At 71.8% G+C, this 56,673-nt stretch carries 48 protein-coding genes and 4 pseudogenes (1 of these 52 only partly in view); 32 read left to right on the top strand and 20 right to left on the bottom strand.

The window, feature by feature from the left end; genetic code table 11:
* The first annotated feature begins 10 nt into the window (after positions 1-10).
* Entirely contained in the window at positions 11-676 is a 666-nt protein-coding gene (locus ACIRC0_RS23480) for a chaplin (protein ID WP_403618658.1), read from the top strand.
* A gap of 342 nt (positions 677-1,018) precedes the next feature.
* Entirely contained in the window at positions 1,019-1,219 is a 201-nt protein-coding gene (locus ACIRC0_RS23475; protein WP_200417496.1) for an AlpA family transcriptional regulator, read from the top strand.
* Positions 1,220-1,326: 107 nt separating this feature from the next.
* Here the strand turns inward: ACIRC0_RS23475 and ACIRC0_RS23470 are convergent, their stop codons facing one another.
* Entirely contained in the window at positions 1,327-2,370 is a 1,044-nt protein-coding gene (locus ACIRC0_RS23470; RefSeq protein ID WP_403618654.1) for a zinc-dependent alcohol dehydrogenase family protein, read from the bottom strand.
* Between the two features lie 245 nt (positions 2,371-2,615).
* Here ACIRC0_RS23470 and ACIRC0_RS23465 point away from each other — a divergent pair, with 245 nt between their 5' ends.
* Positions 2,616-2,855 carry a heavy-metal-associated domain-containing protein gene (locus tag ACIRC0_RS23465; protein ID WP_263230015.1) on the top strand — a complete coding sequence of 80 codons (240 nt, stop codon included), beginning with the start codon at positions 2,616-2,618 and terminating at the stop codon, positions 2,853-2,855.
* An 86-nt stretch (positions 2,856-2,941) separates the two neighbouring features.
* Positions 2,942-5,206, top strand: a complete 2,265-nt coding sequence (locus ACIRC0_RS23460) for a heavy metal translocating P-type ATPase (protein WP_403618651.1) — start codon at positions 2,942-2,944, stop codon at positions 5,204-5,206.
* 883 nt (positions 5,207-6,089) lie between these two features.
* Here the strand turns inward: ACIRC0_RS23460 and ACIRC0_RS23455 are convergent.
* The 4 genes and pseudogenes from ACIRC0_RS23455 to ACIRC0_RS23440 all read right to left on the bottom strand — a co-directional run bounded on the left by ACIRC0_RS23455 (position 6,090) and on the right by ACIRC0_RS23440 (position 11,038).
* Positions 6,090-7,379: a citrate synthase gene (locus ACIRC0_RS23455; protein ID WP_403618646.1), complete on the bottom strand. Its 1,290-nt coding sequence runs from the start codon at positions 7,377-7,379 to the stop codon at positions 6,090-6,092.
* A 259-nt stretch (positions 7,380-7,638) separates the two neighbouring features.
* Positions 7,639-9,915, bottom strand: coding sequence for an ATP-dependent RecD-like DNA helicase (locus ACIRC0_RS23450; RefSeq protein ID WP_403618643.1), 2,277 nt, complete (start codon positions 9,913-9,915; stop codon positions 7,639-7,641).
* Positions 9,916-10,303: 388 nt separating this feature from the next.
* The gene (locus tag ACIRC0_RS23445; protein WP_403618640.1) at positions 10,304-10,618 is read right to left on the bottom strand and encodes a pore-forming ESAT-6 family protein; all 315 of its coding nucleotides are present in this window, start codon (positions 10,616-10,618) and stop codon (positions 10,304-10,306) included.
* Positions 10,619-10,724: 106 nt separating this feature from the next.
* Positions 10,725-11,038: pseudogene (locus ACIRC0_RS23440) on the bottom strand (hypothetical protein).
* A 193-nt stretch (positions 11,039-11,231) separates the two neighbouring features.
* Between ACIRC0_RS23440 and ACIRC0_RS23435 the strand changes: the two are divergent.
* The 15 genes from ACIRC0_RS23435 to ACIRC0_RS23365 all read left to right on the top strand — a co-directional run bounded on the left by ACIRC0_RS23435 (position 11,232) and on the right by ACIRC0_RS23365 (position 23,210).
* Complete coding sequence (locus tag ACIRC0_RS23435; RefSeq protein WP_403618637.1) at positions 11,232-12,272, top strand: LacI family DNA-binding transcriptional regulator; 1,041 nt, start codon at positions 11,232-11,234, stop codon at positions 12,270-12,272.
* Complete coding sequence (locus ACIRC0_RS23430; protein ID WP_403618634.1) at positions 12,269-13,798, top strand: sugar ABC transporter ATP-binding protein; 1,530 nt, start codon at positions 12,269-12,271, stop codon at positions 13,796-13,798. The genes ACIRC0_RS23435 and ACIRC0_RS23430 overlap by 4 nt, the downstream gene beginning before the upstream one ends.
* A complete protein-coding gene (locus ACIRC0_RS23425; protein ID WP_403618631.1) occupies positions 13,788-15,734 on the top strand; it encodes a substrate-binding domain-containing protein in 1,947 nt (648 codons plus the stop codon). Before ACIRC0_RS23430 ends, ACIRC0_RS23425 begins: the two co-directional genes overlap by 11 nt.
* Positions 15,735-15,856: 122 nt before the next feature.
* On the top strand, positions 15,857-16,837 hold the full coding sequence (locus tag ACIRC0_RS23420; protein ID WP_403618629.1) for a ribokinase: 981 nt from the start codon (positions 15,857-15,859) through the stop codon (positions 16,835-16,837).
* Complete coding sequence (gene rbsD, locus ACIRC0_RS23415; protein WP_403618627.1) at positions 16,834-17,223, top strand: D-ribose pyranase; 390 nt, start codon at positions 16,834-16,836, stop codon at positions 17,221-17,223. Before ACIRC0_RS23420 ends, rbsD begins: the two co-directional genes overlap by 4 nt.
* A 271-nt stretch (positions 17,224-17,494) precedes the next feature.
* Positions 17,495-17,821: a gas vesicle protein gene (locus ACIRC0_RS23410; RefSeq protein ID WP_403619085.1), complete on the top strand. Its 327-nt coding sequence runs from the start codon at positions 17,495-17,497 to the stop codon at positions 17,819-17,821.
* Positions 17,822-17,868: 47 nt separating this feature from the next.
* On the top strand, positions 17,869-18,297 hold the full coding sequence (locus tag ACIRC0_RS23405; protein WP_103838718.1) for a gas vesicle structural protein GvpA: 429 nt from the start codon (positions 17,869-17,871) through the stop codon (positions 18,295-18,297).
* Positions 18,294-19,016: a GvpL/GvpF family gas vesicle protein gene (locus tag ACIRC0_RS23400; protein WP_403618624.1), complete on the top strand. Its 723-nt coding sequence runs from the start codon at positions 18,294-18,296 to the stop codon at positions 19,014-19,016. Before ACIRC0_RS23405 ends, ACIRC0_RS23400 begins: the two co-directional genes overlap by 4 nt.
* A gap of 43 nt (positions 19,017-19,059) precedes the next feature.
* Positions 19,060-19,323 (top strand): gas vesicle protein GvpG, encoded by a 264-nt coding sequence (locus tag ACIRC0_RS23395; protein WP_403618621.1) that lies wholly within the window; start codon positions 19,060-19,062, stop codon positions 19,321-19,323.
* A 28-nt stretch (positions 19,324-19,351) separates the two neighbouring features.
* Positions 19,352-19,846: a hypothetical protein gene (locus ACIRC0_RS23390; protein ID WP_403618619.1), complete on the top strand. Its 495-nt coding sequence runs from the start codon at positions 19,352-19,354 to the stop codon at positions 19,844-19,846.
* Positions 19,839-20,990: an SRPBCC family protein gene (locus ACIRC0_RS23385; RefSeq protein ID WP_403618616.1), complete on the top strand. Its 1,152-nt coding sequence runs from the start codon at positions 19,839-19,841 to the stop codon at positions 20,988-20,990. Before ACIRC0_RS23390 ends, ACIRC0_RS23385 begins: the two co-directional genes overlap by 8 nt.
* Before the next feature lie 85 nt (positions 20,991-21,075).
* Positions 21,076-21,741 carry a gas vesicle protein GvpJ gene (gvpJ, locus tag ACIRC0_RS23380; RefSeq protein ID WP_403618613.1) on the top strand — a complete coding sequence of 222 codons (666 nt, stop codon included), beginning with the start codon at positions 21,076-21,078 and terminating at the stop codon, positions 21,739-21,741.
* Positions 21,742-21,746: 5 nt separating this feature from the next.
* Positions 21,747-22,559: a GvpL/GvpF family gas vesicle protein gene (locus ACIRC0_RS23375; protein WP_403618610.1), complete on the top strand. Its 813-nt coding sequence runs from the start codon at positions 21,747-21,749 to the stop codon at positions 22,557-22,559.
* Positions 22,556-22,822 (top strand): gas vesicle protein, encoded by a 267-nt coding sequence (locus ACIRC0_RS23370; RefSeq protein ID WP_403618607.1) that lies wholly within the window; start codon positions 22,556-22,558, stop codon positions 22,820-22,822. The genes ACIRC0_RS23375 and ACIRC0_RS23370 overlap by 4 nt, the downstream gene beginning before the upstream one ends.
* Complete coding sequence (locus ACIRC0_RS23365; RefSeq protein ID WP_403618605.1) at positions 22,806-23,210, top strand: gas vesicle protein K; 405 nt, start codon at positions 22,806-22,808, stop codon at positions 23,208-23,210. The genes ACIRC0_RS23370 and ACIRC0_RS23365 overlap by 17 nt, the downstream gene beginning before the upstream one ends.
* Positions 23,211-23,282: 72 nt before the next feature.
* On the opposite strand, the gene ACIRC0_RS23360 is transcribed toward ACIRC0_RS23365, so the two are convergent.
* From ACIRC0_RS23360 to ACIRC0_RS23350, 3 genes are read right to left on the bottom strand one after another with little or no spacing between them, the layout of a single operon-like run.
* Positions 23,283-24,083 carry a sugar phosphate isomerase/epimerase family protein gene (locus tag ACIRC0_RS23360; protein ID WP_403619083.1) on the bottom strand — a complete coding sequence of 267 codons (801 nt, stop codon included), beginning with the start codon at positions 24,081-24,083 and terminating at the stop codon, positions 23,283-23,285.
* A gap of 32 nt (positions 24,084-24,115) precedes the next feature.
* Positions 24,116-25,267, bottom strand: a complete 1,152-nt coding sequence (locus ACIRC0_RS23355) for a dihydrodipicolinate synthase family protein (RefSeq protein ID WP_403618602.1) — start codon at positions 25,265-25,267, stop codon at positions 24,116-24,118.
* Positions 25,264-26,415, bottom strand: coding sequence for a Gfo/Idh/MocA family protein (locus ACIRC0_RS23350; protein ID WP_403618599.1), 1,152 nt, complete (start codon positions 26,413-26,415; stop codon positions 25,264-25,266). Before ACIRC0_RS23350 ends, ACIRC0_RS23355 begins: the two co-directional genes overlap by 4 nt.
* Before the next feature lie 369 nt (positions 26,416-26,784).
* Between ACIRC0_RS23350 and ACIRC0_RS23345 the strand changes: the two genes are divergently transcribed.
* Positions 26,785-27,825 (top strand): LacI family DNA-binding transcriptional regulator, encoded by a 1,041-nt coding sequence (locus tag ACIRC0_RS23345; protein WP_403618596.1) that lies wholly within the window; start codon positions 26,785-26,787, stop codon positions 27,823-27,825.
* Positions 27,826-27,939: 114 nt separating this feature from the next.
* Positions 27,940-28,740, top strand: coding sequence for a sugar phosphate isomerase/epimerase family protein (locus ACIRC0_RS23340; RefSeq protein WP_403619081.1), 801 nt, complete (start codon positions 27,940-27,942; stop codon positions 28,738-28,740).
* 159 nt (positions 28,741-28,899) lie between these two features.
* Here ACIRC0_RS23340 and ACIRC0_RS23335 read toward each other — a convergent pair whose 3' ends face one another.
* The gene (locus ACIRC0_RS23335) at positions 28,900-29,484 is read right to left on the bottom strand and encodes an RBBP9/YdeN family alpha/beta hydrolase (protein WP_403618594.1); all 585 of its coding nucleotides are present in this window, start codon (positions 29,482-29,484) and stop codon (positions 28,900-28,902) included.
* 204 nt (positions 29,485-29,688) lie between these two features.
* Positions 29,689-30,336: a GNAT family N-acetyltransferase gene (locus ACIRC0_RS23330; RefSeq protein ID WP_403618591.1), complete on the bottom strand. Its 648-nt coding sequence runs from the start codon at positions 30,334-30,336 to the stop codon at positions 29,689-29,691.
* A gap of 336 nt (positions 30,337-30,672) precedes the next feature.
* Between ACIRC0_RS23330 and ACIRC0_RS23325 the strand changes: the two genes are divergently transcribed.
* The 3 genes and pseudogenes from ACIRC0_RS23325 to ACIRC0_RS23315 all read left to right on the top strand — a co-directional run.
* Complete coding sequence (locus tag ACIRC0_RS23325) at positions 30,673-31,173, top strand: hypothetical protein (protein ID WP_403618589.1); 501 nt, start codon at positions 30,673-30,675, stop codon at positions 31,171-31,173.
* Positions 31,174-31,181: 8 nt separating this feature from the next.
* Positions 31,182-31,889, top strand: a pseudogene (locus ACIRC0_RS23320) (caspase domain-containing protein); the annotation flags it as partial.
* Positions 31,890-32,228: 339 nt separating this feature from the next.
* Positions 32,229-32,903 (top strand): annotated as a pseudogene (locus tag ACIRC0_RS23315) (DnaJ C-terminal domain-containing protein); the annotation flags it as partial.
* 143 nt (positions 32,904-33,046) lie between these two features.
* Here the strand turns inward: ACIRC0_RS23315 and ACIRC0_RS23310 are convergent.
* Complete coding sequence (locus ACIRC0_RS23310) at positions 33,047-33,985, bottom strand: EamA family transporter (RefSeq protein WP_403618586.1); 939 nt, start codon at positions 33,983-33,985, stop codon at positions 33,047-33,049.
* Positions 33,986-34,073: 88 nt separating this feature from the next.
* Here ACIRC0_RS23310 and ACIRC0_RS23305 point away from each other — a divergent pair, with 88 nt between their 5' ends.
* The 3 genes from ACIRC0_RS23305 to ACIRC0_RS23295 all read left to right on the top strand — a co-directional run bounded on the left by ACIRC0_RS23305 (position 34,074) and on the right by ACIRC0_RS23295 (position 37,839).
* Positions 34,074-34,991, top strand: a complete 918-nt coding sequence (locus ACIRC0_RS23305) for a LysR family transcriptional regulator (RefSeq protein ID WP_403618583.1) — start codon at positions 34,074-34,076, stop codon at positions 34,989-34,991.
* Positions 34,992-35,305: 314 nt separating this feature from the next.
* Positions 35,306-37,132, top strand: a complete 1,827-nt coding sequence (locus ACIRC0_RS23300; RefSeq protein WP_403618580.1) for a glycoside hydrolase family 3 protein — start codon at positions 35,306-35,308, stop codon at positions 37,130-37,132.
* A gap of 110 nt (positions 37,133-37,242) precedes the next feature.
* On the top strand, positions 37,243-37,839 hold the full coding sequence (locus ACIRC0_RS23295) for a hypothetical protein (protein WP_403618578.1): 597 nt from the start codon (positions 37,243-37,245) through the stop codon (positions 37,837-37,839).
* 13 nt (positions 37,840-37,852) lie between these two features.
* On the opposite strand, the gene ACIRC0_RS23290 is transcribed toward ACIRC0_RS23295, so the two are convergent.
* The 3 genes from ACIRC0_RS23290 to ACIRC0_RS23280 all read right to left on the bottom strand — a co-directional run bounded on the left by ACIRC0_RS23290 (position 37,853) and on the right by ACIRC0_RS23280 (position 43,138).
* Complete coding sequence (locus ACIRC0_RS23290; RefSeq protein WP_403618575.1) at positions 37,853-38,239, bottom strand: hypothetical protein; 387 nt, start codon at positions 38,237-38,239, stop codon at positions 37,853-37,855.
* 147 nt (positions 38,240-38,386) lie between these two features.
* Positions 38,387-42,124 carry an ABC transporter ATP-binding protein gene (locus tag ACIRC0_RS23285; RefSeq protein WP_403618572.1) on the bottom strand — a complete coding sequence of 1,246 codons (3,738 nt, stop codon included), beginning with the start codon at positions 42,122-42,124 and terminating at the stop codon, positions 38,387-38,389.
* Between the two features lie 150 nt (positions 42,125-42,274).
* Positions 42,275-43,138, bottom strand: a complete 864-nt coding sequence (locus ACIRC0_RS23280; protein ID WP_403618569.1) for a serine hydrolase — start codon at positions 43,136-43,138, stop codon at positions 42,275-42,277.
* A 328-nt stretch (positions 43,139-43,466) separates the two neighbouring features.
* On the opposite strand from ACIRC0_RS23280, the pseudogene ACIRC0_RS23275 reads away from it, so the two are divergent.
* Positions 43,467-44,797, top strand: a pseudogene (locus ACIRC0_RS23275) (hypothetical protein).
* On the opposite strand, the gene ACIRC0_RS23270 reads toward ACIRC0_RS23275, so the two are convergent.
* The 3 genes from ACIRC0_RS23270 to ACIRC0_RS23260 all read right to left on the bottom strand — a co-directional run bounded on the left by ACIRC0_RS23270 (position 44,790) and on the right by ACIRC0_RS23260 (position 49,046).
* Positions 44,790-46,475 carry a thiamine pyrophosphate-binding protein gene (locus tag ACIRC0_RS23270; RefSeq protein ID WP_403618566.1) on the bottom strand — a complete coding sequence of 562 codons (1,686 nt, stop codon included), beginning with the start codon at positions 46,473-46,475 and terminating at the stop codon, positions 44,790-44,792. The pseudogene ACIRC0_RS23275 and the gene ACIRC0_RS23270 overlap by 8 nt on opposite strands.
* On the bottom strand, positions 46,472-47,479 hold the full coding sequence (gene speB / locus ACIRC0_RS23265) for an agmatinase (protein ID WP_403618563.1): 1,008 nt from the start codon (positions 47,477-47,479) through the stop codon (positions 46,472-46,474). The genes ACIRC0_RS23270 and speB overlap by 4 nt, the downstream gene beginning before the upstream one ends.
* A 106-nt stretch (positions 47,480-47,585) precedes the next feature.
* On the bottom strand, positions 47,586-49,046 hold the full coding sequence (locus ACIRC0_RS23260; RefSeq protein WP_403618560.1) for a sodium:solute symporter: 1,461 nt from the start codon (positions 49,044-49,046) through the stop codon (positions 47,586-47,588).
* 219 nt (positions 49,047-49,265) lie between these two features.
* Between ACIRC0_RS23260 and ACIRC0_RS23255 the strand changes: the two genes are divergently transcribed.
* On the top strand, positions 49,266-50,759 hold the full coding sequence (locus ACIRC0_RS23255) for a PucR family transcriptional regulator ligand-binding domain-containing protein (protein ID WP_403618557.1): 1,494 nt from the start codon (positions 49,266-49,268) through the stop codon (positions 50,757-50,759).
* 361 nt (positions 50,760-51,120) lie between these two features.
* On the top strand, positions 51,121-51,915 hold the full coding sequence (locus ACIRC0_RS23250) for a phosphatase (protein WP_403618554.1): 795 nt from the start codon (positions 51,121-51,123) through the stop codon (positions 51,913-51,915).
* Positions 51,916-51,920: 5 nt separating this feature from the next.
* On the opposite strand, the gene tesB is transcribed toward ACIRC0_RS23250, so the two are convergent.
* The 3 genes from tesB to ACIRC0_RS23235 form a co-directional block, all read right to left on the bottom strand.
* The gene (gene tesB / locus ACIRC0_RS23245) at positions 51,921-52,787 is read right to left on the bottom strand and encodes an acyl-CoA thioesterase II (RefSeq protein ID WP_403618551.1); all 867 of its coding nucleotides are present in this window, start codon (positions 52,785-52,787) and stop codon (positions 51,921-51,923) included.
* 35 nt (positions 52,788-52,822) lie between these two features.
* Positions 52,823-53,980, bottom strand: coding sequence for an acyl-CoA dehydrogenase family protein (locus ACIRC0_RS23240; protein WP_403619079.1), 1,158 nt, complete (start codon positions 53,978-53,980; stop codon positions 52,823-52,825).
* 135 nt (positions 53,981-54,115) lie between these two features.
* Positions 54,116-54,724 (bottom strand): TetR/AcrR family transcriptional regulator, encoded by a 609-nt coding sequence (locus tag ACIRC0_RS23235; RefSeq protein WP_403618548.1) that lies wholly within the window; start codon positions 54,722-54,724, stop codon positions 54,116-54,118.
* An 86-nt stretch (positions 54,725-54,810) separates the two neighbouring features.
* Here ACIRC0_RS23235 and ACIRC0_RS23230 point away from each other — a divergent pair, with 86 nt between their 5' ends.
* Positions 54,811-56,427 carry a carboxyl transferase domain-containing protein gene (locus ACIRC0_RS23230; RefSeq protein WP_403618546.1) on the top strand — a complete coding sequence of 539 codons (1,617 nt, stop codon included), beginning with the start codon at positions 54,811-54,813 and terminating at the stop codon, positions 56,425-56,427.
* Positions 56,428-56,443: 16 nt separating this feature from the next.
* A protein-coding gene (locus tag ACIRC0_RS23225; protein ID WP_403618543.1) for an acetyl-CoA carboxylase biotin carboxylase subunit crosses the window boundary here: on the top strand, positions 56,444-56,673 show its 5' end (the start). It continues 1,723 nt past the right edge of the window; the window shows 230 of its 1,953 coding nt (coding positions 1-230); its start codon is at positions 56,444-56,446; its stop codon lies beyond the right edge, outside the window.

Raw genomic sequence — 56,673 nt, 5'->3', positions numbered from 1 at the left:
GAGCAGGGGAATGGTCGCGGCAGCCGCCGCGACGGGCATCCTGTCCCTGTGCGGCAGCCCGGTGTTCGCCGACTCGACCGCCGACGGCTCGACGTCCGGATCACCGGGCCTCGCGTCCGGCAACACCGTCCAGGCCCCCGTGAACGTCCCCGTCAATGTCTGCGGCAACACGGTCAACGTGATCGCCGTGCTCAACCCGGCGTTCGGCAACGCCTGTGCCAACGGCCGGGGCGCCACGGCATCCCCTGCACCCGTGACCCCCGCCCCCACTCCCACCGTCCCGGTGCAGACGCCACCGCGCGGCAACGGTTCCGGCACCCCGACCACCCCGCCCGGGTCCGGCACCACCACCCCGCCGGGGTCCGGCACCACCACCCCGCCCGGGTCCGGCACCACGAACCCTCCGGGCTCCGGCGCGACGCCCCAGACGCCGGGCACCGGGACGACCCCGCCGGAAGGAACGCTGCCGCCGCAGGGAACGCTGCCGCCCCAGGCAGGTGTCCCGCAGGCGAACATCCCGCGGGCCGGCGTGCAGCCCGTCGCGGACTCGCACACCCTGCCCGCCCTGGCCGAGACCGGCAGTGAGGGCCTCCTCGCGGCCTCGGCCGTCAGCGTCGCGATGCTGACCGGCGGGCTCATCCTGTACCGACGGGGGCGGGTCACCTCCCGCCGGTAACGCGCCGGGTGCCGGGCGTCCCGCGTCCGGCACCCGTGCCGTCGTTCACGCACCACTCGTCAGTTCACCGCCCAGGGGCGGCGTCCACTCCGGGCGCCGCCCCTGGGCCGTTCATCCGAAGCACTCCCGCTCCGATGCACCACCCGTGTCACAAAGGACTCCCTCCGGTCACTCATGTCCCGGCTGTGCGGGCTTTCTGTCACAGCCGGTTCACAGGGCCTTTCCCACGTGCGCCGCGGGTCGTTGACCCGGCACAGGCTTTGTGATCGCCAGCGCGGGCCCGGCTCCCCCGACGACCTCCCCTCGGTCGCCGCCGTGGCGTGCGCGAGGAGGTGCTTGAAGATGACCGACCGTCGCCTCTGGTCCTACAAGGAGATCGCCGCCCACATCCGCGTGCAGCCGGACACCGTCAGGTCCTATCGCAAGCACGGGCTGCTTCCACCACCGGACCATGTGGAGGGCGGAAAGCCCTACTGGTACGCCGACACGGTCCGGGCCTGGGTGGCCTCCCGCCCGGGCAACCGAGGCCGCGGAGAGCCCTGACCGCTCCCCCGGTGCCTCCGAGCGGCCCGTCCCGGCCGGGGCGGGCCACTCGGCTGTCGCCGCCGGTGGCCGGCCGGCTCAGCGGTCGCCGCCGGTGGGCGGCCGGCTCAGCGCCACGGCTCGACGACCGTCACTCCCTGCCCCGGTGCCGTACCCATGGCCGCCAGCGCCTCGGGCGACGCGGCGAGCGGGATGGCCGACGTGACCAGGAGGTCGGGGCGCACGGCGCCGGACCGGACCAGTTCCAGCATCGGCGGATACGTGTGCGCCGCCATGCCGTGGCTGCCGAGGATCTCCAGTTCCAGGGCGATCGCCCGCGACATGGGGACGGGGGTGGTGCCGTCGGGGGAGGGCAGCAGGCCGACCTGGACGTGGCGTCCGCGGCGGCGCAGTCCGTTCACCGACGCGGCGCACGTCGCCGGGGAGCCGAGCGCGTCGAGGGAGACGTGGGCGCCGCCGCCGGTCAGGGTGCGGACCGCTTCGGCCGTGTCGTCGGTGCCCGTCGCGTCCACACACTCCGCCGCGCCGAACTTCCGTGCCAGCTCAAGAGCCTGGGGCGACACGTCGACGGCCACGACCCGCGCCCCCACGGCCGCCGCGATCATCACCGCCGACAGTCCGACGCCCCCGCAGCCGTGCACGGCGACCCACTCCCCCGCGGCCGGCCGTCCCTGCTGGACGACCGCCCGGAACGCCGTGGCGAACCGGCACCCGAGCGCCGCCGCCGTCCGGAACGACATCTCCTCCGGCACCGCGACCAGGTTCACGTCCGCGTGCTCCAGCGCCACGTACTGTGCGAAGGACCCCCAGTGCGTGAACCCCGGCTGGGTCTGCCGCTCGCACACCTGCTGGTCGCCCGCCGCACAGGACGGACAGCTGCCGCAGGCGCAGACGAACGGCACCGTGACCCGGTCGCCGGGCCGCCAGCGCGTCACCCGGGCGCCGACCGCCTCGACCACGCCGGCGAGTTCATGGCCGGGCACGTGCGGGAGTGTGACGTCCGGGTCGTGCCCCATCCAGCCGTGCCAGTCGCTGCGGCACAGCCCCGTCGCCTCGACCCGCACCACGGCCCCGTGCTCGGACGGCTCCGGGTCCGCCACCTCGCGCACCTCGGCCCGCTCCCCGTACCGCTCGAACACCACCGCACGCATACGACCGCACCCTCCGCCATGTCCGCGATCCCTGCCCCGGAGATCGTCTCCTGCCGAACGGTAGTGCCCCGCCCGTGTGCCGTCCCTGGGCCACCTCCCCGCCCTCCGCACCAAGGTGCGGTCCCCGCTGACGGCGGCCGAACGGTACGCGCCCCGCCGATGCGCCCGCCTCTCATCGTCAGGTACCCCCAGGGGGTATAGTGGGATTCTCGTAAGCCCCACACGCCTCCCTGAGGAGTAATGCCATGACCGCGCAGACCGACACCCCGGGTTCCGTGACGACCGTCTACAAGGTGAGCGGGATGAGCTGCGGGCACTGTGAAGGGTCCGTCTCCGGCGAGATCTCCGGCATCGACGGCGTCACCTCCGTCACCGCCGTCGCGTCCACCGGCGAGGTCACGGTCGTCTCCGCCGCCCCCCTCGACGACGAGGCCGTGCGCGCCGCGGTCGACGAGGCGGGCTTCGAGCTCGTCGGCAAGGCCTGAACCACCGGCATCGCCCACCGCACCAGGCCGTACCGACCAGCTGATACTGGCTCCGTACGGCCCGGTCCGTTGTCTGGAGTCCGGACATGACCAGCACCACAGCACCAGCCCCGATAAACGACACGACCGCGCGTTCCGAGGTCGAGCTCACGATCGGCGGCATGACCTGCGCCTCCTGCGCGGCCCGTGTCGAGAAGAAGCTCAACCGGATGGACGGCGTCTCCGCCACGGTCAACTTCGCGACGGAGAAGGCGAAGATCTCCTACCCCGAGGGGATCGAGGTCGCCGATCTGATCGCCACGGTGGTGAAGACCGGCTACACCGCCGAGGAACCCCCGCCGCCGCAGCCGGAACGGCCCGCCGGGACCGAGGAGCCCTCGGGGCTCGACGAATACCCGGAGCTCGCCTCTCTCCGTCAGCGCCTGACCGTCTCCGCGCTGCTCGCCCTGCCCGTCGTGCTGCTCGCGATGGTTCCGGCCCTGCAGTTCGACAACTGGCAGTGGCTCTCGCTCACCCTCGCCTCCCCCGTCGTCGTATGGGGCGGACTGCCGTTCCACAAGGCGGCGTTCACCAATGCCCGGCACGGCGCGGCCACCATGGACACACTCGTCTCGGTCGGTACGCTCGCCGCCTTCGGCTGGTCGCTGTGGGCGCTGTTCTGGGGGCACGCGGGCATGCCCGGCATGCGCCACGGCTTCGAGCTCACCGTCTCCCGTACGGACGGGGCGTCCACGATCTACCTCGAGGTGGCCGCCGGCGTCGTCGCGTTCATCCTGCTCGGCCGCTACCTGGAGGTCCGCTCCAAGCGGCGCGCGGGCGCGGCCCTGAAGGCGCTGCTCGAACTGGGCGCGAAGGACGTCGCGGTGCTGCGGGAGGGACGTGAGGTACGCGTTCCGGTGGCGCGGCTGGCCGTCGGCGACCGGTTCGTGGTGCGACCCGGGGAAAAGATCGCCACCGACGGGACCGTCGTGGAGGGCGTCTCCGCGGTCGACGCGTCCATGCTCACCGGCGAGTCGGTGCCGGTCGATGTGGCGGTGGGCGATTCCGTGACCGGCGCGACCGTGAACGCCGGGGGCCGGCTGGTGGTCGAGGCGACCCGGGTCGGCGCGGACACCCAGCTCGCGCGGATGGCACGGCTCGTGGAGGACGCGCAGAACGGCAAGGCGGAGGTGCAGCGCCTCGCGGACCGCATCTCCGGGATCTTCGTGCCCGTGGTGCTGCTGATCGCGCTCGGCACCTTCGGGGTGTGGCTCGGCGTCACCGGGGACACCGTCGCCGCCTTCACCGCGGCGGTCGCGGTGCTGATCATCGCCTGCCCGTGCGCGCTGGGCCTCGCCACCCCGACCGCGCTGATGGTCGGCACGGGCCGCGGCGCCCAGCTCGGCATCCTGATCAAGGGCCCCGAGGTGCTGGAGTCCACACGGCGGGTCGACACCGTGGTCCTGGACAAGACCGGAACGGTGACCACCGGCCGGATGACGCTCCAGGAGGTGTACGCCGCCGAGGACAGCGACGAGAAGGAGGTTCTATGGCTCGCAGGGGCCCTGGAACACGCCTCCGAGCACCCGATCGCCCGGGCGGTCGCGGAAGGCGCTCAGCAGCGCCTCGGCGCCCTTCCCGCGCCGGAGCGCTTCGAGAACGTGCCCGGGCTCGGCGTGCGCGGCCGCGTCGAGGGACACGAGGTCACGGTGGGCCGCTTCCCCGGCGTCCTCCCGGAGCCGCTGGCCCGCGCGAAGGCCGGGGCCGAGACGGAGGGACGTACGGCCGTCGTGGTCGTCCGGGACGGTGTGGCACTGGGTGTCGTCACCGTGGCCGACGCGATCAAGGAGACCAGCGCCGAAGCCGTACGGGACCTGCGCGCGCTGGGGCTGCGGCCGGTGCTGCTGACCGGGGACAACCGGGCGGTGGCCGAGGCGGTGGCGCGGGCAGTCGGCATCGACGCCGCGGACGTGATCGCCGAGGTGCTGCCCGAGGACAAGGTCGGCGTCGTCCGGCGGCTCCAGGGCGAGGGGCGGACCGTCGCCATGGTCGGCGACGGCGTCAACGACGCGGCCGCCCTCGCCACCGCCGATCTGGGCCTGGCCATGGGCACCGGGACGGACGCGGCGATCGAGGCGAGCGATCTGACGCTGGTGCGCGGGGACCTGCGGGTGGCCGCGGACGCGATCCGGCTGTCCCGGCGCACGCTCGCCACGATCAAGGGCAACCTGGCGTGGGCCTTCGGGTACAACGTGGCCGCCCTGCCGCTGGCCGCGGCCGGCTTCCTCAACCCCATGATCGCGGGTGCGGCCATGGCCTTCTCGTCGGTGTTCGTGGTCACGAACAGCCTGCGGCTGCGGGCGTTCTCGTGAGGGGCCGCGGGGACACCGGCCTGTGGCGCGGTTCCCGGGACGGGGCGGTAAGAGTCCCTCTAGAGTCGGAAGCGAGCCTCACATAAGCTCTTCACAAGGCCCGCGCATCATCCTTACGCTGGGGCTTCGATCAACGTGTCGTGGCTCTTGCGCATTTTCAGGACGTGCGCAAGAGACACAGATCACAGTGACGTGAACGTAACCAGCGGAAGGGTTCGTGGGTCTAAGTTGGCGATGTCGGAAGCGTCTTGGGGGGCGCGACTGGCATCTGGGGATGTCTTGGGGGACGTCCCCGGGAAACTGCGTTGCCGGGGCACGTACATCGGGGAGCTTTGAGCGGCCCTCCCGTCCGTACGCGTCCCGGCAGACCGCACCGCAGTGGTACGCCGAGTTCTGCTCGTTTTGCTCACAGCGATTCAGGCGCTGTCCCGCAGACGCCCGGCCGGATCCCGTGGGGGGAATCCGCACCGGGACATGGGAAGGCGCCCTGGTCGTCGGCCCGTGGGGGGACCGGCGCCAGGGCGCCTTCTGCTTGTCCAGCTCCGTCACCGACGCTCACGCCACACGGGCGAGTGAGCCGAAGGGGCACGCCGGCGTCGAGGGTGCGAACGCGCGGAGGCCCGAAGGGCTGAGCACGATCGCGGTCTCGACACCGGCACCGAGCGCCCCGGAGGCGAACCGAGCCCTGAAAAAGGGGTCAGCGCTCCTCGACCGGCACGAAGTCGCGCTCGACCACGCCCGTGGCCGTGCTGACCCGGGGGACACCCCCCGGCCCCCCGGCCGGCCCAGAAGCCACGCGCCCCATGCCAGCAGGCCGACCGGAGCCGGAAGAAAGCGACCGGCAACGGGGCGCCAGCGACCTGGCGCCCCTCACCGGCAGCTGTCAGCGCTCCTCGACCGGCACGAAGTCGCGCTCGACCACGCCCGTGTAGATCTGGCGCGGGCGGCCGATGCGGGAGCCCGGCTCCTTGATCATCTCGTGCCACTGGGCGATCCAGCCCGGCAGGCGGCCGAGGGCGAACAGGACCGTGAACATCTCGGTCGGGAAGCCCATGGCGCGGTAGATCAGACCGGTGTAGAAGTCCACGTTCGGGTAGAGCTTGCGCTCGACGAAGTAGTCGTCGGACAGCGCGTGCTCCTCCAGCTTGAGCGCGATGTCGAGGAGCTCGTCCTCCTTGCCCAGGGCGGAGAGGACGTCGTGCGCGGCGGCCTTGATGATCTTGGCGCGCGGGTCGAAGTTCTTGTAGACCCGGTGGCCGAAGCCCATCAGGCGGACGCCGTCCTCCTTGTTCTTCACCTTGCGGATGAAGGTGTCGACGTCGTTGCCGGAGTCGCGGATGCCCTCGAGCATCTCCAAGACGGACTGGTTGGCGCCGCCGTGCAGCGGGCCCCACAGCGCGTTGATGCCGGCCGAGATCGAGGCGAACATGTTGGCCTGCGAGGAGCCCACCAGGCGGACCGTGGAGGTCGAACAGTTCTGCTCGTGGTCGGCGTGCAGGATCAGCAGCTTGTCGAGCGCGGAGACGACGACCGGGTCCAGCTCGAACTCCTGCGCGGGGACCGAGAAGGTCATGCGCAGGAAGTTCTCGACGTAGCCGAGGTCGTTGCGCGGGTAGACGAACGGGTGGCCGATCGACTTCTTGTAGGCGTACGCGGCGATCGTCGGGAGCTTGGCGAGCAGACGGATGGTGGAGAGGTTGCGCTGCCGCTCGTCGAACGGGTTGTGGCTGTCCTGGTAGAAGGTGGACAGCGCGGAGACCACCGAGGACAGCATCGCCATCGGGTGGGCGTCGCGCGGGAAGCCCTTGTAGAAGTTCTTGACGTCCTCGTGCAGCAGGGTGTGCTGCGTGATGTCGTTCTTGAAGGCGGAGAGCTCGTCGACCGTGGGAAGCTCGCCGTTGATCAGCAGGTAGGCGACCTCCAGGAACGTGGAGCGCTCGGCCAGCTGCTCGATCGGGTAACCGCGGTACCGGAGGATGCCCTCCTCGCCGTCGAGGTAGGTGATGGCGGATTTGTAGGCGGCGGTGTTGCCGTAGCCGCTGTCCAGGGTCACCAGACCGGTCTGGGCGCGGAGCTTCCCGATGTCGAAGCCCTTGTCACCGACGGTGCTGTCGACCACCGGGTAGGTGTACTCGTTGCCGTCGTACCGCAGTACTACAGAGTTGTCGCTCACGTCTTCCCTCACCGACGTAGTGCCTCATCTTCGAGGTGCCCTGACTGTCTCTACCATCCCCCATTTGGCGCAGGAGAGTGCACTCGGGGTCGGCCGTTGGGCTCATCGGCGGCACTGAGTGCCGTCAACCTGCTCATCCTGCCCCCGTCCGACCCGTTCCGGAAGTGCTCTGTGACCTTCGCGACTCATTTGATCGATCATTTTTTTCGATGACCGGGGCGGGCGGTGGCGGGGGCCCTAGGACGGGAGGGGCTCAGCTCTACAGGGGCCGCGGCGACAGCCTGAAGTCCAGTGCCGTGCAGCGGCGGCCGGCCGACACCGTGCGCACCGCCTGCCCGATCGCCTTGCGTGAACCGACGAGCACGACCAGCTTCTTGGCCCGGGTTACCGCGGTGTAGAGCAGGTTCCGCTGGAGCATCATCCAGGCTCCGGTGGTGACCGGGATGACCACCGCCGGATACTCGCTGCCCTGGGAGCGGTGGATCGTCACCGCGTAGGCGTGGGCCAGCTCGTCGAGCTCGTCGAACTCGTACGCCACCTCCTCGTCCTCGTCCGTCAGCACCGTCAGGCGCTGATCGACCGGGTCGAGCGCGGTGACCACGCCGACGGTGCCGTTGAAGACACCGTTCTTCCCCTTCTCGTAATTGTTGCGAATCTGGGTCACCTTGTCGCCGACACGGAAGACGCGGCCGCCGAACCGCTTCTCGGGCAGGTCGGGGCGGGCGGGCGTGATCGCCTGCTGGAGCAGACCGTTGAGGGTGCCCGCGCCGGCGGGTCCGCGGTGCATGGGGGCGAGCACCTGCACGTCACGGCGCGGGTCGAGGCCGAAACGGGCCGGGATCCGCCGTGCCGCCACGTCCACGGTGAGCCGTCCGGCGGCCTCGGTGTCGTCCTCGACGAAGAGGAAGAAGTCCTTCAGGCCGTCGGTGAGGGGGTGCTGTCCAACGTTGATGCGGTGCGCGTTGGTGACGACGCCGGACTGCTGGGCCTGGCGGAACACGCGGGTCAGCCGGACGGCCGGGATCGGGCTGCCGTCGGCGAGCAGGTCCCTCAGGACCTCGCCGGCGCCCACGCTCGGCAGCTGGTCGACGTCGCCGACGAAGAGGAGGTGGGCGCCGGGCGGCACGGCCTTGACCAGCTTGTTGGCGAGCAGCAGGTCGAGCATGGAGGCCTCGTCCACGACGACCAGGTCGGCCTCGAGCGGGCGGTCCCTGTCGTACGCCGCGTCGCCGCCGGGCTTGAGCTCCAGCAGCCGGTGGACGGTGGATGCCTCGGCGCCGGTCAGCTCGGACAGGCGCTTGGCGGCGCGTCCGGTGGGCGCGGCGAGCACGACCTTGGCCCTCTTGGCCCGGGCCAGCTCGACGATCGACCGTACGGTGAACGACTTGCCGCAGCCGGGCCCGCCGGTGAGGACGGCGACCTTCTTCGTGAGCGCCAGCCGTACGGCCTCCTCCTGCTCGGGCGCGAGGTCGGCGCCCGTACGCCCCTTGAGCCAGCCCAGGGCCCTGTCCCAGGCCACGTCCCGGAAGCCGGGCATCCGGTCCTCTTCGGTGCGCAGGAGGCGCAGCAGCTGGGCGGAGAGGGAGAGTTCGGCGCGGTGGAAGGGGACGAGGTAGACGGCGGTGACGGGGTCGCCTCCGTCCGGGCCGGGCACCTTCTCCCTTACGACACCGGGGTCGTCCCCGTCCTCGGGAGGTGCCGCCAGCTCCGCGAGGCACTCGATGACGAGGCCGGTGTCGACCTGGAGGAGCTTGACGGCGTCCGCGATGAGCTGCTCCTCCGGGAGGTAGCAGTGCCCCTGGTCGGCGGACTGCGACAGGGCGTACTGCAGGCCGGCCTTGACGCGCTCCGGACTGTCGTGCGGGATGCCGACGGACTGGGCGATGCGGTCGGCCGTGAGGAAGCCGATGCCCCAGACGTCGGCGGCGAGGCGGTAGGGCTGGTTCTTGACGACGGAGATGGAGGCGTCGCCGTACTTCTTGTAGATGCGGACGGCGATGGAGGTGGACACCTCGACGGTCTGCAGGAAGAGCATGACCTCCTTGATCGCCTTCTGCTCCTCCCAGGCGTCGGCGATCTTCTTGGTGCGCTTGGGGCCGAGGCCGGGGACCTCGATGAGCCGCTCGGGCTCCTCCTCGATGATCTTCAGGGTGTCCAGCCCGAAGTGCTGGGTGATCCGGTCGGCGAAGACGGGGCCGATGCCCTTGACGAGTCCGGACCCGAGGTAGCGGCGGATGCCCTGGACGGTGGCCGGGAGAACGGTCGTGTAGTTCTCCACCGTGAACTGCCGCCCGTACTGGGGGTGCGACCCCCAGCGCCCCTCCATCCGCAGCGACTCGCCCACCTGCGCACCGAGGAGCGCACCGACGACGGTGAGCAGATCACCACCGCCGCGACCGGTGTCGACGCGGGCGACGGTGTATCCGTTCTCCTCGTTGGCGTACGTGATCCGCTCCAGGACGCCTTCGAGTACGGCCATCCGCCGCTCGTCGGCTCCGTCACCGGCCTGCCTTGCGCTGGTCGCCTCCTTGGTCATGGGGCGACGGTATCGCTGGGGTGTGACAGGCAGCGGCAAGGGCGCCGCGGTCACGATCATTGGCCCATGGCGCGTTCACGCAAGGCAGTGAGGGCGGTAACACGCGGTTCCGCGGACGGGTCCACGTGGCCCGCATCGTTCTCGTCTGGCAGGGCAGAGAGTTCAGCGAGGGCTGAGGAGGGGGACAGACCATGGTCGTGGGCGGCGCGCAGGCGGTCCAGCCACACCAAGCCTGCCCGATACGTCACGTCGTCGCCTACGTCTAGTGGCTCGAAGCTCGCCGCATGCTCGTCATCCGAGGCCCAAAACACACCCTGAATGCCCTGCGGCTTCAGATCCCAGCCCGGCACCACGCACCCCCGTACCTACCGCCACACCACCACCGGCCTCAGTCGATGTTGTCGACCGCCGCCTTCGCCCGCGCCATCGTCGACTGCGCCGTCGCGTCGTTCTCCTCCAGCGTCGACCTCACCAGCGCGATGACGTTCTTCACCTCCTGCGACGCACGGTTCCACCGCATCTCCTTGCCGTGGTACTCGTCCGCCACCCCGTCAGCCGTGAAGTCCGCCATCGCCGCCTTCACCTGACGGTCCCGATCCCCGATGACCTGCTCCATCCGGCCGATCACCGACTGAAGATTGGCCTGCGCGTCCGCCGACGCACCCGTGTCGTACGACCGACGGTCCGCTCCCGAACCCGCCATCAACCATCACTCCCCGTAAAGGAAACACACGAAAGGCACAAGAAGTTGACCCACCGTCGGCCACACGGCCAGACCACCGCGCCACCGCGCCACCGCGCCACCGCGCTCAGCGGAACCTGGCCGCGTCGAAGTTCGCCGCTCCCATCTGACGCCGAGCATTGTCGCCCTGCTCCTGGACCCCGTGCCGAACGCCGAGTCCATGCCGCTCTGGCCGCCCAGAATCGCCGACAATGAGCTGTTCAGCTCCTGCGTGATCTCGTCCGCCCGCGCCTTGAACTGGTCGAACGCCACCCGGCCCGCACCGTTGAACTTCCCCTCCAACGGCTGTGCCGCCTGCACCAGTTGACGAATCAGCGTCCCCAGATCGTCACTCGACCCACGCGACTCCTTGATCAGAGTCGACAGGGTCTGCGCCCCCATGGGGTCAGGCGTGCACTCAAGTGGCCCACCTCACACCAGCGGCAACCCGCGCCCCCTCAAGTGACCTGCCTCACACGGTCACAATCCGGTCTCGCCCTCGCCCCACCCCTTGAAGAACGGAATGTAATCGTTTCCAATCCTGTTCGTCAGTCGTGAAAACGATTCCACAGATCCACAAGGAGGTGGTCCGGCGATGGCGAGCATCAAGGACGTCGCCGCCGAGGCGGGGGTCTCCGTCGCCACGGTGTCGCGCGTCCTGAACGACCACCCGTCGGTCAGCGCCGAGGCACGCACCCGTGTGCTGGCCGCCGTCGAGGCGCTGGGCTACCGCCCGAACGCCGTCGCCCGGTCCCTGCGCACCGACCAGACCCACACCCTCGGCCTGGTCATCAGCGACGTACTCAACCCCTACTTCACCCATCTGGCCCGCTCCGTCGAGGAGGAGGCCCGCGCCCTCGGCTACAGCGTGATCATCGGCAACGCCGACGAGCGGCCCGACCTCCAGGACCACCATGTGCGGACCCTCCTGGACCGGCGGATCGACGGACTGCTCGTCTCCCCGACGGACGGCGGGTCGCCGCTCATGCTGGACGCCGCGCGGGCCGGCACCCCGATGGTCTTCGTCGACCGGTGGATCGCGGGGGTCGACGTACCCGTCGTACGCTCCGACGGCCGCGCCGCAGTCCACGATCTCGTCCGTCATCTGCACGGGCTCGGCCACCGGCGGCTCGCGATCATCGCCGGTCCGGCGGCGACCACGACCGGCCGTGAGCGCGTCGAGGCCTTCCGCGAGGCGCTGGCCGAGTACGGGCTCCCCCTCCCGGACGCCTACATCGGCCAGGGCGATTTCCAGGTCGAGAGCGGGCGCCGGGCCACCGAGCGGTTCCTCGACCTGGCCGAGCCGCCCGAGGTCGTGTTCGCCGCCGACAACCTGATGGCGCTCGGCGCGCTGGACGCCGTCCGGGCGCGCGGGTTGCGGGTGCCGGACGACATCGCGCTCGCCGCGTTCGACGACATCCCTTGGTTCGTGCACACCGATCCGCCGATCACCGCGATCGCCCAGCCCACGGGCCGGCTGGGACGCGCCGCCGTGCGCGCGCTGGTCGACCGCATAGAGGGACGGCACCCCGAGTCCGTCACCCTCCCCGCCCGTCTCGTCGTACGCCGCTCGTGCGGCGAGCCGCCTGCACAGGCCCCCGCTGTGCAGTTCCCCGTACAAAGGAGCCAGTCGTGAGCAACCCGGACGAGTTGCTGCGCATCGAAGGCATACGCAAGACGTTCCCCGGCGTGATCGCGCTCGACGGCGTCGACTTCGATCTGCGCCGCGGCGAGGTGCACGTGCTGCTCGGTGAGAACGGCGCGGGCAAGAGCACCCTCATCAAGATGCTCTCCGGCGCCTACCGCCCCGACACCGGACGGATCCTGGTCGGCGGCGAGGAGGTGCGCATCCACGGTGCGCAGGACTCCGAGCGCCTCGGGATCGCCACCATCTACCAGGAGTTCAACCTCGTTCCCGACCTGACCGTCGCCGAGAACATCTTCCTGGGCCGCCAGCCGCGCCGCTTCGGCATGATCGACCGCAAGAAGATGGAGGCGGACGCCGCCGAACTCCTCGAACGTGTCGGCGTGCACGTGTCGCCCCGCGCCCGGGTGCGTGAACTGGGAATCGCCCGGCTCCAGATGGTCGAGATCGCGAAGGCGCTCAGCCTGAACGCGCGCGTGCTCATCATGGACGAGCCGACGGCCGTCCTCACCTCCGAAGAGGTCGAGAAGCTGTTCGCCATCGTGCGCGCGCTGCGCGAGGACGGCGTCGGCGTCGTCTTCATCACCCACCATCTGGAGGAGATCGCCGCTCTCGGGGACCGGGTGACCGTGATCCGCGACGGCAGGAGCGTCGGGCAGGTGCCCGCCTCCACGCCCGAGGACGAGCTCGTGCGCCTCATGGTGGGACGGTCGATCGAGCAGCAGTACCCACGTGAACGACCGGACACCGGCGTGGCGTTGCTCACCGTCGAGGGTCTCACCCGGGACGGGGTCTTCCACGACGTGTCGTTCGAGGTGCGGGCCGGTGAGGTCGTCGGCATCGTGGGGCTGGTGGGGGCCGGCCGTACGGAGGTCGTACGGGCCGTGTTCGGCGCCGATCCCTATGACAGGGGAGCCGTGCGCGTCGCCGGCACTCAGGTGCGCCGGTACGACGTGAACGCCGCGATGGAGGCCGGGATCGGGCTCGTGCCCGAGGACCGCAAGGGCCAGGGTCTCGTGCTGGACGCGTCCGTCGAGGAGAACCTCGGGCTCGTGACCCTGCGGGCCGCGACCCACGGCGGGATCGTCGACCGCAAGGCGCAGCGGGACGCCGCGGCGAAGGTCGCCGAGCAGCTGGGCGTGCGGATGGCCGGACTCGGCCAGCACGTGCGCACGCTCTCCGGTGGCAACCAGCAGAAGGTCGTCATCGGCAAGTGGCTGCTGGCGGACACCAAGGTGCTCATCCTCGACGAGCCGACGCGCGGTATCGACGTCGGCGCCAAGGTCGAGATCTACCAGCTGATCAACGAACTCACGGCCGCGGGCGCCGCCGTCCTGATGATCTCCAGCGATCTGCCCGAGGTGCTCGGCATGAGCGACCGGGTGCTGGTGATGGCCCAGGGCCGGATCGCGGGCGAACTGACCGCCGACGAGGCGACGCAGGACTCCGTCATGGCGCTCGCCGTCAGCACACCCACCACTTCTGTGAACGAAATGGAGGCCACCCGTGGCCACTGACACGCTCAAGAGCACAGCGGGCGCCGGTGGCGCCGCGGGGGTCCGCAGACTCCTGCTCGACAACGGCGCGCTCACCGCGCTGATCGTCCTCGTCATCGCGATGTCGGCGCTGTCCGGCGACTTCCTGACGACCGACAACCTCCTCAACATCGGCGTCCAGGCGGCCGTCACGGCCATCCTCGCCTTCGGCGTCACCTTCGTGATCGTCTCGGCCGGCATCGACCTGTCGGTGGGTTCGGTCGCCGCGCTGTCCGCCACGGTCCTGGCCTGGAGCGCCACGTCGGCGGGCCTCCCCGTCGCGACAGCGGTGATCCTCGCGATCGCGACCGGCCTCGCCGCCGGACTCGTCAACGGCATCCTGATCTCTTACGGGAAGCTGCCGCCGTTCATCGCGACGCTCGCCATGCTGTCGGTGGGCCGCGGTCTGTCGCTGGTCATCTCGCAGGGCTCCCCGATCGCGTTCCCGAACTCGGTCTCGCACCTCGGTGACACGCTGGGCGGCTGGCTGCCCGTGCCGGTCCTCGTCATGGTCGTCATGGGCCTGATCACCGCGTTCGTCCTCGGCCGTACGTACATCGGCCGCTCCATGTACGCGATCGGCGGCAACGAGGAAGCGGCCCGTCTGTCGGGTCTGCGGGTGAAGAAGCAGAAGATCGCGATCTACGCGCTGTCGGGTCTGTTCGCCGCGGCCGCCGGCATCGTGCTCGCCGCGCGCCTGTCCTCCGCGCAGCCGCAGGCCGCCAACGGCTACGAACTGGACGCGATCGCCGCGGTCGTCATCGGCGGCGCCTCCCTCGCGGGCGGCACCGGCAAGGCGTCGGGCACGCTGATCGGCGCGCTGATCCTGGCGGTGCTGCGCAACGGCCTCAACCTCCTGTCGGTGTCCGCCTTCTGGCAGCAGGTCGTCATCGGTGTCGTGATCGCCCTGGCGGTCCTCCTCGACACCGTGCGCCGCAAGGCCGGCACCACCCCCGTGGCCGCCGGCACCTCTCCGGGCGGCCGGGGCTGGCAGACGCTGACGTACGCGCTTGCGGCCGTGGTCGCGGTGGCCGTGGTGGGCGGGATGTCCTTCCTGCACGGCGGCTCGTCCTCCACCACGCCGAAGGTCGGCCTGTCGCTGTCCACCCTCAACAACCCCTTCTTCGTGCAGATCAAGCAGGGCGCGCAGGCGGAGGCGAAGAAGCTGGGCGTCGACCTGACCGTCACGGACGCGCAGAACGACGCCTCGCAGCAGGCCAACCAGCTGCAGAACTTCACCAGCTCGGGCCTCGGCGCGATCGTCGTCAACCCGGTGGACTCGGACGCCGCGGGCCCGGCGGTGCGGGCCGCGAACAAGGCGGGTGTCCCCGTCGTGGGCGTCGACCGCGGCGTCAACAAGGCGAAGACGGCCGCGCTGGTCGCCTCCGACAACGTCGAGGGCGGCAAGCTGGGCGCCAAGGCGCTGGCCGAGAAGCTCGGCGGCAAGGGCAAGATCGTGATCCTGCAGGGTCTGGCCGGCACGTCCGCGAGCCGTGAGCGCGGCGCGGGCTTCGCGGAGGGCCTGAAGGCCTACCCGGGCATCCAGGTCGTCGCCAAGCAGCCCGCCGACTTCGACCGCACCAAGGGCCTCGACGTGATGACGAACCTGCTCCAGGCCCACCCCGACATCCAGGGCGTCTTCGCCGAGAACGACGAGATGGCCCTCGGCGCGATCAAGGCGCTGGGATCGAAGGCCGGGAAGTCGGTCCAGGTCGTCGGCTTCGACGGTGAGCCGGACGGACTCGCCGCGGTCAAGGCGGGCACGCTGTACGCGTCGGTGGCGCAGCAGCCCTCGCAGCTGGGCCGGATCGCGATCGACAACGCGCTGCGGGCCGCTCAGGGCAAGAAGGTCGAGGAAACGGTCATGGTGCCGGTGAAGGTGGTCACCAAGGAGAACGTGGCCGGGTTCACCGGCTGACCCGCCCCGTCCGGTCGCCACGGCGGCGGCCCGCGCAGCACGCGCGGTCCGCGGCCGTGGCGCCGGATTCACCGCTTTGTCGGATGCACGGGGATCCGCTGGGATCCGTTGGGAGACAGTTCATGTACGACTACGACCTCCTGGTCGTGGGATCGGCCAACGCCGACCTGGTGATCGGGGTCGAGCGGCGGCCCGCGGCCGGGGAGACCGTGCTCGGCTCCGATCTGGCCGTCCACCCGGGCGGCAAGGGCGCGAACCAGGCGGTGGCCGCCGCCCGCCTCGGTGCCCGTACGGCGCTGCTGGCCCGGGTCGGCGACGACGCGCACGGCCGGCTGCTGCTGGACGCGCAGCGCGCGGCGGGCGTCGACACGGTGGGGGTCCTGGTCGGCGGGGCGCCCACGGGGGTCGCGCTGATCACGGTGGACCCGTCGGGGGACAACAGCATCGTGGTCTCCCCGGGGGCCAACGGGCGGCTCGCCCCCGAGGACGTACGGGCCGCGCAGAGCCTGCTGCACGCCTCCCGGGTGGTGTCGGCGCAGCTGGAGATCCCGCTGGAGACGGTCGAGGAGGTCGTACGGAACCTGCCGTCCGGCACCCGGTTCGTGCTGAACCCGTCGCCGCCGAGGCCACTGCCCGCCGAGGTGCTGGCGGCCTGTGACCCGCTGATCGTGAACGAGCACGAGGCACGGGTCATCGCGGGCGACGAGCTGGGCGGAGCGCCCGAGGACTGGGCGCGGGCGCTGCTGGCCCTCGGCCCCCGCTCGGTGGTGGTGACGCTGGGCGCGGAGGGCGCCCTGGTGGCGGCCGACGGTTCGATGACCCGCGTCCCGTCGGTGAAGGTGGACGCCGTCGACACGACGGGGGCGGGCGACGCGTTCACGGCGGCGCTGGCCTGGCGGCTGGGCACGGGCGCGGCGCTGTCCGAGGCGGCGGCGTACGCGGCACGGGTGGGGGCGGCGGCGGTGACGCGCCCCGGCGCTCAGGAGTCCTACCCCACCGCCGAGGAGGTCGACGCACTGTGCGGTGCCGGCCTGGGGGACACCCCCCGGGCCCCCGGCCGAGACGGCGAGCCGGGAGCGTCCCCGCGAGGTGAGTCCCTGTGAAGAAGGCCGGAATCCTGAACCGTCACCTCGCGGGCGCCCTGGCCGAGTTGGGGCACGGGCACGGGGTCCTGATATGCGACGCGGGCATGCCGGTCCCGGCGGGCCCCCGGGTCGTGGACCTGGCGTTCCGCGCCGGGGTGCCGTCGTTCGCGGAGGTCCTGGACGGTCTGCTCGAGGAGCTGGTGGTGGAGGGCGCCACGGCCGCGCACGAGGTGCGGGAGGCCAACCCGCAGGCCGCGGCGCTGCTGGAGGCCCGCTTCCCGGACCTCGAGTTGGTCCCGCACGAGCAGCTGAAGCGGCTTGCGGCCGACGCCCACCTGGTGGTCCGCACCGGCGAGGCCCGCCCGTACGCGAACGTGCTCCTGCGCTGCGGCGTCTTCTTCTGAACCGGCCTCTGCCGAACCCGCCGCTCTGCCCGAGATACTTCGAGGGGCCCGGTCACTGCCCGGGCCCCTCGGCTTTCCCCCACCCCGCCAGAACTCCCGTGATCCCCCCAGATCCCCCCGGGGAGTCCTGACTCCCCTTACGACACGCACAGGGCGGCAAGGGTTGCACTCTTCGCCGAGGAATTTTCCGCGGGTCCCGCAGCGGGCGGCGCAAGAACTGGCACGGGCTGTGGACAGGGTCGATGATGGAAGAAGAGCAAGAAGGTGATGGATCACGAACGACCATGAGCCGGACAAGGCAGACACCTCGTCGCGGAAGGCGTCCGCTCCGGAGCGGGTGTCCGCTCCCCAGGCCATGCGGAGCGCGGCCGAACAGCTGACCGAGCTGCTCGGGCGGGCTCCTCAGTCCGTTTCGGCACTGAGACCGACTGAACAGGGCTGGGAGGCCCTCGTCGAGGTCGTGGAGCTGGAGCGCGTTCCGGACACGAGCAGTGTGATGGCCAGCTACCGGGTCGTTCTGGACCCCGCGGGCAATCTGATGGGCTACGAACAAGTACGCCGCTACACCCGCGCGCAGGTCGACAAAGAGGGCCGCTGACAGCGGCTGACGCCCTTCGCCTGAAGGGACAGAGGATTGTGACTGTAATGCCGCAGGGCGGTGGTCTGCCGGCCGGCGGGGGCGGCGGAGGCTCCGGCAACCTCTACGACGTACTGGAACTGGTTCTGGACCGGGGCCTCGTCATCGACGCATTCGTACGGTTGTCCCTCATCGGAATCGAGATTCTGAAGGTGGACGCCCGCGTGGTCGTCGCCAGCGTCGACACGTATCTGCGCTTCGCCGAGGCCTGCAACCGGCTGGACCTGGAGTCCGGCCGCAAGGCTCCCGCGACGCTGACGGACATCACCCAGAGCATCACCGAGGGCGGTGCCCGGGGCAAGAGCAAGGGCGCGCTGACCGGCGCGGTGGAGGCGTTCACCGAATCGCTCCAGAAGGGGAGCAAGGAGCGCGAGAGGGAGCCCGAGCACATCGAACGCGGCTCGAGCCACCGCTCCTCGAAGGACCGGGAGGAGTGAGCGAGCCGATGTCGCTGTACGTGTACGCGATCACCAAGGACTCGCATCCGCTGGATCTGGACGGGGTCAAGGGCGTGGGCGAGGCCCCCGCCGAGTTGCGCACCGTCCGCAGCGGCTCCCTGTGCGCCGTCGTCAGCGACGCCCCCCAGGACCTGTCGGTCGCGCGCCGGGACCTCGAGGCGCACAACGAGGTCCAGGGACGTCTGTGGGCCGGCGGCAGCATCCTGCCGCTGGGCTTCGGATACGTCGCGGAGAACGAGGACGCCGTACGCGCCGTGCTGGAGTCGCGGGCCGAGGAGTTCTCCCGGCGTCTGGACGAGCTCACCGGGCGGGCCGAGTTCAACGTCAAGGGCGTGCAGGAAGAGGACGCCCTGCTGCGGACCATCCTCGAGGAGTCCGAGCAGGCCCGGGCGCTGAGCGCGCGGACCCGCGAGGGCGGCAGCTACGAGGACCGGCTGGCACTCGGTCAGCTCATCGCGCAGGAGGTGCAGAGCCGCCAGGACGCGCAGGCCGAGGAGGTCCTCGCCGCGCTGCGGCCGCTCGCACTGTCCGAGAAGGTGTCCTCGCCGTCCAAGCAGTACTTCGTGAACGCGTCCTTCCTGGTGGACGGCGAGCGGGCGGAGGAGTTCACACGGGCCGGGCAGGAGCTGGCGGAGCGCCTCGGAGAGGGCATCGAGGTGCGGGTACGGGGGCCGCTGCCGCCGTACAGCTTCGCCTGACCGCCCTGACCGACCGGCCCGGACGGCATGAGGAGGAGGCGCTGTGGGAGGACTGGTCACCGGGATCCTGGGGCTGCCGTTCGCCCCGGTAAAGGGCATCGGCTGGGTGCTCGACAAGGTCGTCAAGACCGCGGAGCAGGAGTACTACGACCCGGCTCCCATCCAGGAGGAGCTGGTGAACCTGGAGCAGGCGCGGACCGAGGGCCGTATCGGCGAGGAGGAGTTCGCGCAGCGCGAGGAGGCGCTGCTGCACCGCCTGGAGGAGATCAGGGCCTACCACCTGCGGAAGGCGCAGGGCGGGCCGTGACGGTCGGCGAAAGAAGGAAGAAGGAACCATGAACAACGCCAAGATCGGCGCGGCTGTTCTCGGCGGGTATCTGCTGGGCCGGACGAAGAAGGGCAAGCTCGCCCTGAGCCTGGGGGCGGCGCTGGCCGGATCGCGGATGAGGCCCGGGCAGGTCGGCAAGCTGCTCCAGGACTCCCCCGTCCTCGGCAACGTCAGCAAGCAGGTGCGCAGCGAGCTGGCGGGCGCGGGCAAGGCCGCGGCCACCACCGTGCTGTCGGCGAAGGCCGAGAGCCTGGCCGACGCCCTGCACCAACGCACCGTGGGGTTGAAGGACAAGGCGCACGGCGAGGGCGGGCGCGGCCGGGACGAGGAAGCCCGCGACGAGGAGGAGCGGGAGGAGAACCGGGAGGAGGGCGACCGGGACGACGAAAGCCGGAGAGAGCGTCGGAGCGGAGCAGGGGAGGAGCCGGGTCGCCGGAGCGAGGGGCGTGAGAAGAAGGCGAAGAGCGGGTCCGCACGATCGAGGAGGCCGGACGATGGTTGAGGGCACCCTCAACAAGGTTCGTGATCAGGTGCAGGGTAACCCTGGCGCGGACCGGCTGAAGGAAGAACTGGAGGAGTACCTGCAGGCCCGGCTCCAGGTGATGCTCGAGGGCATGGGCGAGCGGCTGGGTGAGGGGGCGCGCCGGCTGGCGGAGACGCACGTCGGTCCCGGCACGCTGACCAAGTTCGCCCTCAAGGGCGGCAAGAAGCTCCTCGGCGGCGGAGGCGCGGGGGCGGGGGCGGGCGGCATTCTGTCCCAGGCGAAGGACACGCTGCTCGGCAAGGCCAAGGAGGCAGTGGGCGGAGGCGGCAAGAAGAAGTCCGGCGGACCGCAGCGGGGACTGACCATCATCGAGGACGTCAACGTGGGCGTGCCCGTGCGCGAGGCCTACAACCAGTGGACGCAGTTCAAGGACTTCGAACAGTTCGCCAAGGGTGTCGAGGAGGTCCGGCAGGACGACGAGACCACGACCCACTGGCAGGCGAAGATCGCCAAGTCGCGTCGCCAATGGCGGGGCGTCGTGACCGAGCAGGTGCCCGACGAGCGCATCGCCTGGACCAGTGAGGGCCCCAAGGGCACGAACAAGGGCGTCGTCACCTTCCACCCCCTCAGCGACAACCTCACCAAGGTGTTGCTCGTCCTGCAGTACTACCCCAAGGGCCTGTTCGAGAAGACGGGCAGCCTGTGGCGCGCCCAGGGCCGCCGGGTGCGGCTCGACCTGAAGCTCTACCGCACGTTCGTCATGACCCGGGGAGATGCCACCGGCGCCTGGCGCGGCGAGATCCGCGACGGGGAGGTGGTCCGCAGCCCGGAGGAGGTCGAACGCGAGGAGGAAGAGAAGGAGAAGGCGGAGGGCCGCGAGGAGCGCGAAGAGGAGCCCGAGGAGCGCCGCGAGGGTGAGGAGGAAGAGGAAGAGGAAGAGAGCCGCGGGCGACGCCGGGACGAAGACGAAGAAGACGAATTCGAAGAAGAGGAATCCGAGGAGGGCGAGGACGAGGAAGACCGGGAGGACGAAGAGGACGAGGAGCCCGAGGACACCTCCACCTCCAAGGAGGGCGACGACTGGGAGGAGGACGAGGACGAGCAACCCGACGACCGCTACGACGAGAGGGAGGCACCCGAAGGGCGTCGGCGCCGCGCATAGTCGCGGGCGCTGAGGTGCGTTGAGCTCGCCGGTCTTCGCGTCGCCGGCGTCGGGTGCTCAGGGAGGAAACGAGGTCGAGTGTGCCGTGTCCGATCCCGCCGTCCCCGCGTCGCGGCCCCTGACCCCCTACAGTCAGGGGTCCGGTGGCGCGAACCTGGCCGACATCCTTGAACGAGTGCTCGACAAGGGCATCGTGATCGTCGGCGACATCAAGATCAACCTGCTCGACATCGAGTTGCTCACCATCAAGCTCCGGCTCCTGGTGGCCTCCGTGGACAAGGCCCGGGAGATCGGCATCGACTGGTGGGAGCACGATCCGGCGCTGTCCTCCCGCGCCGACGGCCGGCGCAGCCTCCGGGAACAGAACGAGCGGCTGCGGACCGAAGTGGAGGAGCTGCGCAGACAGCTCGCGTCGTCCCCACCGCCCGAGCTGTCCGAGGGCAGGTCCGGCCGCCGCAGCCGGCCACGGGAGGACCGTGAAGCCGAGCGGGAGCCACGTCGGGACCGGGACGCCGAGCGAGAGCGGCGCGCGGAGCCACGGCAGGACCGTGACACCGAACGAGAGCGCCGCGCGGAGCCGCGACAGGAGCGTGACACCGAACGAGAGCGCCGCGCGGAGCCGCGACAGGAGCGTGACACCGAACGAGAGCGCCGCACGGAGCCACGACAGGACCGTGACACCGAACGAGAACGCCGCGCGGAGCCACGGCGCACCCGGCGCAGGGACGATGAGGACGAGGACCGGAGCTGAGGACGGTGGACGAGCAGCTGTGCTACGCGTATGCCGTGCTGGGCGCGACGGCCCTGGACGAGAAGTCGCTCGCGCCTGTCCGGGGCGTGGCGGACGCCCCCGTCTCCCTGGTCCGCCACGGCCAGGTGGCGGCCGCGGTCAGCGCGGTGCCCGCGGCCGAGTTCTCGGAGGCGGCCCTGAGGGCCGGTCTTGAGGACCTGCGGTGGCTGGAGGCGACGGCCCGGGCGCACCACTTCGTGATCGAGACCCTGGCCGGGCACACCACGGTCCTTCCGCTGCGGCTGGCCACCGTCTACCTGGACGAGAGCCGGGTACGGGAGATGCTGGCCGGGCGGGAGACGGAGTTCGCCGCACTCCTCGACCGGCTCGCCTCGCACGTGGAGTGGGGCGTGAAGGTCTACGTCGAGGCACCGCCGGAGCCCCCGCCGGCTCAGGCGCCCACCGGCGCCCCGGCGGGCGGGGAGAACCCGGGGCGGGCGTATCTGCGCAGCCGCCGGCACCAGCGGCAGGCGCGCGAGGACGCCTGGCGGCTCGCCGAGGAGGCCGTGCGGCGGACCGAGGAGGAGGCCAGGGGCCTGGCGGTGGAGCGCACCCGGCACCGGCCGCAGCAGGGGGGCCTCGCGCAGGTGCCGGGGGAGAACATCGCCAACGACGCCTATCTGGTCCCGCGCCGGCTGTCGGAGGAGTTCCGCGACCGGATGCTGCACGCCGCCGACGGTCTGCCCGGGGTCCGCGTGGACGTCACCGGGCCGTGGGCGCCGTACTCCTTCACCGCGCCGCTCGCGCCCGACGCGCGGGAAGGGGCCGGGCAGCGGTGAGCGACTACGGCCCGTACGACGACCGTCCGGTCGCTCAGCCGCAGGTGGCGTTGATCGACCTGCTGGACCGGCTGCTGAGCGGCGGTGTGGTGCTCACCGGCGATCTCGTGCTGTCCATCGCCGACGTGGACCTGGTGCGGATCTCGCTGCGCGCGGTGATCGTCGCGATCCGCGAGGAGCTGGACGAGGAGTGGGCGACGTTCCTGCCCCCGGGCCACTCCGCGCTTCCGGTCTACGGGAGCCACGGTGACGGGCCCGGCTGACGGCCCGGGCGCGGACCGGCTGCGGGAGGTGGCCGAGGCCGCGACCCGGGCGTTCTCCCTGCTGCCCGCCCGCCCCGACGAGGTCCCCCCGCCCTCCGCCGACCGGGGCGGGGGCGTCGCGCGCCGTCTGCACGCCGACCCGGAGACGGTGGAGCGGGACCTCGTCAAACTGGTCCTCACCATCGTCGAGTTGCTGCGCCAGCTGATGGAGCGGCAGGCCCTGCACCGCGTCGACGAGGGCGACCTCACCGAGGAGCAGGAGGAACGGCTCGGACTGACCCTCATGCTCCTGCACGACCGGATGGCCGACCTGTGCGACCAGTACGGCCTCACCATGGCCGACCTCAACATCGACCTGGGCCCGCTGGGCACGCTGCTTCCGCCTTGAGGGCCTGTGAGCGGACCGGGCCGCGCGGGACCCGGTCCACCCGGGGGCCGGGACCCGGTCCACCCGGGGGCGTCACCCGGTCACGTACTCCACGAACCGCTCGACCGTCTCCGCGAGGACCTCCCGGCCGTCCCGCGCCCACAGCCCGTCGTTGAACAGCTCGACCTCGATGGGGCCGGTGTAGCCGGCGGCCTCCACGTAGCCCTTCCACTCGCGCATGTCGACCGCGCCGTCGCCGATCTGCCCGCGGCCGGTGAGGACGCCCTCCGGCAGCGGGGTGGTCCAGTCGGCGAGCTGGAAGGTGTGGATCCGGCCACCGGCGCCCGCGCGGGCGATCTGCTCGGGGGCCGTGTCGTCCCACCAGATGTGGTACGTGTCCACCGTGACGCCCACCTGCTCCGCCGGGAAGCGCTCGGCCAGGTCCAGGGCCTGGGCCAGGGTCGAGACCACACAGCGGTCCGAGGCGTACATCGGGTGGAGCGGCTCGATGGCCAGCCGCACACCGCGCTCGGCCGCGTACGGGCCCAGTTCCGCGAGCGCGTCCGCGATCCGCTCGCGCGCCCCGCGCAGGTCCTTGGAGCCGGCCGGCAGCCCGCCCGAGACCAGGACCAGCGTGTCCGTGCCCAGCGTGGCCGCCTCGTCGACCGCCCGGCGGTTGTCGTCGAGGGCGCGCGCCCGCTCGTCGGCGTCGATCGCGGTGAAGAAGCCGCCCCGGCACAGGGTCGTCACCGTCAGCCCGGCGTCGCGGACCAGCTTCGCCGTCGCCTCCAGACCGTGGGACTGCACAGGCTCCCGCCACAGGCCCACGCCCCGCACACCCAGCTCCTGGCAGGCGTCGACCAGGTCGGGCATGGACAGCTGCTTCACCGTCATCTGGTTGATGGAGAACCGCTCCGGTGCCGTGCTCACTGGGCCACTCCGTACAGGGACAGCAGCGTCTTCATGCGTGCCTCGGCCAGCTCCGGGTTCGGGAACAGGCCGAGGCCGTCGGCCAGTTCGTACGCCTTCGCGAAGTGCGGCAGCGAGCGCGCCGACTGCAGGCCGCCGACCATCGTGAAGTGCTCCTGGTGGCCCGCGAGCCAGGCCAGGAAGACCACGCCCGTCTTGTAGAAGCGGGTGGGCGCCTGGAACAGGTGGCGGGACAGCTCCACGGTCGGGTCGAGGAGTTCCCGGAAACCCTTCACGTCACCGTTGTCCAGGACCCGTACCGCCTCGGCGGCCAAGGGGCCGAGCGGGTCGAAGATGCCGAGCAGGGCGTGGCTGAAGCCCTGCTCGTCGCCGGCGATCAGCTCCGGGTAGTTGAAGTCGTCGCCGGTGTAGCAGCGGACGCCCTGCGGGAGGCGGCGGCGCAGGTCGATCTCGCGCTGGGCGTCGAGCAGGGAGATCTTGACGCCGTCCACCTTGTCCGGGTGGGCGGCGATGACCTCGAGGAACACGTCCGTGGCGGCGTCCAGGTCGCTCGAGCCCCAGTAGCCCTCCAGGGCCGGGTCGAACATCGGGCCGAGCCAGTGCAGGACGACGGGTTCGGCGGCCTGGCGCAGCAGGTGGCCGTAGATCTCCAGGTATTCCTCGGGACCCTTCGCCTCGGCGGCCAAGGCGCGGGACGCCATGAGGATCGCCTGCGCGCCCGCCTCCTCCACCACGGCGAGCTGCTCCTCGTACGCCTTGCGGATCTCCTCCAGGGAGCCGGCGGCGAGCTGGTCGGTGCCGACCCCGCAGGCGATCCGCCCGCCGACCGCCTTCGCCTCCGCGGCGGACCGGCGGATCAGCTCGGCCGCGCCCGCCCAGTCCAGGCCCATCCCGCGCTGCGCGGTGTCCATGGCCTCCGCGACGCCGAGTCCGTGGGACCACAGATGGCGGCGGAAGGCGAGCGTGGCGTCCCAGTCGACCGCGGCGGGCGAGTCGGGGGACACGTCCGCGTACGGGTCCGCGACGACGTGCGCCGCCGAGAAGACCGTACGGGAGGTGAACGGCGTGCCGGAGGTGAGGGCGAGGGGCTCGCGGCGCGGCTCGTACGCCCTGAGCCGCCCGCTCGTGTCGGGGAGGTGGATGGTCACAGGGAGATCTCCGGTACGTCGATACGGCGGCCCTCGGCCGAGGACTTCAGCCCCAGTTCGGCGAGCTGGACGCCGCGGGCGCCGGCCAGCAGGTCCCAGTGGTAGGGGGCGTCGGCGTATACGTGCTTGAGGAACAGCTCCCACTGGGCCTTGAAGCCGTTGTCGAACTCGCCGTTGTCCGGGACCTCCTGCCACTGGTCGCGGAAGACCTCGGTGGCGGGGATGTCGGGGTTCCACACGGGCTTCGGGGTCGCCGAGCGGTGCTGCACGCGGCACTTGCGCAGCCCGGCGACCGCCGAGCCCTCGGTGCCGTCCACCTGGAACTCCACCAGCTCGTCGCGGTTGACGCGCACCGCCCAGGAGGAGTTGATCTGGGCGATCGCGCCGCCCTCCAGCTCGAAGACGCCGTAGGCGGCGTCGTCGGCCGTGGCGTCGTAGGGCTTGCCGTTCTCGTCCCAGCGCTGCGGGATGTGGGTGGTCGCCAGGGCCTGCACGGACTTCACGCGGCCGAACAGCTCGTGCAGCACGTACTCCCAGTGCGGGAACATGTCGACAACGATGCCGCCGCCGTCCTCGGCACGGTAGTTCCAGGAGGGGCGCTGGGCGGGCTGCCAGTCGCCCTCGAACACCCAGTAGCCGAACTCGCCGCGCACCGAAAGGATCCGGCCGAAGAAGCCGCCGTCGATGAGCCGCTTCAGCTTCAGCAGGCCGGGCAGGAAGAGCTTGTCCTGGACGACGCCGTGCCTGACGCCCTTCTCATGGGCGAGGCGGGCCAGTTCCAGGGCGCCCTCCAGGCCCGTGGCCGTCGGCTTCTCGGTGTAGATGTGCTTGCCCGCCGCGATCGCCTTCTTGATCGACTCCTCGCGGGCGGAGGTGACCTGCGCGTCGAAGTAGATCTCGACGGTCGGGTCGGCGAGGACCGCGTCCACGTCCGTCGACCAATGCTCCAGGCCGTGCCGCTCGGCGAGCGCCTTCAGGGCGTGCTCGCGGCGGCCGACGAGGACCGGCTCGGGCCACAGCACGGCGCCGTCGCCCAGGTCGAGGCCGCCCTGCTCGCGGAGGGCCAGGATGGAACGGACGAGGTGCTGGCGGTAGCCCATGCGCCCCGTCACGCCGTTCATGGCGATCCGCACCGTCTTGCGTGTCACGTCGATCCCTTCGTACGCGTCCGGCGCCTCGTACGCTCTGGGGCGAGCGTGACAGCAAGCGCTTTCTATCCACGAAGACGCTAGCCTCTGTGCGGCGGCTCGGACAAGACCGCGGGCCCGACGAGATGCGCGTGTCCGCATACAGCGTCACAGGAGGTGACACGACGGACACGGGGCCGTGAAGTCGGCCGGTCCGGGAGCGTGAAGTTGGTCGGTCCGTCGAACACGGTGAACCGCGGGCCTGTACACGGGTGTCTGTAGAGCTGTAGATGGATCTCGGCGGATGCCGGTGGATGTCGGTGGACGGACACGACGGACACCGCCGGGCACGACGGGTACGACGAGACACGCGACCGGAGGACGACGACGATGACGGTGACCCTGGCGGACGTGGCGGCGCGCGCGCAGGTGTCGCCCGCCACCGTGTCGCGCGTGCTGAACGGGAACTATCCCGTGGCGGCGTCGACCCGGGAGCGGGTGCTGCGCGCGGTGGACGAGCTGGACTACGTCCTCAACGGCCCGGCGAGCTCGCTGGCGGCGGCCACCTCCGATCTGGTCGGGATCCTGGTCAACGACATCGCCGACCCCTTCTTCGGGATCATGGCGAGCGCGATCCAGTCGGAGATCGGGGGCCCGGGCGGGCGGGCCGGCGGCGAACGGCTGGCCGTGGTGTGCAACACGGGCGGCTCGCCGGAGCGGGAGCTGACGTATCTGACGCTGCTGCAGCGGCAGCGGGCGGCGGCCGTGGTGCTCACCGGTGGCGCCGTGGAGGTCAGCGCGCATGTGGAGGCCGTGGGCGCGAAGCTGCGCAAGCTCGCGGCGGCGGGGACCCGGGTGGTGCTGTGCGGCCGGCCGCCGGCGCCCGAGGCGATCGCCCTCACCTTCGACAACCGCGGCGGCGGCCGGCAGCTCACCGAGCACCTGATCGGGCTCGGGCACCGGCGGCTCGGCTACATCGCCGGCCCGGAGGAGCGCACGACGACGCGGCACCGCCTGGAGGGTCACCGGGAGGCGCTGGCCGCCGCCGGGATCGAGGACGACCCGCGCCTGACGGTGCACGGCCGCTACGACCGCCGGGCCGGTTACGAGGCGACGCTGGAACTGCTGCGCCGGGACCCGTCGCTCACGGCGATCGTCGCCGCGAACGACACGGTGGCGCTGGGCGCGTGCGCGGCGCTGCGGGACTCCGGGCTGCGCATCCCCGACGACGTGTCGGTGGCGGGCTTCGACGACCTCCCGTTCGCGATCGACGCGGTGCCGGCCCTGACGACGGTCCGCCTCCCGCTCTCGGAGGCGGGGGCCCGCGCGGGCCGTATCGCGATGGGACGCGAGGAGCCCCCGCCGGGCGGGATCGCGACGGTGCGGGGCGAGTTGATGGTGCGGGGTTCCACGGGGGCGCCCCGGGGGTAGGCGCGTACGGGGTCCTCGGGCGCGTACGGGGTTCTCGGGCGCGCCGCGCGGCCGGGGCGCGCCCGAGTGTCGCCGACGGGCGCTCCCCACACGTGCCGAGTAGGGTCCATGAGCATGAAGCTCGCGTTCTCCACCCTCGGTGTCCCCGGCCTGCCCATACCCGATGTGGTCCACCTCGCGGCCACCCACGGCTACCACGGTGTCGAACTGCGCGCGCATCCCGACGAGCCCGTGCACCCGGGCATCGGCCCCGCCGAACGGGCCGACGCGGCCGCCGCGTTCAAGGCGGCCGGTGTCGAGATCCTGGGGCTCGCGGGGTACGCACGCGTGGCCGCGCCCGGTGACGACGCGCCGGTCCTGGCGGAGATCCGCGACCTCCTCGGCCTGGCCCGCGACGTGGGCGCCCCCTTCGTCCGCGTCTTCCCCGGCGGCGGCACCGAGCAGAGCCCGGAGGAGGCCGACGCGACGGCCGCCCGGCGCCTGGGCACCGCCGCCGAGTACGCCGCCGACGCCGGTGTACGGATCCTGCTGGAGACGCACGACTCGCACCGCACCGGCGCGGACGCCCTGCGTGTCCTCGGCACGGTCGGCCACCGGAACGCGGGCGCGCTGTGGGACGTGATGCACACCTGGCTGGGCGGCGAGCAGCCGCAGGAGACGTATGCGGCGCTGTCCCCCTACCTCGGCTACGTCCAGGTCAAGGACATCGCGTCCGCCGACGACAAGACACCGCTGCCGCTCGGCTCCGGTGTCCTCCCGCTCGCCGAGTGCGTGGAGGTCCTCTCCCGCCACGGCTGGGACGGCTGGCTGTGCTGGGAGTACGAGAAGCGCTGGTACGAGTCGGCGACACCACTGCCGGAGCTGCTGGACGCGGGGCGGGAGCACCTGGCGCGGCTGCTGAACGAGTCGGCGTAGGGAGTCGGCCCGACGAGTCGGCGCAGGCCGCGCCCCTGTCCGGTGGCCGCCGTTGTCCGGTGGCCGCCGGACAGGGCGTCCGTCGGCCTCACGCGCCGCGCCCCGCGACATGCGACCCGCCGCCGGCTCATGAGCCTGGCCGTACGCCGCGCGACCGGACTACGCGGGACGTGCCGTGAGGCGTGCCGAGCCGTCCAGGCACCACTCCAGTACGGCGGGCCAGGGGCCGTAACCGGCGTCCAGGTCGAGATGGGCGGCGCCGGGGATGAGCTCCGTCGGGATGCCGAGGGGGTCACCGAAGGCGGTGCGCGCGCCCTCCGGGCAGTACGGGTCGTCGTCGCCGGCGACGAGACGGGTGGGGCCGGGCGGCGTCAGACCGTCCAGGGGCGGCGGGGCGAAGGCCGCCACCTCCGGGAGCCGTACGAGGACGGAGGCGGACGGCGGGGCGACGAGCAGCACGCGGTCCACGTCGAGGCCCTTCACCCCGCGCGCCACGGCGTGCACCCACAGCACGGCGGACAGGCTGTGGGCGACGACGACACGCTCCGGGCCCGCGCCCGGCAACTCGTCCAGGTGGCGGGCCAACTCCGCGAGCCACACCTCCGGTTCGGGATCGTCGGGGTCGGGCAGCTGCGGATAGGTGACGTGGTGGCCGAGTTCGGTGAGCCGGTCGGCCAGCCAGTGCTGCCAGTGGTCCTTCGGGCGGTGGTTCTGCCAGCCGTGGAGGATGAGGTAGGCGCTCATGCGGCGATCGTTTCCGATCGGCACCGGCAGGTCCAGTTCTCGAACGCCTTGATCGGATCCACCCCACTCAGCGACGCTCGGCCCACCCGAGCCCTGCCTGCCGCCTCCCGGAGTGCGACAGATCCGCCGATTGTGTTGCACTGACAGCCCGCACCCACCCCACCCCCAGCCGGGCCCCCGCGCGAAGCTTTGCCCGGACCGCCCCTACCTCACCGTCTCCCCCGCCGCCCGGGCCGACTTCCTCGCCACCCGCGCCTCCAGCAGCGAGCGGCACTCCGGCCACTCCTCCGCCGTGATCGAGTAGATCGCGGAGTCCCGGAGCCGGTCCTCCTCGCCCGGTGCCCAGGAGCGGGACCAGTTGCGCAGGACGCCCTCGAAGCGGGCGCCGACACTCTGGATCGCCGCGCGGGAGCGGTTGTTGCGGGCGTCGGTCTTCAGGTCGACGCGGGCCACGTCCCACTGCTCGAACGCGTGGCGGAACAACAGGAGTTTGGCCTCCGCGTTGACGCCCGTGCCCTGGGCGGAGCGGGCGAGCCAGGTGAAGCCGACCTCGATGGCGTCGAGTCGGTCGTCCGTGTGCCAGGAGCGCGGGTCCAAATACGCCGTGGCACCGACCGCGCGCCCCGTGGAAAGGGAGATCTGCGCGTACGGGGCGACCCAGCCCGCCGCCGCGCGGCCGAGCTGGGCGTCGATGTACGCCCCGACCTCGTCCGCCCTCGGCACCCACGTGAACGCGTACGTGTCGCGATCCTCCTCCGCCGCCACCGCCAGGTCGGCCGCGTGCCGGTGCTCCAGCGGCTCCAGGCGCACAAGGGCACCCTCCAGTACCGGCCCCTCCAGCAGATACGTCAACGCTCTGCAGCTCCCTCGGTTCGGCAACCCGCCCACAGCTCCGCGAACACCTCGCGAAAGCCCATGGAAAGTCTTTCGTACGCGACCGGGGTCGTCGACCGAGATTCGGAACACCAAAAGCTCCGGTCCGCACCGGTGATGCTGAGGTCGAGCCACGAGACGGAGAGGCGGGCTGGTCCAGTAGGGCCGGCGCTCGCGGACGATCGCGTGAAGCACGCTGACTCGGCCCACGCAAGCACGACACTCGCAAAGAAACGAGAGGCCCAACTGCCCCTTCCCCCAACGGCTTTCCCATTCCCCCATACACTGGAAGCCGCTGTTGAACAGGGGGACGACATGGCGGCAGCCAGCAGCATGCGTCTGGTCTTGTGCGGTGCGGCCGACGTGGACCAGGAGGAGCTCGACGAGCTCACCCTGCAGTTGAGGCGACGGCTGCTCGAGCTCGATCTGGACGACGTCCGGGTGGAGCGGTCCGGCGCACCGGCACCCGAGGGCGCCAAGCCAGGTGATCTCATCGCGGTCGGCGCTCTGGCCGTCAGTCTCGCGCCCGCCGTCCTGCGGCCCATGCTGCGTCTGGTGGAGACCTGGATGCAGAACCGCCCGGTGCGCACGGTCAAGTTCGACATCGACGGCCGCACCCTTGAACTCGGTCACGCCTCCCCCGAGCAGCAGCGGCGTCTGGTGGACGCCTTCCTGGAGGGGGTCCGGACCCGGCCCGGGGCCGGCGAGACCCCGACCGCACCCGCCGAAGCGGCCGGAATCACGGGGGGTACCGGAGAACCGGAAGGAAGCCGAGAACCGGAAGGCACCGGAGAACTCCCCGCCGCTCGGAATTAGGCCGCGTCATGACCGACTTCCCCCTCGGCAAGGGCCGCAGGGACGCGCTCCTCATCGCGACCGGCACGTACGACGACCGAACGCTCAGCACCCTGCGCTCCCCCGGCCAGGACTGCGCCGGGCTCGCCGCCGTACTCGCCGACCCCCTCATCGGCGGGTTCCGCACCGAGCAGGTGAAGGACGCCCGGGCCCATGAAGCGATGCGCGCACTGGAGCGCTTCTTCCGCGACCGCAGCCGCGACGACCTGCTTCTCCTGCACGTGTCCTGCCACGGCATCAAGGACGACGAGGGCCACCTGTACTTCGCCGCCCGCGACACGGACCGCGACCTGCCCGCCTCGACCGCGATCCCGGCCGCCTTCCTGCGCGACCGCATGGAACGCTGCCGGGCCCGCACCATCATCGTCCTGCTCGACTGCTGCTACAGCGGAGCCTTCCTGCCCGGCGCGAAGGGCGACGACCAGATCCACGTGCGCGAGGAACTCAGCGGCCACGGCAGGGCCATCCTGACCGCGACAAGCCGGACCGAGTACGCCTGGGAGGGCGAGCGGGTCGAGTCGAAGGTGCCGCAGCCCTCGCGGTTCACCGGCGCGCTGATCGAGGGGCTGGGTACGGGAGCCGCCGACCTGAACCGGGACGGCCGGATCACGGTCACCGAGTTGTACGACTACGTGTACGAGTCCCTGCACCGCGACGGGGTGAGACAGCGGCCTCGGATGTGGGCCGACCTGGAATATCAGGTGACCATCGCGCGGGCGGTCGGCGAGCGGGGGCGTGTGCGGGGCCGCGAGGTCCCGCCCGTGCGGGAGGCGCACATCCCCCCTCGGCCCGAGACGCCGCCCCGGGTTGCGGCCGGGTCGGAAGACCAGACCCTCGCGGACGTCATGGACGGCCTCTTCGGAGATGCGAAGACCAGCACCCTCTTCGGACGGCCGAAGACCCGCACCCGCACAGGAGGTGCGGAGACCGGCGAGGGCGAAGGGCATACGAGTTCCAGGCCGGCAACGGCGCCCGAGGCCGGAGCCGACACCGGTCAGCAGCCGGAGGAGCAGTACCCCCGGTCCCGTACCCGCCACGGCCGGGACGCGCTGATCCGCGTCGAACTCGACCTGCCGGAGGCCGCGTTCGGTACGACGAAGGACATACAGGTCGACACCGCCATCGTGTGCGCGAGCTGTACGGGTTCGGGTACGGCGAAGGGAACCCGGCCCGAGGAATGCGACGCCTGCGAAGGAGGCGGCCGGACGACGAAGACCCGGCGGAGCTTTCTCGGCCAGACCGTCACGTCGGAGCCTTGCCGCTCGTGTGACGGGTACGGCACGCTCCTGCCCCACCCGTGCCCCGGATGCGCCGGCGAGGGCCGGGTCCGCGCCCGCCGCACGCTCACCCTCAAGATTCCGGCAGGCGTCGAGAACGGAACCAGGATCCAGCTCGCCGGCGAAGGAGAGGTCGGCCCCGGTGGCGGACGGCCAGGGGACCTCTACGTCGAAATCGTGGAGCGTCCGCACCCGGTCTTCCGGCGGAAGGGCGACGACCTGCACCGCAACCTGATCGTTCCGCGCACGCTGGCGTCGACGGGAGGCACTCTCGCCCTGGAGACGCTGGACGGTCGTCACACCGTCCGCGTCCCTCCGGGCATCCGTGACGGCCAGACCCTCCGCCTGGCCGGCCTTGGCGTCGTCCATCTCATAGGCGGCGGCCAGGGCGACCTCCTCGCACACGTCGAGATCCGCGACTGAGCCGGATCCCACGGCGGCCCGCGGCGCCCTACCGCCGGTGACTCGGGAGGCGCGCCGCAGCTTCGCCCACGCCTCATACCGAACGCTGGTGGCAACGCGACGTGGAACCGGGGATCTCGACTACTGGTACGCGTTCACGCCGGCTCGCTGACCGGCTCGCGTGCCGAGGCGTCCGCCGACTGGACCTCCTTCGAACGAACCCCCTTCGAACGGCCCCTCTTCGCCGGTGCCAGGGACGTCAGCGCCACCCCGCCCACCAGCAGTGCCGCCGCGGCCCAGCGCAGGGGGCTGATCGGTTCGCCCAGGAAAAGGGCCGCTGACGACATGCCGAAGACCGGGACCAGGAGGGAGAACGGGGCGACCGTGGACGCGGGGTGACGGCGCAGCAGCCAGCCCCAGGCGCCGAAGCCGAAGACCGTGGTGATCCAGGCGACGTAGAGGACGATGCCGGCGCCCTGCCAGTCGAGGGCGCGCAGCGCGGCGAGGTCCCGGGAGGGGCCCTCGGTGAGGAGGGACAGGGAGAGCAGGGGCAGGACCGGCACCGTGCTCACCCACACCATGAAGTTCAGGGGGTCCGGAGGGGACGCCTTGCGGGTGAGGACGTTGGACAGACCCCAGCAGGCCGCCGCGACTATGACCAGGGCGAACGCGCCGAGCGGACCGGCCGTTCCCTCGTCGACGGCCGCGAGGGCGACGCCGCCGAGCGCCACCGCCATGCCCAGCGCCCTCAGGCGCGTGGGGCGTTCGCCGAGGAGTGCGAAGGCCATGAGCGCCGTGAACACGGCCTGGATCTGGAGGACCAGCGAGGACAGGCCGGCGGGCATCCCGGCGGCCATGCCGAGGAACAGCAGCCCGAACTTCGCCACGCCCAGCACCAGGCCCACCGCCACGATCCACTTCCACGCCACCTTGGGGCGGCCCACGAGGAAGACGGCGGGGACGGCCGCGGCCAGGAAGCGCAGGGCCGAGAACAGCAGCGGCGGGAAGTGGCCGAGGCCGAGTTCGATGACGGTGAAGTTGACGCCCCAGACGGCGGCGACGAGGACGGCGAGAGACAGGTGTGCGGGTCGCATGCGTCGAGCATCACGTCCGGCAACCGTGAAGCACCAGCGATGATTGCTGCATGGTTGGATGAAGCATCTCTAACACCAGGGGGCCGTCTTGCTCGATCTTCAACGCCTGCGCGCCCTGCACGCCGTCTCCGTCCACGGCACGGTCGGCGCCGCGGCCACCGCGCTCGGCTACACCCCGTCCGCGGTCTCCCAGCAGATCGCCAAGCTGGAGCGGGAGACCAGGACCGTGCTGCTCGAACGGGAGGGGCGCGGCGTACGGCTCACCGACGAGGCTCTGCAGCTGGCCGCCACGGCACAGGAGTTGATGGCGATCGTGGAGCGCGCCGAGACCGAGCTGGAGGAGCGGCGGGGGTTGCCCGCCGGGCGGCTGACGGTGGCGGCGTTCGCGTCGGCGGCGCGGGGGCTGATGCCGGGGGTGCTCGCGGATCTGGCGCGCCGGCATCCCGCCCTGGACACCCGGCTGACCGAGGTGGACCCGCATCTGTCCGTCGACCTGGTGGCCAAGGGCGTGGTGGACGTCGCCGTGGCGCACGACTGGGACATCGCGCCGCTGCCCGCCCCGGAGGGGGTGGAACAGGCGGTCATCGGAGACGACCTGTGCGATCTGCTCGTGCCCGCCGGCCACCGTTTCGCCGAGCGGACGGCGGTGCGCCGCGAGGAGCTGGGCGGTGAGCGGTGGATCTGCCAGCCGCCGGGCCGGGTCTGCCACGAGTGGCTGGTGCGGACGCTGCGCGCCGCCGGGCACGAGCCCGAGGTGGTCCACCAGGCCGACGAGAACCCGACCCTGGTCGCCCTGGTCGCCGCCGGACTCGGTATCGCCCTGATCCCGCGGCTGGGCCGGGGCCCGCTGCCCGAGGGGGTCGTCGAGGTGCCCCTGGACCCCATGCCCGTACGGCATCTGTACGCGCTGTGGCGCAGGGGAGCGGCCCGGCGGCCGGCGATCGCCGAGACCGTACGCACCCTCCAGCACCACTGGCCCACGGTGTCGGCGCACACGCCCCGCTGACCACCCGCGTACCGACTTCCGGCGTCCGGCCGTTTCCGGGAACCCGACCCGGTGCGCCTTCGTCCCATGGGCAGGTTGCCGGAAGAGTCTCCGCGCTGCGGTGTCGGCCTCGCTGCTGGCTGCGATCGCTGACCACCCTCTCCGCCGCACGCGGCCGGCAGCACGCCGCCATCGGCGCGCCCCCCTCCAACAGCGCCGATGGCGGCCCCTTATGTGCGCTACCTCATGTGCGGCGCCTTGACCGGCAGAAACTTCCCGGATATTGGTGACTCCTCGGAAGTTTCCTTCAGCGTTCTCCTCCGGAAGGAGCGCACGTGCACGACTCCGGCACGGGAAGCACCGCACAGCCCTCCAGACGCACCGTCCTCGCCGCCACCGCGGGCCTGACGGCGGCCCTCGCCCTCACCCCGGGCGCCGCTCGTGCCGCCGGGTACGACGATGAACGGCTCAAGGGCCTGATCTCCCGCATGTCGCTCGAGGAGAAGGCCGGCCAGCTCTTCGTGATGCGGGTCTACGGCCACTCGGCGACCGCCCCCGACCAGGCCGACATCGACGCCAACCTCAAGGAGATCGGCGTCCGCACGGCCGCCGAGCTGATCGCCAGGTACCGCGTCGGCGGCATCATCTACTTCACCTGGGCGCACAACACCCGCGATCCCCGGCAGATCGCCGAACTGTCCAACGGCATCCAGAAGGCGTCGCTCGACCAGCCCCGCGGACTGCCCGTGCTCATCGCCACCGACCAGGAGCACGGGATCGTCGCCCGCGTGGGCAGGCCCGCGACCCTGTTCCCGGGCGCGATGGCGATCGGAGCCGGTGGCTCCCGGGCCGACGCGCAGACGCTGGGCCGGATCGCCGGTGCCGAGCTGCGCGCCCTCGGCATCCGCCAGGACTACTCCCCCGACGCCGACGTGAACGTCAACCCGGCCAACCCGGTCATCGGCGTCCGGTCCTTCGGTGCCGACCCGGAGGCGGTGGCGGGCCTGGTCGCCGCGGAGGTGAGGGGCTATCAGTCCTCCCGCGTCGCGGCGACCGCCAAGCACTTCCCGGGCCACGGCGACACCGCCGTCGACAGCCACTACGGCTTCCCGGTCATCACGCACAGCCGCGAACTGTGGGAGAGGCTGGACGCCGTGCCGTTCCGGGCGGCGGTCCGGGCCGGGATCGACGCCGTCATGACCGCGCACATCATGGTGCCCGCGCTCGACGACTCGGGCGACCCCGCGACGCTCTCCCGTCCCATCGTCACCGGCATCCTGCGCGAGGAGCTCGGCTACGACGGGGTCGTGGTGACCGACTCGCTCGGCATGGAGGGCGTACGGCAGAAGTACGGCGACGACCGTGTGCCCGTGCTCGCCCTCAAGGCGGGGGTCGACCAGCTGCTGAACCCGCCGAACCTGGACCTCGCCTGGAACGCGGTGCTGGACGCGGTGCGGGGCGGCGAGCTGACCGAGGCCCGGCTGGACGAGTCGCTGCTGCGCATCCTGCGCCTGAAGGCGAAGCTGGGGCTGCTGGACCGGCCGTACGTGACCGGGGCCGGCGTCGAGCGGACCGTCGGCGCCCCGGAGCATCTGCGCACCGCCGACCGCATCGCGGACCGCACGACCACGCTGCTGGTCAACAAGGAGCGTCTGCTGCCGCTCTCGCCCCGAACCCGCCCCCGGCTTCTGGTGGCCGGCGCGGACCCGGCGTCCCCGACCGGCACCGACGGACCGCCCACCACCGTCCTGGCGAACGCCCTGACCGAGCTGGGCTTCACGGCGACCGCGCTGTCCACCGGCACGGCCCCCTCGGCGGCGACGATCGCGAAGGCGGTGACGGCGGCGGGAGACGCGGACGCCGTGGTCGTGGCCACGTACAACGTGAGCGCGACCGGTTCCCAGCGGACGCTGGTGAACCGGCTGGCCGCCACCGGGAAGCCCCTGATCGCCCTCGCCGTCCGGAATCCGTATGACGTCGCCCAACTCCCGGACGTGGGCGCCTTCCTGGCGTCGTACTCCTGGACGGACGTCGAACTGCGTGCCGCGGCACGGGTGATCGCGGGCCGGGTGAGGCCGCGCGGGAAGCTGCCGGTGCCGGTGCAACGGGCGGACGACCCGGCGCGGATGCTGTACCCGATCGGATACGGGCTGTCGTACTAGCCGTACGCCGGGAACCCGGCACCCCGCCCCCGAATGTCGCAAAGCACCCGAGACGTCTGGCGTGGGCCGTGGCCGCGGGCCACGCTGGACGGGGGTGGACCGGGGGGGCGATGCGAGGGACGCGAGCGTTGCTGGGTGCGCTGCTGGCCGCTGCGCTGACGGTGGGCGGGCTCTCCGGATGCCAGACGTTGTCGGGGGCGGCGAGGGACCGGCCGAGCGGGCGTGCCACGTCGCCGGCGCCGTCCGGGTTCGGCGCCGAGTTCCTCGCCGTGGACGAGTGCAGTTCCTTCGGCACGACGAGCTTCACGGAAGTGCCGTGCACGAGCGAACGGGCCGCCGCCCGGGTGGTCGCCCGCTACGACGGCGACCCGGCGCAGGGCCCCGCGTGCCCCGCGACCACGGACTTCGTGCTGCACATCAGCCCCTCGGGGGCGGTGCGGCGCGGCTATGCGTGCATGCGGAACCTGGAGCCGCCGCACCCGGGCGACCCCGGTGGCGGGGGCGGCCCGCGCACGATCGTCGGGGACTGCGTGTACGGCACGGGCAAGGGCGAGGTCCGGGAGACGACCTGCGACGGCGGGGGCGGGCGCACGCCCGAGTACAGGGTGACGTCGGCGGTCGCGCGCCGCTCGCAGTGCCCGCCGTCGACGGCGCTCTACGTCCAGCTGGGCGGCAGCAGACCGGTGGGGTGCGCCCGGCGGCTGTGAGCGCGGGGACGCGTCAGCAGAGGGTCCATCCGGAGCTGACCGACCCAGAGCCCACGGAGCCGCGGATCCACACGCACCGGTGGCCGGCGTGCACCGTGACGGGCCCGGCGTGGTGCGTGTACTGCCCGATGTCGACCGCGGGACGGCTGCCGCGCGCCTGCACGCTCACCGACATGGTCTTCCTGCCGGAGACCCGCTTGGCGAAGGTCACCGCGCACACATAGCCGTCGCGCCTGTAGACCTGCACGGAGCCGGTGGAGAACGAGAGCGTACGAACGTTGCGTCCCGAGCAGTAGCCGGCCGCCTCCGCGTGCCCCGGGCTCGCCAGCGCGAGCAGCCCGGACGCCGTCAGTACGGTCATGCCGAGCGCCAGGCGCCGGCGTATCGCACTCTTGTCCACCTTTGTGGTCCCTCCCCGCGACGATGAGCGTACTGATGTACGGACGCATGGCGTACGGCAGATGGTTGCATCGCGGTGGTGCACACAGGCACATATTTCCGAACGTTTGGGGCAACCTCCGCAGAATTTCCCGAATTCGACGGAGCGTCAGGCCGAGGAGCCGACCGGCTCCTCCTGCCCCGGTTCCGGCGCCCCCACGAACGTCCGCCACAGCTCGGCGTACCGCCCGCCGCGGCGCAGCAGCTCCTCGTGGGTGCCGTCCTCCGCGACGCGGCCGTGGTCCATCACCACCACCCGGTCGGCGCGGGCAGCAGTCGTCAGGCGGTGCGCCACGACCAGGGTCGTGCGGCGGCCGGCGAGACGGTCCGTGGCCTGGTTGACCTGGGCCTCGGTGGCCAGGTCGAGTGCGGCGGTCGCCTCGTCGAGCAGCAGGACGTCGGGGTCCACCAGCTCCGCGCGGGCCAGCGCGATCAACTGCCGCTGTCCGGCGGACAGGTTGCGGCCCCGCTCTGCCACCTCGTGCAGATAGCCGCCCTCGAGGCGGGCGATCATGTCGTGCGCGCCGACCGCCCGCGCCGCGGCCTCCACCTCGGCGTCGGTCGCGTCCGGACGCCCGTACGCGATGGCGTCCCGGACGGTCCCCTGGAACAGGTACGCCTCCTGCGGGACCACGCCGAGCCGGTGCCGGTACGAGGTCAGGTCCAGCGAGCGCAGATCCGTGCCGTCGACCAGCACCCGGCCGCGCGTGGGGTCGTAGAACCGGGCGACGAGCTTGACCAGGGTCGACTTGCCCGCGCCGGTCTCGCCGACGAACGCGACGGTCTGCCCGGCCGGGATCGTCAGGTCCACGCCGGTCAGCGCCTCCTCGTCGCTGCCGTAGGCGAAGTGGACGCCCTCGAAGGTGATGTCGCCGCGCAGGGACAGCACCTCCAGCGGCTCCTCGGCGGCCTTCGTGGCGGTGGGCTCCTGGAGGAGTTCCTGGATGCGGCCCAGCGACACCGTGGCCTGCTGGTAGCCGTCGAAGACCTGGGAGAGCTGCTGAACCGGCGCGAAGAACAGGTCGATGTACAGCAGGTACGCGACCAGGGCACCCGTCGTCAGCGTCCCGGCCTCCACCCGGTGGGCGCCCGCGATCATCACGGACGCCGCGGCCACCGACGACAGCAGCTGCACGAACGGGAAGTAGACGGAGATCAGCCACTGGCCGCGGATGCGCGCCCGGCGGTAGGAGTCGCTGCCCTCGGCGAACCGCCGCCCGCCGTCCCGCTCGCGCCGGAACGCCTGCAGGATCCGCAGCCCGGACACCGACTCCTGGAGGTCGGCGTTGACCGCCGAGACCCGCTCGCGGGCGAGTTCGTACGCCTTCACGCTGGCCCGGCGGAAGAAGACGGTCGCCACGATCAGCGGCGGCAGCGTGGCGAACACGACGAGGGCGAGCTGTACGTCGATCACCAGCAGCGCGACCATGATGCCGAAGAAGGTGACGACGGAGACGAAGGCCGTCACCAGCCCCGTCTGCAGGAACGTCGACAGCGCGTCGACGTCCGTCGTCATCCGCGTCATGATCCGGCCGGTCAGCTCCCGCTCGTAGTAGTCGAGCCCGAGCCGCTGGAGCTGGGCGAAGATCTTCAGCCGCAGGGAGTACAGGACGCGTTCGCCGGTGCGTCCGGTCATCCGGGTCTCGCCGACCTGCGCCGCCCACTGGATCAGGACGGTGACCAGCGCCAGCAGGGACGCGGACCAGACCGCGCCGACGGCCATCCGGGACACGCCCTGGTCGATGCCGTGCCGGATCAGGATCGGCAGCAGCAGCCCCATGCCCGCGTCCACGGCGACGAGGGCGAGGCTGACCAGCAGGGGCAGCCCGAAGCCGCGGAGCAGCCGGGTGAGGCCGTAGGACTCCTCCGGCCGGACGGCGCGTGCCTCGTCGACGCCCGGGGTGTCGGTGGCCGGAGGCAGCTTCTCGACCTGGGTGAGCAGCTCGGGGGTCGCCGGGGTGCCGGCGAGGGCGTGGTCCTTGGGTTCGCGGTCGCCGGTCCACAGCCGCGGGGTGACGCCGCGCTCGGCGTCGAACTCGGCGTCCAGCTCGTCCCGGACGCTGGTGTCCTCCTCCGGCGCGGCCGGCTGGGCGTGGCCGGGGGAGACACCGCCCAGCTCGTCGGGGTCGGTGAGGAGGCGACGGTAGAGGGCGGAGCGCTCCTGCAGCTCCTCATGGGTGCCGATGTCGGCGAGACGGCCGCCGTCGAGGACCGCGATGCGGTCGGCGAGGTTCAGGGTGGAGCGGCGGTGGGCGATCAGCAGGGTCGTGCGGCCCTCCATGACCTGCTTCAGGGCCTCGTGGATCTCGTGCTCGACGCGGGCGTCCACCGCCGAGGTCGCGTCGTCGAGGACCAGCAGCCGGGGGTCGGCGAGGATGGCGCGGGCGAGCGCGATGCGCTGGCGCTGGCCGCCGGAGAGGGTCAGGCCGTGCTCGCCGACCTTGGTGCCGTAGCCGTCGGGCAGCTCGGCGATGAAACGGTCCGCCTGGGCGGCGCGCGCGGCCCGCTCGATCTCCTCGTCGGTGGCGTCGGGGCGGCCGTAGGCGATGTTGTTGCGGACGGTGTCCGAGAAGAGGAACGAGTCCTCGGGGACCAGCCCGATCGCGGCGCGCAGGGACGTCAGGGTCAGCTCGCGCACATCGTGGCCGCCGACGAGGACGGCACCGTGCGTGACGTCGTAGAAGCGCGGCAGCAGCAGCGAGACCGTGGACTTCCCGGAGCCGGAGGAGCCGACGACGGCGAGGGTCTCGCCGGGGCGGATCTCGAAGGAGAGGCCGTCGAGGACCGGGCGCCCGTCCTCGTACGCGAAGGAGACGTCGTCGAACTCGACGGTCGCGGGAGCGTCGGCGGGCAGTTCCTTGGTGCCGTCCTTCAGCGACGGCTCGGTGTCGATCAGCTCCAGGACCCGCTCGGCGCCCGCGCGGGCCTGCTGGCCGACGGTGAGGACCACGGCGAGCATGCGGACCGGGCCGACGAGCTGCGCGAGGTACGAGGAGAACGCGACGAACGTGCCGAGCGTGATGTGCCCCCGCACCGCGAGCCAGCCGCCGACCGCCAGCATGGCGACCTGGCCGAGGGCGGGCACGGCCTGGAGGGCGGGGGTGTACTTGGCGTTCAGCCGGATGGTCCGCAGGCGTCCCGCGAAGAGCCGGCGCCCGACCTCGCGGAGCTTGCCGGCCTCCTGCTCCTCCTGCCCGAAGCCCTTCACCACGCGGACGCCGCTGACGGCGCCGTCGACCACGGTCGCCACGGCGGCGGCCTGGGCCTGGGCGTACCAGGTCGCCGGGTGCAGCCGGGACCGGCTGCGCTTGGCGATGAACCCCAGGGCGGGCGCGACCGCCAGGGCGACCAGGGTCAGCGGCAGCGACAGCCAGGCCATGACCATCAGGGAGACCAGGAAGAGCAGGACGTTCCCGATCGTCATCGGGAGCATGAAGAGCAGGCCTTGGATCAGCTGGAGGTCGCTGGTGGCGCGGCCGACCACCTGGCCGGTGGACAGCTCGTCCTGGCGCCGCCCGTCCAGCCGGGTGATCGTCCCGTACATGTCCGTCCGCAGGTCGTGCTGGACGTCCAGGGCGAGCCGGCCGCCGTAGTAGCGGCGGACGTAGGTGAGGACGTAGACGAGGACGGCCGTGCCGATCAGGGCGCCGGCCCAGGGGGCCATGGGCCTGCTGTGGTTCCCGATGACGTCGTCGATGATCACCTTGGTGATCAGGGGCACCAGGGCCGTGAGAGCCATGCCGGCGAGGGAGGAGCCCAGGGCGAGGACGACGTCCCTGGGGTACCGCCAGGCGTACCCCGCCAGTCGCCGCGCCCAGCCGCGCTGCTCCCCCTCGTGCTCTGCCACGCCGGTGCCCTCCTTCAGACCTGGTCTACCGGAAGGCACCAACGCCGTCAGCAGCGGATTTCATCCCTCCGCAATGTTCGGACTCGTACCGGCGGGTAGGAGAGCCGCGTCGTCCGGACCGGATTCGTGATCACCGGGGGTTCGGCCGTGTCAGCTCGCGGGGGCCGCCGGGTACGCCTCCTGCGGCGTGCTCGTGGGCACGAACGTGCTGGTGGTGGACGTCGTCGGCACCAGGTCCTTGTGGATGGCCCTCGCCACGTTCTGGATGGTGGTGACGCCGTAGTTCATCGTGCTGTTGTCCCAGGTCAGCACGGTGATCATGTAGTCGTGGCCGCGGCCGTTGAACGTGCCGACGCTGTGCACCCGCCAGCCGTGCGTGGAGCGCTGCAGCCAGCCGTTCTTGACGTGCACGGCCACGCCGGAGGGCGCGCCGGCCGGAGTGCCCCAGCGCTGCGAGGAGATGACGTTCGCCATCAGCTTCAGCTCGTACGCGCGGGAGTTGTCGCTCAGCACGGAGTTCTTCGCGGTGAGGAGCTTGAGCAGCTTCTGCTCGTCCTGCACGGTGATCTGGGTCAGGCCCCAGTAGCCGTTCGCGCCCGGCTTGGTCTGGGTCATGCCGGCCGCGGTGAGGAAGCCCTTGATCTTCGTCAGGCCCAGCTGCTTCCACAGCGTGCTGGTGGCGTTGTTGTCCGACTTGGTGATCATGGCCGTGGCGAGGCTGTTCTCACGGCTCGTCAGATAGCGGTTGTGCTTCTTCGCGTCCCACAGCAGCGTGGCGAGCACGGTGACCTTCACCACGCTGGCCGAGTCGTAGGCGGACGTGCCGCGCAGCGAGCAGGTGGTGTTGGTGGAGCGGTCGTACAGGCCGACCGCGACGGTGCCCCGGCGGCCGGCGAGGGCCGAGGTGATGTCCTTCTGCAGCTTGGCGGCCAGACCCGCCTTGCCCGAGGTGCAGCTGACGGTGGGCGTGGCGGCGGCAGCGGGTGCGGCGGCCGCCACGAACGGTACGAGCATGCCGACACCGAGCCCGGCCGCGAGGACTCGAGCTCTCTGGAATGTCGGGAAATTGCCGGATATCCGGTGAGTCATAGAGGTTGACCATCCTCTTACATGGACAAGAGCGCGCCCCGGCACGCTCGTGCCCTATTGACTCACGGGAACGTCCGAAAGTTGTAGGCGAGTTCGCTCACATAGTCGTTCGCAGGCCGATTCACGGCCGCAATCACGGCGCCCCTGTGAGGAACCTCTCACTTGCCATCCGCTTACCGGGCTCTCACCCATCCACAGCTCACGCCCAGGCTGACCACAGTCCGTACCCATGGCGTCTCTGCATGGTGCACTGGTGACCTCTGCCACGCATCCTCGCTCCGAAGTCCCCGGCCGCCCCTCGGTCCCCGGTTCACCGGCCGCCGGGCCGCCCCACGGTCCGTCCCCCGACAGCGGCGCCGCGCCGCGCTGGTCGTTGCCGGCGTTGCTCGGCATCCTGGCGCTGGCCGCGGTGCTGTACTCCTGGAACCTGTCCGGATCGAGCCTGAACAGCTTCTACAGCGCGGCCGTGCTGAGCGGCACCCAGAGCTGGAAGGCGTGGTTCTTCGGCTCCTTGGACGCGGGCAACTTCCTCACCGTCGACAAACCGCCGCTCGCGCTGATGGTCATGGGACTGTCCTGCCAGGTGTTCGGCTTCGGCACCTGGCTGGCAGCGCGGGCATCGGCCGCATGTTCAACGACATCCTGGGCGGCCAGATCTCCTGGCTGATCCCCTTCGCGGCCATCGCCTGCGCCGGCGGCCTGATCCTGTGCGGCCGCGCCCCGCGCACCGACCTGACGCGGGCCGCGCTGCTGCTGTGGGGTGGCTGGACGGCGCTGCACTACCTGACCTTCGCCATGGCCGAGGGCACCATGCACCCGTACTGCACGACCGCGCTCGCCCCCGGTATCGCGGCCCTGTGCGGGGGCGGCGGCGCGATGCTGCTGCGCGCGTTCCGCGCCGACAGGCGCTGGGCGTGGGTGCTTCCGGTGGGACTGGCCGTGACGGCCGTCCGGGCGATCGTGCTGCTGCGCCGGGCCTCCGGCGGGAACACCTGGCTGTGGCCGGCCATCGGTGTGGTCATGGCGGCGGCGGTCGTCGGCCTGTTCGTCTTCCGCTCGGGCAACCGCGTCCGGCTCCTGGCTGCCTCCGTCGCCGCGGCGGTCGTCGCGGCGCTCGCGGGCCCGGCGGCCTACGCATGGTCGGTGCCGTCCCGGTCGGGCGGCGGCGGCATGGGCGGTACGAACCCGACCGCCGGCCCCTCCACGGGCGGCGGCATGGGCGGCGGGCCGCGCGGCAACCGCGGCGGCTTCGGCGGCAACGCCGGCCCCGGCAACGGCGGGATGCCGGGTGGCGGCACTCAGCAGGGCCCAGGCCAGAACGCCGAGGCCGGCGGCGCCCCGGGCGGCGGCGCGCCCAGCGGCGGCTTCCCCGGCGGCCAACAGGGCGGCGGCAACGCAGAGATGGGCGGCACACCCCCGAACCTCAGCTCCGCGGTGACGTCCTGGGTCCAGAAGCACGGCACGGCGGTCAAGGAGAGCGCCTACAGCAAGACCACTACGTCGAGTTCTTCGTCAGCGACGAACTCCTCGTCGCAGAGCAGCCAGTCGACGCTCTACCGCCTGGACCCGTCCGACGTCAGCTGAGGTGCGTCGGCGCGAACATCCGCAGGAGCGCCGGCAGGACGACCACCGAAGGCCCTGGTTCCGCCAGGGCCTTCGCCAGGTCGGCCTCCAGTGCCTCGGGGGTCGTACGCACGCCCGGGACGCCGAAGGACTCGGCCAGGGCCACGTAGTCGGGGCGGGTCAGTTCCGTCGCCGTGGCCTGGCCGAAGGCGTCCGTCATGTACTCGCGCAGGATGCCGTAGCCGCCGTCGTCGACGATCAGCCAGGTGACGTCGAGGCCGTACTGCCGCGCCGTCGCCAGTTCCGCGACGGAGTACAGTGCGCCGCCGTCGCCGGACACCGCCAGGACGGGGCGCGTGGGGTCCGCCGCCGCCGCGCCGAGGGCCGCCGGGAAGCCGTAGCCGAGACCGCCCGCTCCCTGCGCGGAGTGCATGGTGTTGGGAGCCTTCGGGTCGAAGGCCGACCACGCCCAGTAGGCCAGGATCGTCATGTCCCAGAAGGACGGGGAGCCGTCCGGGAGGGCGCGGCGAACCGACGCCAGCACCTGCTGTTCCAGGGTCAGGTCCTGCGAGGCGATCCGCTCGGCCACCCTCGCGAGCAGCGCCCGTACGCGCTCCTCAGCCCCCTCGTCCTCCCGCGCCTCCACCGTCTCCAGCAGCGCCTGCAGCGCCAGGCGGGCGTCCGCGTGGATGCCGAGGGCCGGGTGGTTGGACTCCAGCTTGCCGGGGTCCGCCTCGATCTGGATCACCTGGCCGCGCGGCTTGAACGTGTGGTAGTTCGAGGAGAGTTCGCCGAGGCCCGAGCCGACCACGAGCAGGACGTCCGCGTCCTCGAGGAAGTCCGTGGTGTGGCGGTCCTCCAGCCAGGACTGCAGGGACAGCGGGTGCTCCCAGGGGAAGGCGCCCTTGCCGCCGAAGGTGGTGACGACGGGGGCGTTCAGCTTCTCGGCGAGCGCCAGCAGCTTTCCGGACGCGTCCGACCTGACCACTCCCCCGCCCGCGATGATCGCCGGGCGGTCGGCGCGCGACAGCAGGTCCGCCGCCACCGCCGTCAGCTCCGGACGCGGCGGCAGCTCGTCCGGGGTCGCGTCCATCGCCGTCACCACCGGCAGCCGTGTCTCGGCGAGCAGCACGTCCTGCGGGATCTCCACCCACACCGGGCCGTGAGGCACCGTCAGCGCCGACTTCCAGGCCTGCGCGATCGCCGACGGGATCTGCGACTGCGTACGGACCGTGTGGACCGACTTGACCACGCCCCGGAACGAGGCCGCCTGGTCGGGGAGTTCGTGCAGATAGCCGTGGCGTCCGCCGCCCAGGCCCGCGGTCGGGATCTGGCTGCTGACGGCCAGCACGGGCGCCGACGCCGCCGCGGCCTCCTGGAGCGCCGCCAGGGACGTCAGCGCGCCGGGGCCGGTGGAGAGCAGCAGCGGTGCCGCCTCACCGGTGATCCGGCCGTACGCGTCCGCCGCGAACCCGGCGTTGTTCTCCACCCGCAGCCCGACGTACCTGAGGTCGGAGCGGCGCAGCGCGTCGAACATGCCGAGCGCGTGCTGGCCGGGCAGGCCGAAGACCGTCGTCGCGCCCAGCCCGGCCAGGGTCTCCACGACCAGGTCTCCGCCGGTGCGGCCGGGGGGAGGATTGAGTGCGGCCTCGGTCTGCGCGGGCGTGGGACTGAGTACCAGGTCGTGGTCGTGCGTCACTTGCTCTCGGTCTCCTCACCGGTGCGGGCCGCCGCGATCTGGCGGGTCATGATCGTCGTCAGTTCGTACGCCGTGTGGGACGCGGCCACCGACGTGATCTCCGCGTGGTCGTAGGCGGGCGCCACCTCGACGACGTCCGCCGAGACCAGGTTGCAGGAGGCGAGGCCCCGGAGGATCTCGAGGAGTTCGCGGGAGGTCATGCCGCCCGCCTCCGGGGTGCCGGTGCCGGGGGCGTGCGCCGGGTCGAGGCAGTCGATGTCGATGGAGATGTACAGCGGGCGGTCGCCGATGCGCTGGCGCAGCTGGTCGGCGACCTCGTCGGCGCCGCGCCGGTAGATGTCGGCGGAGGTGACGATGCCGAAGCCCATCTTCTCGTCGTCGGTCAGGTCCTGCTTGCCGTAGAGCGGGCCGCGGGTGCCGACGTGGGAGAGCGCGGAGGTGTCGAGGATGCCCTCCTCGACGGCGCGGCGGAACGGGGTGCCGTGCGTGTACTCCGCGCCGAAGTAGGTGTCCCAGGTGTCGAGGTGGGCGTCGAAGTGGAGCAGCGCGACCGGGCCGTGCTTCCTGGCCACCGAGCGGAGCAGCGGGAGCGCGATGGTGTGGTCGCCGCCGAGGGTCATCAGGCGGGCGCCGGTGCCGAGGAGTTCGTCGGCGGCGGCCTCGACGGTCTCCACCGCCTCGTGGATGTTGAACGGGTTCACGGCGATGTCGCCGCCGTCCGCGACCTGGGCGAGCGCGAAGGGGGAGGCGTCCTGCGCCGGGTTGTACGGGCGCAGCAGGCGGGACGCCTCACGGATCGCGTTGCCGCCGAAGCGGGCGCCCGGGCGGTAGGAGACGCCCGAGTCGAACGGCACGCCGACCACGGCGACGTCCGCGGTGCCGACCTCGTCGAGGCGGGGCAGCCGGGCGAAGGTCGCGGGGCCCGCGTACCGCGGGATGCGGGACGAGTCGACGGGGCCGCGGGGCCGGCTGCCGCCTGCTGCGGGGTTCTCGGTGCTGCTCATCGTCGGACTCCTCCAGGTAATGCGTGTTTCTTCCAGTGTCGCGGAGCCCTCCGGCAGGCCCCGCCCGGCCCGGCCGCCCCCTGGCGTCCGGGCCGAAGCAACAGGGTCAGGCGCCCACCGCCGCGGGCTCCTCCGCGCTCGCCGCGCCGCGCCCGGCGAGCCGCTCCCGCCACGCGGCCAGGACGGCCTCGTCGGTCGGCCTGGTCACCAGCGACACGACGACGTAGGCGGCGAGCGAGGCGAGCAGACCGTAGTAGACGGGCTCGTTGGCGAGGATGCCGTAGGCCGCCATCAGGCCGATGACGGCGAGACCGCCTACCACCACCGAGGCGAGCGCGCCCTGGACGGTGCCGCGCTTCCACAGCAGGCCGCCCAGGATCGGGACCAGCAGACCGCCGACGAGCAGGTTGTACGCGACGGTCAGCGCCTCGACCACGTTGTTCAGCGCGATGGCCGTGCCGATCACCGCCACCCCCATGATCAGGATGAAGGCGCGGTTGCCCTTCACCTCGTCGTGCGCCCCCTCGTCGCGGCGCACGACACCGCGCAGCCGCGACCAGATGTCGTTGTTGGCGACGGTCGCACACGCGATGAGGGCACCGGAAGAGGTCGACATCACCGCGGCGAGGGCGGCGGCGAGCACCAACCCCCTTACGCCGACGGGGAGTTCCTGCTTCACGATGGTCGCGAACGCGTCGTCCGGGCTGCCCAGCTTCGGGTACAGGACCTTGGCGGCGGTGCCGATGACGGCGCCGGCGAGCGCGTAGGCCAGACAGTAGGTGCCGGCGACCGTGCCGCCCCACTTGGCGGTCGTGTCGCTGCGCGCGGTGAACACGCGCTGCCAGATGTCCTGCCCGATCAGCATGCCGAACGTGTAGATCAGGACGTAGGTGAAGATCGTCTCGCCGCCGATGCCCAGCGGGTCGAAGTACGAGGTCGGCAGCTTGGCCTTCATCTCGCTGAAGCCGCCCGCCTTGACGACCGCGATGGGCAGCAGGAGCAGCAGCACGCCGATCGTCTTGACGACGAACTGCACCATGTCCGTCAGCGTGATGGACCACATGCCGCCGAGCGTGGAGTACGCGACGACGATGGAGCCGCCGAGGATGATCGCGAGCGTCCGGTTCATGTCGAAGAGGACGTCGAAGATGGTGGCGTAGGCGATGGTCGAGGTGACCGCGAGCATCAGGGTGTACGCCCACATGACCACGCCCGAGATCACGCCGGCCCGGCCGCCGTATCTGAGGTCGAGCATCTCGGAGACGGTGTAGACCTTCAGGCGGGCGATGCGGGCGGAGAAGAAGACCGAGAGGGCGAGCAGGCCGAGGCCGATGGTGAACACCATCCAGGCACCCGACAGCCCGTACTGGTAGCCGAGGCCGACACCGCCGATGGTGGACGCGCCGCCGAGGACGATCGCGGCCATCGTGCCGGAGTACATGGCGGGCCCGAGGCGGCGCCCGGCCACCAGGAACTCGCTCTTGGAGCGGGCGCGGCGCATGCCCCACCAGCCCATGGCCAGCATGCCGGCCAGATAGACGACGATCACTGTGTAGTCGACGGCCATGTGTGGGCCCTCCTTCGCGCACTTCCCGGTGGCGTGTCGTGCAGATGGAACTCGGGGACGCGGTCGGCCGCTCGGCTCGACCGGGGACGGCAGGGGCTCGCGGGGACATCCGCCCGTACCCGCGGCTGCCGGTCTGGACTGACATTAGGTGGCCGGAAAGCGACTGCGAAGTGTACGTTTCATCCATCTGAACCGCACGGGATGGAGGAACCGTCCATCATGCCGGACACGCCCTCGGCGCCGGCGGTACCGCCGACCCCACCGGTACCGCTCTCCGCCCTGCTGGCCCGGGAGGACCTGGCCCTGCGGCAGATCGCCGGGCCCAGGGACGCCGACACGGCGATCCACTGGGCGCACACCTCGGAGATGGCGGACCCCTACCCGTACCTGCTGGGAGGCGAGCTGCTGCTGACGGCGGGCGTGCACATTCCGGAGGCGGCGGGCTCAGGCACATATTTCGACGACTACGTCTCCCGGATCGTGGCGGCGGGCGGCGCGGCGCTCGGTTTCGGCCTGGCGCCGGTGCACGACACGGTGCCGCGGGCGCTGGTGGCGGCCTGCGACCACTACGGGCTGCCGCTGCTGGAGGTCCCGCCGCAGACGACGTTCTCGGGCGTGGCCCGCGCGGTCTGGCAGCTGATGGCCCAGGCACGGCTGGCGGAACTGCGCCGCGTCACTGAGGCCCAGCAGAGCCTGGCCGCGGCGGCGTCCCGCCCGGACCCGGTGCCGTCGGTGCTGCGGCAGCTGGCGCAGCGGGTGGGCGGCCGGGCGGTGCTGTACGGGCCTGACGGCGCGGAACTGGCGGGGGCGGGGCGTGCACCCGAGGAAGCGGCCCGGGCGCTGGGCGAGCTGGCGGCGGTGGTCCGCCCGGCCGGCCCCGCGGCTCCGACCCCCGCCTCCGCCAGCGACACGGTCGCCGACACCCATCTCGCCGCCTACGCCCTCGGCACCGGGCAGGGCTTCGTGCTCGGGGTGGCGGCAGCGCGACGGGACCCCGGCGACCACACCATCGCCTCCGTCGCGGCGGTGCTCCTCACGCTCCTCACCGGGGAGCACCAGAGCGGGGCGGGTGCGGCCCGCTCCTCGGCGCTCGTACGGCTGCTGCTCGGCACCCCGCCGGAGGCGGTCGCGCCCCTGCTCGGCGGGGACCGGTGGGTGGTGGTGCACGCCCGGCCCACCCGGGACGGACCGGCGCCGGACGCCGTGGCCGCGTCCGCGCTCGGGGCCGCGCTCGGGTCCACGCTGGTCGATCTCGGGGACGGGTTCGTACGGGTCCTGGTCCCGGCCGACCGCGAACCGGCCCCGCAGCCCGGCTGGACCCTGGGCCTCAGCGCCCCCGCCGTCCCGCGCGACTGGGCCGCCGCTGACACCCAGGCCTCCCGCGCCCTGGCCCGCGCCCGCGCGACCCGCACCGCGCTGGTCCGGCACGGCGAGCGCACGGGCCTGGCGGACCTGGTCCCGCCCGCGGAGGCCGAGCTGCACGCCCGCACGCTGCTGGCACCGCTGGCCCAGGGCACCGCCCTCACCGAGACACTGCGCACCTGGCTGTCCCTGCACGGCAGTTGGGACCGCACGGCGGTCGCCCTGTCGGTCCACCGCAACACGGTCCGGCAACGGATCGCGCGGTGCGCGGCATTGCTGGGGGTCGACCTGGACGACGCGGACGTACGGATGGAGCTGTGGTTCGCACTGAAGCAGGGCCTGACGGACTGACGGGGAACAAACCTCTACTGCAGCTGACGCGGCACGGCACTCGCCCCGACGGCCACCGTCCCGATAACGCCACACCCGGCGCCACGCCGCTGACGCAGCACGAGCCCCCTGCGCCGACACGGCACCCGCACGCACCCGCCACCCGACCGGCCACGCCCGCCCATAGGGCACAGCTCACCCGACCGAGCCGGGTGGGCGGGTGGGCCAACACCCCGACGGCCACCAGGGCCACGGAGTGACGCCCATCCCACGGCACATAAACACCGGCAGCCCGAGCGGAGCGCCCCGGCAGGGAGTGACGCACATCCCACGGAACGAAACACCGGCGGCCCGAGCGGAGCGCCCCGGCAGAATGGTGGACATGCCGATACCCGGGATCCCCAGCCGTGCCGAGCTCCTCGTCCACCTCGTCCGGACCCGCATCGCGGGCGAGGTCGCCACGCCCCGCGAGAACAACCTCTCCCACTACCGCAAGCTCGCGAACGGCGACCGGAACTTCTGGCTCGGCCTGGAGCTCGGCGACCGCTGGACCGACGAACAGGACGTCCTCGCGGTCATGGCGGAGCGCTGCGGCGTCAACGACGACCCCGAGTACCGCTACGGCCAGGACACCATCGACCCGGAACTGACGGTCGACGCACTGGAACGGCTCGCGGCCCGCCTGCGCAAGGCCGCCGCCGGCGGGCAGCGCGTACTGTTCGCCACGGGCCACCCCGGCGGCCTCCTCGACGTGCACCGCGCCACCGCCGCCGCCCTGCGCGCCGCCGGCTGCGAGATCGTCGTGATCCCGGACGGGCTGCGGACGGACGAGGGGTACGTCATGCAGTTCGCGGACGTGGCCGTCCTGGAGCACGGCGCCACCCTGTGGCACACGCACTCGGGCGAGCCGATGCGGGCGATCCTGAAGGGCCTGGAGGCCGAGGGACGCCCCCTGCCCGACCTGGTCGTCGCCGACCACGGCTGGGCGGGCTGCGCGGGACAGCTCGGCATCGACTCCGTCGGGTACGCCGACTGCAACGACCCGGCGCTCTTCATCGCGGAGGCCGAGGGCACCGTCCAGGTGACGGTCCCCCTCGACGACCACGTCACGAGCCCCCGCCACTACGACCCGCTGACGGCGTACCTGCTGCACGCGGCGGGCCTGACGGAGGACTGAGCGGGTCAGCGGGGGACGCGGACCACGCCCTCCTGGATCACCGTGATCGCCAGCCGCCCGTCCTGGGTGTGGATACGGGCCTGGCCCAGCCCGCGTCCCCCGGAGGCCGACGGCGACTCCTGGTCGTACAGCAGCCATTCGTCGGCCCGGAACGGCCGGTGGAACCACATGGCGTGGTCCAGGGAGGCCCCGACCACGTCACCGACGGCCCAGCCGCCGCGCCCGTGCGCGAGCAGCACGGAGTCGAGGAGCGTCATGTCGGAGACGTAGGTGGCGAGGACGACGTGCAGCAGGGGGTCGTCGTCGAGCTTGCCGTTGGTGCGGAACCACACCTGGGAGTGCGGCTCGCGCGGCTCCCCGAACCTGCCGTACGGCGGCTCGTCGACGTAGCGCAGGTCGACGGCCTCGCGGGCCTCCAGGAACCGTTCCACGACCTCGGGGGCGAGGTGGTCGTAGCCGCGCAGCCGCTCCTGGGAGGTGGGCAGCGTGGCGGGATCGGGCGCGGGCGGCATCGGCGCCTGGTGCTCCAGGCCCTCCTCGTAGGTCTGGAACGACGCGGAGAGGTGGAAGATCGGCTGCCCGTGCTGGACGGCCACGACCCGGCGCGTGGTGAACGAACGCCCGTCGCGGATGCGGTCGACGGTGTACACGATGGGCGCGCCGGGGTCCCCGGGGCGCAGGAAGTACGCGTGCAGGGAGTGCGCGTGCCGTTCCTCGGGGACGGTGCGCCCCGCGGCGACCAGTGCCTGGGCCGCGACCTGCCCGCCGAAGACGCGCGGGACCACGGCGGACCGGGACTGGCCGCGGAAGATGTCCTGCTCGATCCGCTCCAGGTCGAGCAGATCGAGCAGGGACTGAAGTGCCTGACTCATGACGTCAGTTGTATCGGGCACTCTTTTCGGGGACCTTACAGACCCATGTCCTTGGCGATGATCGTCTTCATGATCTCGCTGGTGCCGCCGTAGATGCGGTTGACGCGGTTGTCGGCGTACAGACGGGCGATCGGGTACTCGTTCATGTAGCCGTAGCCGCCGTGCAGCTGGAGGCAGCGGTCGATGACGCGGTGGGCGACCTCGGTGCAGAACAGCTTGGCGGAGGCGGCCTCGGCGGGGGTCAGCTCGCCGGCGTCCAGGGCTTCCAGCGCGCGGTCGGCGACGGCCTCCGCCGCGTCCACCTCGGCCTGGCAGGCGGCCAGCTCGAACTTGGTGTTCTGGAAGTGGGCGACCGGCTTGCCGAAGACGGTGCGCTCCTGCACGTACTGCTTGGCGAACCGGACGGCGGCCTTGGCCTGCGCGTAGGCGCCGAAGGCGATGCCCCAGCGCTCGGAGGCCAGGTTGTGCCCGAGGTAGTGGAAGCCCTTGTTCTCCTCGCCGAGCAGGTCCTCGGTCGGCACCTTGACGTCGACGAAGGCCAGCTCGGCGGTGTCGGAGGTGCGCAGGCCCAGCTTGTCCAGCTTGCGGCCGATGGAGTAGCCCTCGGACTTGGTCTCCACGGCGAACAGGGATATGCCGAAGCGGCGGTCGTCCTCGCGCGGGGCCGCCGTGCGGGCGCAGACGATGACGCGGTCGGCGTGGACGCCGCCCGTGATGAACGTCTTGGCGCCGTTGAGGACGTAGTGCGTGCCGTCCTCGGAGAGCCTGGCGGTGGTCTTCATGCCCGCGAGGTCGGAGCCGGTGCCCGGCTCGGTCATCGCGATGGCCCACATCTCCTCGCCGGTGACGAACTTCGGCAGGTAGCGCTTCTTCTGCTCGTCGGTGGCGAGCATCTTGATGTACGGCAGGGCCAGCAGGACGTGCACTCCGGAGCCGCCGAACTGCACGCCCGCGCGCGCGGTCTCCTCGTAGAGGACGGCCTCGAACTTGTGGGTGTCCAGGCCCGCGCCGCCGAACTCCTCGGGCACGCTGATGCCGAAGATGCCCAGCTCGCCGAGCTTGTAGTAGAAGTCGCGCGGCGCCTGGCCGGCGGCGAACCACTCGTCGTACACCGGTACGACCTCGGCCTCGATGAAGGCGCGCAGGGTCTCCCGGAACGCCTCGTGGTCCTCGTTGAACACAGTACGGCGCACCGCCGCCACCTCCAGCTGGATACTTCCGGCCATGTCTAAGCGCTTGCTCAGACATCACCGTACCGGCGAGTACGGACGGCAGTCCAGAGCCACCCAGCCGTAACGCTCGTCACGCTTGCGGAGCAGGACCCCGGCTCATCCCCCGCCCGCCGCCGCGAACGCCCCCCGCGCCATCCGGTGCAGCAGCTCCGCCGTCGTCCCCCGCCCCGGCAGGGAACCCGGCCGCCCCAGGTGCGGGGTCGAGTTGAGCAGGCCGAAGACCGAGTGCACCGCCGAGCGGGCGGCCGGCTCCGCCAGGCCCGGGTACACCTCCCGCAGCACCTCCACCCACAGCTCCACGTACTGCCGCTGCAGCTGGCGCACCAGCTTGCGGTCGGTGTCCCGGAGGCGGTCCAGCTCGCGGTCGTGCAGGGTGATCAGGGGACGGTCGTCGAGCGCGAAGTCGATGTGCCCCTCGATCAGCGAGTCGAGGACCGCCTCCGGGTTCCGCCCGTCGGGACCCCCGTCGGCCTCGGCGACCCGCCGCCTGGCCCCGGTCAGCAGCTGCCCGCTGATCCCCACGAGCAGCTCGGCGAGCATGGCGTCCTTGCCCGCGAAGTGCCGGTACAGACCGGGTCCGCTGATGCCGACCGCGGCCCCTATCTCGTCGACCCCGACGCCGTGGAAGCCGCGTTCGGCGAACAGCCGCGCGGCCTCCTTGAGGATCTGCTCGCGACGGGTGGGGGCGTCGGTTCTCGTGGCCATGAAAACAATTCTAGACAGGGAGGTTAGCGGTCGTTAACCTGAAGGAAATGCGTTAACGCTCATTAACAAGGTGAGGGGACCGCAGGATGCAGGAGGCACCGGAGCTGACGAGCGCGGCAGACCCCGCGTCGGAGGCCTGGCGGGCCAACGAGGCGGCGCACCGCGCGCTGGTGGAGGAGTTGCACGCCAAGCTGGCCGTGGCCCGGCTGGGCGGCGGCGAGAAGGCCCGCGCGCGTCACACCGCGCGCGGCAAGCTGCTGCCGCGCGACCGGGTGGACACTCTGCTGGACCCGGGCTCGCCCTTCCTGGAGCTGGCCCCGCTGGCCGCCGAGGGGATGTACGACGGGCAGGCGCCGGCCGCCGGGGTGATCGCCGGGATCGGGCGGGTCAGCGGCCGAGAGTGCGTGATCGTCGCCAACGACGCCACCGTCAAGGGCGGCACGTACTACCCGATGACGGTGAAGAAGCACCTGCGGGCGCAGGAGGTGGCCCTCGACAACCGCCTGCCGTGCGTCTATCTCGTCGACTCCGGCGGCGCCTTCCTCCCCATGCAGGACGAGGTCTTCCCCGACCGCGAGCACTTCGGGCGGATCTTCTACAACCAGGCGCGGATGTCCGGCGCCGGCATCCCGCAGATCGCGGCCGTCCTCGGCTCCTGCACGGCGGGCGGGGCGTACGTCCCGGCGATGAGCGACGAGGCAGTAATCGTGCGCAACCAGGGCACGATCTTCCTGGGCGGACCGCCCCTGGTGAAGGCGGCCACGGGCGAGGTCGTCACCGCCGAGGAGCTCGGCGGCGGCGAGGTCCACGCGCGTGTGTCCGGTGTGACGGACCACCTGGCGGAGGACGACGCGCACGCGCTGCGGATCGTGCGGAACATCGTCGCCACGCTTCCCGCGCGCGGGACGCTGCCCTGGGAGGTCGTCCCGCCGGTCGAGCCGAAGGTGGATCCGTACGGGCTGTACGGGGCGGTGCCGGTCGACTCCCGCACCCCCTACGACGTCCGCGAGGTCATCGCGCGCGTGGTGGACGGCTCCCGCTTCGCCGAGTTCAAGGCGGAGTTCGGGCAGACCCTGGTCACCGGCTTCGCCCGGATCCACGGCCACCCGGTGGGGATCGTCGCCAACAACGGCATCCTGTTCTCCGAGTCCGCCCAGAAGGGCGCCCACTTCATCGAGCTGTGCGACCAGCGCGGTATCCCGCTGGTGTTCCTGCAGAACATCTCCGGCTTCATGGTGGGCCGCGACTACGAGGCGGGCGGCATCGCCAAGCACGGCGCCAAGATGGTCACGGCGGTCGCCTGCACGCGCGTACCGAAGCTCACGGTGGTGATCGGCGGGTCCTTCGGCGCGGGCAACTACTCGATGTGCGGCCGGGCCTATTCACCGCGCTTCCTGTGGATGTGGCCGAACGCCAAGATCTCGGTGATGGGCGGCGAGCAGGCCGCGTCGGTCCTCGCGACCGTCAAGCGCGACCAGCTGGAGGCCCGCGGGGAGTCCTGGGCGGCGGAGGAAGAGGAGGCCTTCAAGGCCCCGATCCGCGACCAGTACGAGCGCCAGGGCAACGCCTACTACGCCACGGCCCGCCTGTGGGACGACGGCGTGATCGACCCGCTTCAGACCCGCCAGGTGCTGGGCCTGGCCCTGACCGCGTGCGCCAACGCGCCCCTGGGTGAACCCCAGTTCGGCGTCTTCCGGATGTGAGGGGGGCTTGACGACCATGTTCGAGACAGTGCTTGTGGCCAACCGGGGCGAGATCGCCGTCCGCGTCATCCGCACGCTGCGGTCGATGGGCGTGCGCTCGGTGGCCGTCTTCTCCGACGCCGACGCCGACGCCCGGCACGTCCGCGAGGCCGACACCGCGGTACGGATCGGACCGGCCCCGGCGGCCGAGAGCTATCTGTCGGTGGAGCGCCTGCTGGAGGCCGCCGCCAGGACCGGAGCCCAGGC

Source organism: Streptomyces sp. NPDC093984, from assembly GCF_044764595.1.
GTDB lineage: Bacteria > Actinomycetota > Actinomycetes > Streptomycetales > Streptomycetaceae > Streptomyces > Streptomyces cynarae.
The sequence above is the reverse complement of the archived record's forward strand: the minus strand, read 5'-3'. Positions and strand labels throughout refer to the sequence as shown.

Bases quoted from the DNA above. Each gene is read 5' to 3' on its own strand.
- ACIRC0_RS23480 (WP_403618658.1), top strand. From the start codon at position 11: ATGGTCGCGGCAGCCGCCGCGACGGGCATCCTGTCCCTGTGCGGCAGC.
- ACIRC0_RS23475 (WP_200417496.1), top strand. From the start codon at position 1,019: ATGACCGACCGTCGCCTCTGGTCCTACAAGGAGATCGCCGCCCACATC.
- ACIRC0_RS23470 (WP_403618654.1), bottom strand. From the start codon at position 2,370: ATGCGTGCGGTGGTGTTCGAGCGGTACGGGGAGCGGGCCGAGGTGCGC.
- ACIRC0_RS23465 (WP_263230015.1), top strand. From the start codon at position 2,616: ATGACCGCGCAGACCGACACCCCGGGTTCCGTGACGACCGTCTACAAG.
- ACIRC0_RS23460 (WP_403618651.1), top strand. From the start codon at position 2,942: ATGACCAGCACCACAGCACCAGCCCCGATAAACGACACGACCGCGCGT.
- ACIRC0_RS23450 (WP_403618643.1), bottom strand. From the start codon at position 9,915: ATGACCAAGGAGGCGACCAGCGCAAGGCAGGCCGGTGACGGAGCCGAC.
- ACIRC0_RS23445 (WP_403618640.1), bottom strand. From the start codon at position 10,618: ATGGCGGGTTCGGGAGCGGACCGTCGGTCGTACGACACGGGTGCGTCG.
- ACIRC0_RS23435 (WP_403618637.1), top strand. From the start codon at position 11,232: ATGGCGAGCATCAAGGACGTCGCCGCCGAGGCGGGGGTCTCCGTCGCC.
- ACIRC0_RS23420 (WP_403618629.1), top strand. From the start codon at position 15,857: ATGTACGACTACGACCTCCTGGTCGTGGGATCGGCCAACGCCGACCTG.
- ACIRC0_RS23405 (WP_103838718.1), top strand. From the start codon at position 17,869: ATGCCGCAGGGCGGTGGTCTGCCGGCCGGCGGGGGCGGCGGAGGCTCC.
- ACIRC0_RS23390 (WP_403618619.1), top strand. From the start codon at position 19,352: ATGAACAACGCCAAGATCGGCGCGGCTGTTCTCGGCGGGTATCTGCTG.
- ACIRC0_RS23385 (WP_403618616.1), top strand. From the start codon at position 19,839: ATGGTTGAGGGCACCCTCAACAAGGTTCGTGATCAGGTGCAGGGTAAC.
- ACIRC0_RS23360 (WP_403619083.1), bottom strand. From the start codon at position 24,083: ATGACGGTGAAGCAGCTGTCCATGCCCGACCTGGTCGACGCCTGCCAG.
- ACIRC0_RS23345 (WP_403618596.1), top strand. From the start codon at position 26,785: ATGACGGTGACCCTGGCGGACGTGGCGGCGCGCGCGCAGGTGTCGCCC.
- ACIRC0_RS23340 (WP_403619081.1), top strand. From the start codon at position 27,940: ATGAAGCTCGCGTTCTCCACCCTCGGTGTCCCCGGCCTGCCCATACCC.
- ACIRC0_RS23335 (WP_403618594.1), bottom strand. From the start codon at position 29,484: ATGAGCGCCTACCTCATCCTCCACGGCTGGCAGAACCACCGCCCGAAG.
- ACIRC0_RS23325 (WP_403618589.1), top strand. From the start codon at position 30,673: ATGGCGGCAGCCAGCAGCATGCGTCTGGTCTTGTGCGGTGCGGCCGAC.
- ACIRC0_RS23310 (WP_403618586.1), bottom strand. From the start codon at position 33,985: ATGCGACCCGCACACCTGTCTCTCGCCGTCCTCGTCGCCGCCGTCTGG.
- ACIRC0_RS23295 (WP_403618578.1), top strand. From the start codon at position 37,243: ATGCGAGGGACGCGAGCGTTGCTGGGTGCGCTGCTGGCCGCTGCGCTG.
- ACIRC0_RS23280 (WP_403618569.1), bottom strand. From the start codon at position 43,138: ATGCTCGTACCGTTCGTGGCGGCCGCCGCACCCGCTGCCGCCGCCACG.
- speB (WP_403618563.1), bottom strand. From the start codon at position 47,479: ATGAGCAGCACCGAGAACCCCGCAGCAGGCGGCAGCCGGCCCCGCGGC.
- ACIRC0_RS23260 (WP_403618560.1), bottom strand. From the start codon at position 49,046: ATGGCCGTCGACTACACAGTGATCGTCGTCTATCTGGCCGGCATGCTG.
- ACIRC0_RS23255 (WP_403618557.1), top strand. From the start codon at position 49,266: ATGCCGGACACGCCCTCGGCGCCGGCGGTACCGCCGACCCCACCGGTA.
- ACIRC0_RS23250 (WP_403618554.1), top strand. From the start codon at position 51,121: ATGCCGATACCCGGGATCCCCAGCCGTGCCGAGCTCCTCGTCCACCTC.
- tesB (WP_403618551.1), bottom strand. From the start codon at position 52,787: ATGAGTCAGGCACTTCAGTCCCTGCTCGATCTGCTCGACCTGGAGCGG.
- ACIRC0_RS23235 (WP_403618548.1), bottom strand. From the start codon at position 54,724: ATGGCCACGAGAACCGACGCCCCCACCCGTCGCGAGCAGATCCTCAAG.
- ACIRC0_RS23230 (WP_403618546.1), top strand. From the start codon at position 54,811: ATGCAGGAGGCACCGGAGCTGACGAGCGCGGCAGACCCCGCGTCGGAG.